The organism is Kitasatospora sp. NPDC024654, from assembly GCF_055559155.1.
This window is the reverse complement of the sequence record NZ_JBVHLF010000069.1, coordinates 1-41,173: the sequence shown is the minus strand read 5'-3', so window position 1 is coordinate 41,173 and position 41,173 is coordinate 1. Positions and strand designations below refer to the sequence as shown.

Here is a 41,173-nt window from a genome sequence, read left to right as displayed (position 1 = left end):
CCCCCCCCCCCCCCCCCCCCCCCCCCCCCCCCCCCCCCCCCCCCCCCCCCCCCCCCCCCCCCCCCCCCCCCCCCCCCCCCCCCCCCCCCCCGCCGCGGTGCGGGTGTCGCCGTCAGCAGGGGCCGTTGTCAGTCCAGACGCCCCAGGAGCCGCTCTGGCTCGGGTTGTCGTTGGTGGTCCACCACTTGTTGGTGTAGAGGTGGCCCTGCCAGGAGACCTGGGTGCCGGGCGTGGCGTAGACCGCGGTGGCGGACCAGCTCGGCGCGGTGCAGGTGCCGGCCGGGGCGGTCGGGGTCGCGGTGCTGGTCGGCAGACCGGTCGGGGTCGAGGTCGGCGAGGCCGGGGTGGTCGGCGAAGCGGCCGGCGGGGCCGGGCAGTTGGCCGCCGAGCCGTTGGTGGCGTCCACCATCCTGTCGAACAGCGCGGTCTGCGTGCCCAGGTCGTACAGCGAGAAGGCGAACGAGCCGCCGAGCCCGTTGCAGTGCAGGTAGTCGGCCTTGGCCTGGATCGACTGGGCGTCCTCACCGGACCAGAAGTTGGTCCCGTCGTAGAAGTACGCGGCCTGCGCCACCGGGTCCCAGTAGGTGTCGGCCGGGTTGTCGACCGTGCCGTTCAGCTCCTTGTACATCCGGATCCCGTTGACGTTCCCGGACATCGCGGCACCGGTGGCCGGGCCGGTCGCGCCCTGGAAGAGCCCGTTGTCCCCGCCGGCCGGCACGCCCGTCCAGCCGCGGTAGTAGAACGGCACCCCCATGTTGATCTTGTTGGCCGGGAACCCGCCCCTGATCCCGTACCGCGGGTCGCCCACCGTCCAGGCCTTGATCGCCTCGTCGATCGAGTACTTGGCGTCGCCGGGCGCCACCGGGGTCATCGGGTCGTTCGGGTCCGAGTACAGCGCGGCCTGGTGGTTGGTCGGGCCGGCGGCGTCCCAGGCGCCGTGCATGTCGTAGGTCATCACGTCCAGGAACGTGAGGTACTGGCCGATCTTGTCGGTCTCGTAGTTCTGGATCTTGTCCTGACCGGCGCCGACCGCCGCGGAGAGCGCGTAGGTCCTGCCGTCGGCCTTGCCCTGGGCGTCCAGCTCGGAACGGAGTTCGGCCAGCAGCGCGGTGTAGTTCTGCTTGTCGGCCGGCGAGGCGTGGTTGCCGGTGTGGCCGCCGCCGCCCGGGTACTCCCAGTCGATGTCGAAGCCGTCGAAGATGCCGGCCGCCGAGCCCGGGCCGCCGTAGCCGGCGTCGGCCGGCAGGTTGCCCTTGACGAACATGTCGATGCAGGAGGAGGCGAAGGCCTTCCGTGAGGCGTCGGTGGCCGCCACGTCCGAGAAGTACTTCGAGTAGGTCCAACCACCGATCGACAGCAGGATCTTGAGGTTGGGGTTCTTCGCCTTCAGCTCTTTGAGCTGGTTGAAGTTGCCCGCGATCGGCTGGTTCCAGGTGTCGGCGACGCCGCTGACACTGGTGCTCGCGTCGTAGGACTTCTCGTAGTCGGCGAAGGCGTCGGCCGCGCCGTCGCCCGCGTTCGGGTTGCTGTCGTCCTGCGAGGCGGCCTTGGTGGCCTCGAAGCACTTCCCGCTGGTCGGGTCGATGTTCTCGAAGTCGTAGATCAGGTAGTCCAGTTTGCCGGCCTCGCCGGTGTCCTGGATGGTCTTCGGGTAGAACGCGTTGCCGTAGACCGACCACTGGTCGAAGTAGGCGACCTTGAGGCCGCCGCCGGTCGCCGCCGCGCCGGTGGTGTTCCCGGCGGTGGCGTTGCCCGTGGCCGTGGCCGCGACGGCGGCCTGCGCGGAGCTGCCGGCGGTCAGCGCGAGACCGGCGCCGAGCAGCAGCGGGACCGTGCTGCCGAGGGCGAGCGCGACCAGCCCCTTCGGGCGGCGGCGCCGGGCCGGCCCGGTGGCGGGATCCGGTGGGAGGGTGCGAGAGAGCATCGTTGCGTCTCCTGACGGTGGGGGACTGTCGGGCCCGGGGGTCGGTCGGGCGGGGTGGGGCCGCCCAGCCATGGGCATGACAGGGAAGAAGCGTGCACGGTCCTACGGGCGGACCGGCGGAGGGAACGCCTGGGCAGGTGCCAGCGACCACGGATCACTGACGCCGGCTCAGGGACTCCCTGCGCCTGGGAGATTAAAATGGACTAGACCAACCCGCGCGGTCAAGAGCTGATCTCCGGATTGGGGCCGTCCCCGGACCGGCCCCACCCGCCCCGGGTCCGTCCTGAGATGTAGCCGGGGCGCATCCCGCGGCCCACGCCCGCGCTCGCCGCGCCGCTGCGCGAGGTCGGCGCGATACTGGAGGCCCGGGCCGTGCACACCGGGCGCAGCGCCTTCAACCACCTGCTGGCGCTGGCCGCCACCCGCGGCATCCCACGCTCCCGGGTGGACGAGGTGGACGAGGTGGTCGATCTGGTCGGGCAGCGCGAGGTCGCCCGCAGGCGGGCCGGCGGCTTCTCGCTCGGCATGGGCCAGCGGCTCGGCATCGCCTTCGCGCTGCTCGGCGACCCGGCCACGCTGATTCTGGACGAGCCGGTGAACGGGCTCGACCCGGAGGGCATCCGGTGGATCCGCAACCTGCTCAAGTCGCTCGCCGGCGAGGGCCGGACGGTCCTGGTCTCGTCGCACCTGATGAGCGAGATGGCCCTCACCGCCGAGCACCTGATCGTGATCGGCCGCGGCCGGCTGATCGCGGACACCTCGGTCGCCGAGTTCACCCGCAGCGCCTCCCGCGGCAGCGTGCTGGTCCGCACCCCGGACTCGATCCGGCTGGCCGAACTGCTGTGCGCGCTGCCCGAGGTGACCGTCAGTGAGGACCCGGCCGATGCCCGGATCCTCACCGTGGACGGCGCGGACAACGAGCGGATCGGCCGACTGGCCGCCGAACACGGCCCGGTGCTCCTTGAGTTGACCCCGCAGCAGGCCTCGCCGGAGGAGGCCTTCATGGAACTCACCCGGGACGCCGTCGAGTACGAGGCCTCGGTCACCCCGTCCGCGAAGGTCGAGGAGGCCGCCGCATGAGCACCGCCACCGTCTCCCCCCGCCACTCCGTCGACATCGCCGGCGGCAAGGTGACGCTCCCCCGGGTGATCACCAGCGAGCGGATCAAGTTCCGTACGCCGCGTTCGAGTTGGATCACGCTGCTGGCCGCCCCGCTGGCCACTGTCGGCTTCGGGCTGCTGATCTGCTACGTCACGGTCAACCGCTGGGACCACATGCGGCCCGACGAGCGGGCCTTCTTCAGCCCCGCCGACCAGAGCCTGCGCGGCTACTACCTCGCGCAGCTCGCGGTCGGCGTGCTCGGCGTGCTGGTGGTCACCGGCGAGTACTCGACCGGCATGATCCGTGCCTCGCTCTCCGCGGTGCCCAAGCGGCTGCCGGTGCTCTGGGCCAAGGCCATCGTGTTCGGCGTGGTGACCTGGGTGGTCACCACGGTCTCGGTGGTGGTCGCGTTCCTGACTGGCCAGGCCGTGCTCGCGAGCAAGCACCTGGACACCAGCTTCTCCGCCCCCCGGCGTGCCCCAGGTGGTCTTCGGCACCGCGCTCTACCTCACCGCGATCGGCCTGCTCGCGGTCGGCATCGGCACCCTGGTCCGGAACACCGCGGGCGGCATCGCCACCGTCTTCGGCCTGCTGCTGGTGCTGCCGGTGCTGGCCGAGGCGCTGCCCAGCTCCTGGGGCGACGCGATCAGCCCGTACCTGCCCAGCCACGCCGGCGAGTCACTGGCCACCCTGCACCAGGGGGCGCACACCCTGGCGCCGTGGACCGGTTACGGCGTGCTCTGCGGCTACGTCGCGGTGGCGCTGGTCGGCGCCGCCGTGGTGCTCAAGCGGCGGGACGCCTGACGGCCCCGCCCCGATGGACGGCCGCGCGCGGAACGCGGCAGGACGGAGAATGGCCCGGTGACCACAGCCGACCTCCCCCCAGCAGCCCTCGGGCGACGGTTCCCGGCCGTCGCCCGAGGGCTCGCCGGTCTGCGCGTCCGCGTGCTCACCGAGCGCTACCCGACCACCGTGGACCTGGGCTTCGCCCTGGTCGTGCTGACGCTGACCGCCGCACCGCACGGCCACTACCTGAACGGGCACCCGCTCCTCTGGGCGTTGCAGGCCGCCCTGGTGCTCCCGCTGACCTTCCGCCGCCGGGCCCCGCTCGCGGTCTTCGCGGCGACCGCGGCGGTCGCCCTGCTGCAGTGGCTGACCAGCCCGGTGATGCCGGCCGACATCACGGTGCTGCTCGCGCTCTACACCGTCGCCGCGCACTGCCGCTGGCGGCACACACTGGCCGCCTACGCGGTGGCCGAGCTGGGCGTGGTGCTGGCGGTGAACCGCTGGTTCCCGTACCAGCTCAACCCCGACCCGGTGGAGAGCTGGCTCAAGGCCGTCTTCATGCTCTCCGGCGCCACCACCGCGGCCGCCGTGCTGGGCCTGAACATCCGTGCCCGCCGGGCCCAGCTGGTCGCGCTGCGCGAGCGGGCCCGCGAGCTGGAGCGGCAGCGCGACCAGCAGGCGGCGCTCGCGGTGGCCGAGGAGCGCTCGCGGATCGGCCGGGAGATGCACGACATCGTCACCCACAACCTGTCCGTGATGGTCGCGCTGGCCGACGGCGCGGTCTACGCCAATCCGCACGCCCCGGAGAAGGCCACCGCCGCGATGCGGCAGAGCGCCGAGACCGGGCGTCAGGCGCTCACCGACATGCGGCGCTTCCTCGGCGTGCTGCGCGCCGACGAGCCGGACGCCGCGCGCCACCCGCAGCCCGGCCTCGGGCAGCTGACCGCGCTGGCCGCCCAGGTGCGGGCCGCCGGGCTGCCCACCGAGCTGCACCTCGACGGCGACTACGGCACGATCTCGCCGGGCGCCCAGCTGACCGCCTACCGGCTGGTCCAGGAGTCGCTCACCAACACGCTCAAGCACACCGCGCCGGGCGCCCGCGCGGTGGTCCGGGTGACCTGCTCGGCGGAGGCCGTCCAGCTGGAGGTGCGGGACGACGGACGGGCGCTCGGCGGGGGTGCGGCGCAGGCCGCCAACGATGCGGGCGTATCGTGCCGGTGCGGCGGTGGGGGTGGCCGCGCTCCGTCCGGCGCCGGTCACGGCCTGGCCGGCATGCGCGAGCGGGTTGCCGCGTACGGTGGGGAGCTGTCCGCCGGCCCGCTGCCCGGCGGCGGCTGGCGGGTCACCGCGACCCTCGATCTCCGTCCGCAGCCTCAGGAGGTTCCACCGTCATGACCATCCGCGTCCTGCTGGTCGACGACCAGCCGCTGCTCCGGGTGGCCTTCACCCTGGTGCTGGACTCGCAGCCGGACCTGGAGGTGGCCGGCGAGGCCGAGGACGGCGCGGAGGCGGTCCGGCTGGCCACCCGGCTGCGGCCCGACGTGGTCCTGATGGACGTCCGGATGCCCGGCCTGGACGGCATCGAGGCCACCCGGCAGATCGTCGAGCAGTGCCCGGACACCCGGGTGCTGATCCTGACCACCTTCGACCTGGACGAGTACGCCTTCGCCGGGCTGCGCGCCGGGGCCTCCGGCTTCCTGCTGAAGAACGCCCAGCCCGACGAGCTGCTCAGCGCGATCCGCTCGGTGGCGGCCGGCGACGCCGTGGTCGCCCCCCGGATCACCCGCCGGCTGCTGGACACCTTCGCCTCCCAGCTCCCCGCGGACGGCGCCGGTCCGACCCGCAGCGAGCAGGCCGTCGAGGCGCTCACCACCCGCGAACGCTCCGTCCTGGTCCAGGTCGCCCGCGGCCTCTCCAACGCCGAGGTGGCCGCCGAGCTCTACCTCGCCGAGGCGACGGTCAAGACCCACGTGAGCCGCATCCTGCTCAAGCTGGGCCTGCGCGACCGCGTCCAGGCCGTCGTCTACGCCTACGAGAACCACCTGGTCAGACCGGCCTGAGGCGCTGCCTCACAGCTGGTCGATGGCGGTGAGGTCGATGTCGACCGGGAACGGGACGTCGGTCTTCAGCCGGTCGCGCTGGAGGGCGACGGGGACGTAGCTCCGGGTGTTCGGCTCCAGCTCGAAGAGGTAGACGACGGGACGGCGGCCGGTCTCCTGCTCGACCCGCCAGAAGTACGGGATCCCGGCCTGGGCGTACTTGCGCGGCTTGACCTCCCGGTCCCGGACGGCGGAGTCGGGCGAGACCACCTCGACCACGAGACGCGCGTCCGCCGCCAGGTAGCCGGTCTCGTGCGCGTCCGCGCTGACGGCGGAGGCGCGCACGACGGTGAGGTCCGGCTCGGGGCGGTCCCGGTCCCCGAGGACGAGGGTCATCTCGCGCACCACGCGGAGACCCACGGGCGCCGTCCTTCGAAGGCCGAACAGCAGCAACTCGACCGCCAGGGCGTGGAAGTACCTCTGCGGACTCACGAAAACCAGGCTCCCGTCGAGCAACTCCGTGTGCGGCGGGAGGTCGGGCATGCGGTCGAGATCGTCAGCGGTGAACCCGTCCACCGGCGGAATCAGCCAGTCGGGTACGGCAGTCATGGTTCCTCCCATGGGCACGATCGTCGCCGACATGGTCAGGGTATCGGGAACGAAATCGGCGCGGGCCACTCCAAGGAGTGACCCGCGCCGGCGTGCTGTCCCGCGTCACATGCTCAGGTACACCGCGCTGCCGATGCCCGCGACCATGCAGTAGATCGCGAAGGGGGTGAGGCTGCGGTTCTCGAAGTACTTGGTGAGGAAGCGGACCGAGACGTAACCCGCGAGGAAGGCGGCCAGCGAGCCGGCCAGCATCGGGCCGCGGATGGCGGCGTTCTCGGGGGCGAGCAGTTCGGGGGCCTTGAGCACCGAGGCGGCCAGGATCACCGGGGTGGCCAGCAGGAAGGCGAAGCGGGCGGAGTCCTCGTGGTTGAGGCCGCGCAGGATGCCGGTGCTCATGGTGACGCCGGAGCGGCTGATGCCGGGAAGCAGGGCGAGGATCTGGGCGCCGCCGATCCACATGCCCTGGCGGAAGGTCAGCTTGGTGATCCGGCGGTCCGACTCGATGGCCGGGTCGACGCCCGGGGTGTGCGTGATCTGCTGGCCGGCCCGGCGGCGGCCACCGCCGCCGCGGCGCAGCCGGTCGGCGCCGAGCAGCACCAGGCCGTTCAGCGCCAGGAAGATCGCGGACGGGACGGGCTTGCCGAGCGCGGCCTGGAGCGCCTTCTCGGCGACCAGGCCGGCGATGCCGACCGGGATGGTGCCGACCACCAGCAGCCAGGCCAGCCGCTGCTCGGAGGTCTGGATCCGGCGCTCGCGGATCGAGCTGAACAGCCCGCGGACCACCCGGATCCAGTCCTTGTAGAAGAACACCACCAGCGCCAGCGCGGTGGCCAGGTGCAGCCCGACCAGCACGGCGAGGTACGGCGACTTGGCGGCCGTCATGTTCAGGTCCTGCTGGACGTGCCCGCCTATCAGCGCCGGTATCAGGATGCTGTGTCCGAGACTGGAGACCGGGAAGAGCTCGGTGACGCCTTGCAGCAGGCCCACGCCGATCGATTCCGGGTAGGTCAGGGACATCGGCAGCACACCTTCAGCTCTGCGGTACGGAGTTCCGTCGGAAGCGGACAGCGTACCCAGGCGTGCCGGTGCAGCCTCAGGCCCCTGCCAGCGCGAACGTACTACAGTTCTGTAGACGTCCGGCGCCCAGGGACCGGGAATTCATCTGTTGCTCACCTACTGATCATGAGGCGCCGGCGCGCTCCGCCGCGGCGGCCTCCTTCAGGGCCCGCTGCCGCTTCGACACCACCGCCGCCGCGCTCGCGGCGCTCGCCGCGAAGGCGACCAGGCCGATCGCCGCCCGGTCCAGCCGGTAGCCGGTGAGGTGGTCCAGCGAGTAGCGGCCGGCCCCGGAGAGGCCGACGGCCAGCCCGCAGGCGCCGAGCACCGCCGGGTACTCGTAGCCACCCTGGGTGACGAAGAAGCCGCGCGAGAAGTGCACCGAGATCGCCCCGGCCATGGTGCCGGCCACGATCGCGCCGGCGGCCGGCGTGGCCAGGCCGGCGACCAGCAGCGCACCGCCGCCGGCCTCGCCGAGCCCGGCGGCCAGCGCGTTGCGGCCGCCCGGTTTGAAGCCCATCTGCTCCATGGCCCGCGCGGTGCCCTCCATGCCACCGCCGCCGAACCAGCCGAACAGCTTCTGGGCACCGTGGGTGAAGAGCACCCCGCCGACGGCCGAGCGGAGGGCGAGCAGCCCGAGGTCCTTGCGGTTGAAGCAGCAGCCCATGATGTTCCTCTTCTCTCCCGCTGGGCCCCGTGCGCTCCCATCCCAGCCGACGACTCGCGGCTCCTCGACCGGGGCAGGCCATCCGGGGGATGCTGGGTGGCAGCAGAAGTCGGCCCGGCCGACCGGCAGAGGAGTCCCGATGGCCCAGCCCGCACCGCCGACGTTCCACCTGGACGGCAGCCGGGTCGCCGACCGCGCCGGCCTCTACGCCGCGCTGGGCGAGGCGGTGAACGGCCCGGGCGGCTACTACGGCCGCAACCTCGACGCGCTGGCCGACTGCCTGCGCGGCGGCTTCGGCCCCGAGCCGCCGTTCACCCTGGTCTGGCACACCTTCGCCACCGCCCGCCGGGCCCCCGACCTGCCGCCCGGCTACGCGCAGACCGTGGTGGACCTGCTGCGCGGGTCCGGGGTCACCGTCGAGCTGGCCTGAGCCGCCCCCGGCCCGGCGCACCGCTCAGACGTGCTCCATCACCAGCACCGCGGTGGTGTCCGGTGCGAGCGCGGTGTCGCCGCCGTTCTGCTGGTCGCCCTGGTCGCCACCGCCGCGCTCACCACCGGGCACGGCTTCGCCGGCTGGGCCCGCCCGGCCGGCGTGCTGGTCGGCGGGGTGCTGGCGGTCCGGCGCGCGCCGTTCCCCCTGGTGGTGGTCGCGGCGGCGACGACCACGGCCGTGCTGCGGCTCTGCCAGCTGGCGTGACGCGGTGACCGGGCGCAGCGGTCCGAGCGCGGCCAGGGGCGCGAACACCGCCAACCGCTTGTGCTGCGTTGGTCCGCAGTTCGGCGAGCCGGCTCGGCCATGCTGAGGGGATGTCGGTCTTCAATCTGAGTACCGCCTTCGTGACGTTCTTCGCCGTGGTGGGGCCGCCGAAGGTGCTGCTGACGTACGCGCAGCTGAGCCGCGAGCGCAGCTCGGCCGAGATGCGCCGGCTGACCCTGGTCAGCTCGGCGCTGGCTGCCGTGGTCGGCGCGGTGATGGCGTACTGCGCGGACGCGCTGACCGAGTTCTTCCACGTCAGCGACGAGTCGCTGCAACTGGCCGGCGCGGTGATCTTCTTCATCTACGCGGTCGCCCTGGTCCTCGGCCTGCACCTGGGCACGGCCTCCGACGAGGACACCGACCGGCTCAACAACCCGCTGGCCGAGGGCGTGCGCGAGCTGCTGCTGCCGTACGTGGCCAGCCCGCTGGCGATGACGGCGGTGCTGGTCGAGTCGCTGACCAGGAACACCTGGGGCTGGCGGACCACCATCGCGAGCGCCTACCTGGCGGTGGTGGCGATCAACCTGGTCTGTGTACTGCTGCTCATCCCGTTGCTGCGGCGCACCCACCAGACCTCGCTGCAGGTCTGCTCCCGGCTGCTCGGCCTGCTGCTCGCGGCGGTCGGGGTCGAGCTGTTCCTGAACGGGCTGGCCAAACTCGGCGTCCCGCTGACGTTCAAGGTGCACTGAGCCCGGCCGGGGCTCAGCGCGGGGTCACCGGCCGCCAGGGCACCGGGCTGGAGAGGATCATCGAGCTGGCCGGGCGGCCGTACCCGGCCAGCCGGTCGATCAGCGCCTCGAACTCGGCCATCCCCGGCACCGCCACCAGCAGCACGCAGCAGGCGCCGCCGGTGACCCGGTGCAGCTGCAGCACCTCCGGCCAGTCCGGCACCTCCGGGTCGCGCAGCACGCAGCGCGGCCCGTAGCACTGGACCTGCACCAGCGCGGTCACCGGCAGCCCGCTGCGGGCCAGGTCGACGTGGGCGTGGTAGCCCTGGATCACCCCCTCCGCCTCCAGCCGGCGCACCCGCTCGGCGACGGCGGGGGCGGAGAGGCTCACCCGTCGGGACAGCTCGTTGTAGGAGAGCCGGGCATCGGCCTGCAGCTCGGCGAGCAGACGGTGGTCGACGGCGTCCATGGCTGCTCCGGGGAGTGCTGGAAGGTTCGGTTGGGGTGCCTGGGACGGGTTCCGGAACGGGTTTCGGGCCGGCTTGCCGATCGACAGGTGCGGTCGGCACAAGACCTTGAGAATGGAAGGCGACGCCCCGGATCACATGCCCGTTGCCCATTCAAGAGCGCCCGGCACCGCCGCACAATAGTCGCCACCAGCGAGCAGGAGGAAGACGCCATGGGCCAGCAGACCGTCAGCACACCCAAGCTGACGTTCGACGCGGAGGGGGACGCCGGCACGGCGGCGGGCGGCGACGGCGACGGGCTCGGCCCGGCCACCCCGTACGAGCGGTACGCCCGGCTGGACGTGCTGCACACCCTGCAACAGCCCCGCAGCAAGGTCCCGGCCGAGCTGTCGTTCATCGTCACCACCCAGGTGATGGAGCTGCTCTTCGGCCTGCTGCGGCACGAGTGGACGCTCGCCCAGCGGGCGCTGCGCGCGGACGACCTGCCCGACGCGCTCGCCGCGCTGCGCCGTGGGGCGCACGTCCAGGACGTGCTCACCAGTTCCTGGGACCTGCTGGCGACGCTCACGCCGGTCGAGTTCAGCGCCTTCCGGCCGGTCCTCGGCGAGGCCTCCGGGTTCCAGTCCTCGGCCTACCTGCAGCTGGAGTTCCTGCTCGGCAACAAGTCCGAGCGGCTGCTGGCGATGTACCCGGCCGACGGCACCGTCCACCAGGAGCTGACCGCCACGCTGCACGGGCCGTCTCTCTACGACGACGTGCTGGCGCTGCTCGGGCGGCGCGGCCTGCTGGCCGGCGCCCCCGCCCCGGGCCCCACGGCGTACCGGGCGAACCCGGCGGTGGCCGCGGCCTGGCACACCGTCTACACCGACCCGGCCCACGCCGACCTGCTCGGGCTGGCCGAGGTGCTGCTGGACACCGCCGAACGGGTGACGCTGTGGCGGCAGCGGCACTACGCCTCGGTCAAGCGCTCGATGGGCGCCAAGCCGGGAACGGCCGGGTCGAGCGGGCTGAGCTGGCTGAAGACCGCCGCCGACCAGGACGTCTTCCCGGAGCTGTGGACCGTGCGGGGTGAGCTGTGACGGTCACCCGCCCGATCGTTCCTCCGCTGCCCGGCACCCGCGAGGAGTGCGCGGCGCTGGACGCCGCCGATCCGCTGGCCCGGTTCCGCGCGGAGTTCACCCTCCCCGCCGGCACCGTCTACCTGGACGGCAACTCGCTCGGCGCGCTGCCCGTCCGCACCCCGGAGCTGCTCCGCCGGACCGTCGAGGAGGAGTGGGGACAGGGCCTGATCACCAGCTGGAACACGGCCGGCTGGACCGAGCTGCCGTACCGGCTCGGCGACCGGATCGCGCGGCTGGTCGGCGCCGGGCCCGGCGAGGTGCTGGTCTGCGACACCGTCTCGGTCAACCTGTTCAAGGTGCTCACCACCGCGCTGCGGCTGCGGCCGGGGCGGCGGACCGTGCTGCTCGAGCGAGAGGCGTTCCCCACCGACCTGTACATCGCCGACGGGGTCACCCGGCTCTTCGACGGCGCGCGCAGCGTGCAGCTGCCGTCCGCGGACGAGCTGGACGCCCACCTCGACTCCGGTGTCGCGGCCGTCGTCCTGTCGCACGTCGACTACCGCACCGGTGCGCTGCTCGACATGGCGGAGATCACCGCCCGGGTGCACCGGGCGGGCGCGCTGATGATCTGGGACGTCTGCCACTCGGTGGGCGCGCTGCCGATCGAACTCGCCTCCTGTGACGTGGACTTCGCGGTCGGCTGCACGTACAAGTACCTCAACGCCGGCCCCTGCGCACCGGGCTTCCTCTATGCGGCACAGCGGCACCACGCCGTCGCCGAACAGCCGTTGACCGGGTGGTTCGGACACGCCGAGCCGTTCGCCTTCCGACCCGAGTACCAACCGGCGCCAGGGATCGGGAAGTTCCTCACCAGCTTCCCACCGCTGCTGTCGCTGACCGGACTCCGGGCCAGCCTGGAGATCTGGGACCAGGTGGACCTGGGGCAGGTGCGGGCCAAGAGCCTCGCGCTGACCGGACTCTTCATCCAACAGGCGGGCGAGGTCGAGGTGGTGACGCCACGCCAGGAGTTGATGCGGGGCAGCCAGGTGGCGATCCGGCACCCCGACGGCTACCCGGTGGTGCAGGCGCTGATCGCCCGCGGGGTGATCGGCGACTTCCGGGCGCCGGACCTGCTGCGGTTCGGGTTCACCCCGCTCTACCTCTCGTACACCGAGGTGTGGGACGCGGCCCGGGCGCTGCGTGAGGTGCTGGCGAGCGGTGAGTGGGACGACGAGCGGTTCCGCCGGCGCGGTGCGGTGACCTGAGCCGGACGGGTGAGGGCGCTCCCCGGATCGTCCCGGAGAGCGCCCTCGACGGTTCGCTTTGTCGCTTCGTCGCTAACCGTGGCGACCGCGGCGACGGCCGACCAGCAGCGTCACTCCGCCGGCCACCAGCAGCAGGGCCGCCACGGTGAGCCCGGGTTCGGCCAGCTTGTCGCCGGCATTCGCCAGGTGCCGGCCGTCACCGCCGCCGCTGGGGTGGCCGCCCCACCCGGAGCCTCCCCAGCCCGAGCCACCGCCGGTGGGCCAGGGGGTGTGGCTGCCCGGCCAGCTGGGCCAGGAGGTGGGGGTCGGCGTGCACGACTCCGAGGCGGTCGGCGTGGGAGTCGGAGGCGTGGGAGTCGGAGTGGGGGTGGGCGTCGGGATGCCGCACTCCGGCAGGTCGCCGGTGAAGTCGTAGGCGTGGATCTCGTACCCGCCGGTGCCCGCCTGGACCAGGTTGCCGGCCAGGTACACCCGCCCGTTCAGCCCGGCGACGTCCACCCGGGTGGTCCCGTTCGGGTTGCCCGCCAGCACCGAGCCCTGGAACTGGGCACCACCGGTGATCCGGGCACTGCTGGCGGTCGGGAAGTTCCACAGCAGCTTCGGCCGGAGCCCGGTGAGCGGGTCGCCCGGCTGCCCGGTGCCGGAGTAGGTGTTGATCAACGCGTTGTCCGGGAGCATGTTGACCACCACGGTCGCCCCGGCCGGGATGTTCCGGAACACCAGCCCGATCTGCCCACCGGACGCGCTCGTGAGGCTCTGGTTGACGTTGAAGATCTGGCGCGTGCTGGTGCCGTCGCCGGTGAAGGTGGCCTCGCTGTTGGTGACCGTGACCGTCCCGGTGGCCGCCGCGGTGGCCGTGCAGGCCGAGAGCTGCTCGATGGTGGTCCGCACCGGGGCGAAGGCGTCGCCCACGGTCGGGTCGTGGATCTGCGCGCCCGGGGGGACCAGCTCGACCGTGCCGGTGGTCGTCCCGCCGTACCGCAGGTTGCCCCAGACCGTGGTCCTCGAGTCCGAGCCGCCGATCAGCACCCGGTTTCCGGCGCCCACCAGGACGTTGCCGCCGACCGACACGTGATCCGTCCCGCTGGGCGGCGGGACCCGCGAGCCGACGCCCACCACGCCCATGTTGAACGCCCCACCGCCGGCCTTGGCCACCAGCAGGTTGCCCAGCGTGACGATCTTGCCCTCCGCCTCGGCGGCCCGGCCCTCCACGGTGTAGTCGCCGCCCGCGAAGACGTTGATGGTGGCGTCCCGGCCCGCGAAGTCACCGTTGTTCGGCGGCGGGTGGAAAGCCGGGCAGTCCGGTCCGGAGCAGGCGCCGAGCGGCGGCGGGAACGGCGCGGCGACCGCCGCCGGGTGCTGGAGCACCAGGGCCGCCGTCGCGGCCGTCACCGTCGCCACCGCGAGCCCCGCGAGCCTGCCCGCCTTCCTCGGGGTACCTGACCGCCGCTGTCTGCCTGCTCGCCTCATGCCACCCACCACCGCCGTCGCCCTCCACGCCGGTCGTCACTGCGCCGTCATTGCGGGGGACATCCAAGAGCGGCCGGGCCCGGGCGGGCGGCAGGCCGCGCCGCGCGCCCGGCGAAGATCCGCCGGACGGCCGAGCCCTGGTGGGTGGTGGCTTTCCCGGACGGCCGAGCCCGGACCGGGTGCTCGAGGGCGGATAAGCGGGTGTTAGCGTGCCAGGCGGGCGACTGTGCCACGTCGCCGTCACCCCCGGAAGGCTGCCCCTCTCCCATGACCAAAGTTCTGCTCAGCCTGCACGTCCTGGTCGCCATCCTGGCCATCGGCCCGGTGACCGTCGCCGCGAGCATGTTCCCGCGCAAGGCACGGGCCGCGCTGGCGGTCGAGGGCGCGGACCAGGCCGACGCCGCCGCCTCGGTGCGGATCCTGTACCGGGTCACCCAGGTCTACGCGATGCTCGGGATCGCCGTGCCGGTGCTGGGGATCGGCACCGCGCAGATGATGGGCGTGATGGGCAGCCCCTGGCTGATCACCTCGCTGGTGCTGACCGTGCTGGCCGCCCTGATCCTGCTGGTCCTGGTGCTGCCCCGGCAGGAGGCCGTGGTCTCGGCCCTGACGGGCGAGGAGGAATCCGACTCGACGAAGGCGCTCAGCGGCCTGAAGCTGCTCACCATGAGCACCGGGATGTTCTCGCTGCTCTGGGCCGCGGTGACGGTCCTGATGGTCTTCCGCCCGGGCTCCACCACCCACGCCTGACGGACCTCCGTCCGACGGCCCCGCGGCTCGGCGTCAACGGCTGCGCACCACGGCCCCGAGCGTCCGAGCCGCTCGTTCGAACGGCTCGGTGTCCCCGGCCGCCCGGCAGAGCACCTGGGCGCCTTCTAGCACGGCGATCAGCAACGCGGCCAGGCCGCTCGCCTCCTCCGGCTCCGCCCCGGCCACCACCAGCCGCGCCGCGAGCTCATCGGCCCACGAGGCGAAGGCCGTCCCCGCGGCCTGCCGCAGACCGTCGTCGTCCCCCGATCCCACGCTCACCGCGGCGACCGTGCAGCCGCTGCCGGTCGCCGACGCCGCCACGACCGGCCGCACCAGCTCGACGAACGCCTCGACCACCGCCTCCGGATCCTCACCCGGCAGCGCGGCGAGGTGCCCCCGCACCTCCGCGCCGAAGCGCTCCGCCGCCTCGGCGATCAACTGCGCCTTCCCCCCGGGGAAGTGGTGGTAGATCGCGCCGCGCGCCGCACCGCTCTGCCGCAGCACGTCGGTGAACGACATCCCGGCCACACCGTTGCGCCGCAGCGCGTCCACCGTCGCGTCGATCATCCGGTCCCGGGTTCCGCCGGCCATCCGCAGCCCTCCCGCCTTGACTAGTACGGCCATCCTAGTCCAGGCTGGTCGCAGCAATCTAGTACGCACGTACTAGCTAGCAACGTTCCTACCCGTGCCCGTACCCGTGCCGAGAGAGGAAACCCCATGCCCATCACCGTCACCGCCCCGCGCGGCGTCCTCACCGCCGAAGGCGAGCGCTCGATCCTGCCGCGCCTCACCGAAGCCCTCATCGGGGTCAGCGGCCTGACCGGCAACGACTTCTTCACCGCCGTCGTCGGCGGCACCGTCCACGTCCTGAGCCCTGAGCACGTCTACGCCGGCGGCGTGAACCGCCCGGTGGTCATGGTCGAGCTGAAGCTGCCGAACATCGGTCTGCCGACCGTCGAGGCGCGCGCCGCCTTCATCGCCGCCGCGACCGACATCGTCGACGCCGCGACAGTCCCCGGCCACGACCGCGAGGACACCTGGGTCAACGTCCTGAACGCCCCGGACGCCGGCTGGGGCATCGGCGGCAGGGCGTACACCGGCGACGACCTGGTCGCCGCGATCACCGCCTCAGCCTGACTCACCCGACCAGGCCGGGCGCTCCGGGTCGTCCGCCCGAACCACGATGTCGGCCGACTCCGCCGGCCGGGTCTCCTCCTCGTAGCGGGCGAAGGCCGGCAGGGTCCACTGCTCCTCGGGCGGGGTGCGGCGGGCCAGGGCGGCGGCCGACATCCGCAGGTACACCGTCAGGTCGAACGGGAACCAGCGGCCCTGGAGCAGCGGCCCGTCCACCAACACCACGGTGCCGGGCGGCAGTTCGACGTACGGGCTGCGGGTCGAGCGGTCGGTGACCGGATCCCGCAGGTCGGGCAGGATCCGGCCGGTACCACCGGGGTCGAGCGGGGTGAAGACCTCGCGGAAGAGCGCGTCGCCGTCCAGCCAGAGGTCGTGGTAGGCGTCGGCGTCCTGGTGCCCGTACTCCAACCGCAACGATGCCGGCCGCAGGAACCCGCCCGCCGGCACCCGCCGCACCTGCCGCCCGCGCAACCGCAACTCCTCCGCCAGCCCGGCCGCCACCCATCCCGCCCGCGCCGCCGGCGCCCCGTCCACGGCTACCCGCGGCCAGAGCCCACCATCGGCGGGCGTCAGCCGCTCGACACGGTCGGCGAGTTGGGTGACGAGCCGGGGCCAGGTGATCGCAGACAGCCGCATGATCCCATCATGCCCGGAGCGGGACGACGACGGTTGGCTGGGCCGCTGCCCGATCGCCGGGCCGCCCCGGCTTCGGCCCGACCCACCACGGTCCGGCCGAGCCGATGGGCGACCGCCAGGCGCCAGGTGGGTCCCTGCACGCTCATCGCTCCTCCGACGGTCCGAGCTGCGCACGCACCGCGTCCATCAGGTCGGCCAGCACCGTCAAGGTGCCGGTCACCGGCGGCCAGTACACCCACACGGCCGGCCACCCGATCACCCCGGGCATCCGCACCGCGTCCCACGGATGTCGTTCTCGATGCGGTCGCCGACGTAAAGGGTCTCACCGGGCTCGGCGGGAGTGACGGCAGCGACGCGGCGGAAGAAATCGGGGTCGGGCCTGCTGGCGCCCCAGTCGTCCGAGGTGCCGATCAGGTCGACGTCGCCGCTGAACAACTCGCGCAGGATCCGACCGGCGCGGACGGTCTGGTTGCCCGCGATGCCGAGCCACAGGCCCGCCGCGCGGAGCTCGGCGAGCGCGGGTCGGACGTCCGGGTAGAGGTCCTCCTCGTCGAAGGTCTCGGGCCGACCGGCGGCGGCGCGCTTCTCCCGCTCCTCATAGAGGTCGAACCCCGGGGCGAACACCTGGAACGTCTCCCGGTAGTCGAGCCCGCGAGCGATGTGGCGCCGAACTGCGCGACGAACGTGTGTCTCGGAACACCGAGCCCGGGGCTGGGAACTGGCGGCTGGCGTCGTGGAGGGCGGCGAGCTGGTGGAGGACGCCGCCGCCCGGGAGATGCTGGAGGAAACCGGCTGGCGCCCCGGGCCGCTGCGGCACCTGCTGACCGTCGAGCCGTCCAACGGGCTCGCCGATGGCCGCCACCACGTCTACCGGGCTCAGAGCGCCGAGTATGTCGGCGCCCCGGAGGACGACTTCGAGTCCGACCGCAGGGCGTGGGTACCGCTCCGCAGCGTGCCGGACCTGGTGGCGGAAGGCGAGATCCGAAGCGCGGACGCGGTAGCCGCCCTGCTCATGCTGCACCATCTCGCCCGCGCCCGACGCCACACCGATCACGGCCAGCCGCCCTGCCCGGCGCGGAGGCCGTCGAGTGCGGGACAGGTCCCCGCTCAGCGGGTCGGACCCGTTCGTCCCGGCCTGTGGTCCACTGGAATGATGCGCTGCCGCGTGAATCGACTGGGATGAGGGACCATGCACATCACCGCCACCTACGAGCAGAGCGCCGCCGAGGCCTACCGCGGCACGAGGGCGGCGCTGCGCGCGAGGCGCCGCATCTGGTGGGTGTGCTCCGTGGCGCTGCTGCTGGCGGGCGGGGCCCAGATCGCGCTTGGGAGAGCCCTCCTGGGTGTCCTGTGGGCGGCGCTCGGTGTCGTTCTGGCCTTGCAGTTCACCGTCCGGGTGAAGCGAGCCATCGCGCGGGCCCTGCGCCAGTCTCCCGGGCCGATGAAGGTCGTTCTCGACGACGAGAAGGCCGTCTTCCGCAAGCCCGGCAGCAAGTCCGAGGTGGAGTGGTACCGGTTCGTCAAGGTGGCCGAGAGCGATGAGTTCTTCCACCTGTACCTCGCCAAGGTCACCGTCGTGTCCGTGCCCAAGCGGGCGTTCGAGCCTGCCGAGGCCGCCGAAGTGAGCCGGTTCCTGACCACGTTGCCCAACTACTCCGCCAGGTAGAGCTTCGCGGCCCGGCCAGAGGATGATCTCGGCAGGGGCACCACCGCCGGACGGCCGCCGTCGCCACTGGACGGGCCACCGCCCAGCTCCGCCAGCACCTCCTGCGTCGCCGCCGCCGACCGGGCGTCCAGCTCCGCCCCCGCACCGCGCAGCCGCTGGCGGGTCTCCGTCGCCGCCAGGGCGAGCAGGCCCGGGAGCAGGTCGACGCTGCGGCGGGCCACCCAGGCCGTGCCGCGGGTGGCGAGCCACCAGAGGTCGGCGGACCGGCTCGGCGGTGGCGGGGCGGCGACGGCGGCGGGCGGGGAGCCGAGGTGATGGCCTGCCGCCGTCAGCAGGGCGTGGAACTCGCGGGCGATCAGCAGGTGGCCGGACGGGCTCGGGTGCAGCCGGTCCGCGCTGAGCAGTGCGCGGTCGGTGCGCCATGGCAGGTCGGCCAGGTGCAGGTGCACCGCACCGTGGCGACGGGACAGTCCGTGCACCACGGCGTTGACGGCCGCCATCCGGCGGGCCAGCGGCCGGGCCAGCGGGCTCGGCAGGCCGAGCAGCGCGCCGGGGTCGGGCAGGCAGGCGGTGAGCAACACCGCTCCGGAGCTCGACAGTCCGCGCAGCGTGGTGTCCAACGCGAGGGCGGTGCGGCGCAGTTCGAAGCCAGCCCGGAGGGTGTCGTTGCCGCCCGCCAGCACGGCCGCGAAGTGCGGCTGGAAGGCCAGGGCGGAGGGGAGTTGGGCGGCGGGCAGGTCGGCGGCGAGCGCGCCGCTGGTGGCGAGGTTGCGCAACCGGCAGCCCACCGGCTCCGCGGCCAGGGCAGGGGCGAGCAGCGCCGCCCAGCCGTGCCAGCCGTCGGCGGCGGGTGCGCCCACCCCCTCGGTGAGCGAGTCGCCCAGCGCCGCGAAGCGCACGGGAACGGTCATCGCACTCCCCCCACCTCGACGGACGCCCGCGCCGACTCGTGCACCGCCAGGAACGCCGCCACCGCCGCCGGCCAGCCGTACCCCTCCGCGCGCGCCCGGGCGGCCGCGCGGCGCTGCGGCTCGGGGCGGGCCAGCAGCGCGAGGACCGCCGCCGCGAGGCCCGCGCCGCTGTCCTCCGCCGCCATGCCGGCCGGCCCGACGATCCCCGGGAGCGCGGAGGAACGGCTGACCGCGACCGGCGTTCCGCAGGCCAGTGCCTCCAACGCGGCCAGCCCGAAGGTCTCCACCGGACCGGGCGCGAGCACCACGTCGGCGCTCGCCAAGAGCCCTGCCAGCTCCCGCCGTTCGGAGACGTACCCGAGGAACCGGACCGGCAGCCCGGCCCGCCGGGCCCGCGCCTCGAGCCGTTCGCGCAGCGGTCCGGTACCCGCCACCACCAGCGCCGCCCGGTGCCCGCGGGCCCGCAGCTCGGCCAGCGCGTCCAGCGCCAGCCCGGGCCGCTTCTCCGCCGAGAGCCGCGAACAGAGCACCAGCAGGGTGCGGTCGGGTGACGCGTACCGGGCCCGGACGGCGGGGTCGCGGCGATCCGGGTGCAGCAGCGCCAGGTCCACCCCGAGCGGTGCCCGTACCAGGTTCCGTACCCCGAGCCGGCGGAACTCGGCGGCGGCCCAGGCGGTGGTGCAGACGACGGTGTCATAGCACCGCGCGGTACGGGAGTTGAGCCGGTCGGCGAGCGCCCGGGCGACCGGTGACGGCACACCGTGCGTGCGCAGCAGGCCGGTTGCGTTCTCGTGCGAGACCATGGCTGCCGGGATGCCCCGACGGGTGGCCCAAATCCCGGTCCAGCGCAGGGTGGTGCGGTCGGATACCTCCAGCCGGTCGGGGGCCAGCGCGGCGAGCTCGGCGGCCACCGCGTGGCGGTCGGCGAGCAGCCGGTAGCCACCGCTGCCGGGCAACGAACGGCCCGGCAGGGTGATCACCCTTCCCTGGTCGGTGAGTTCGTCGCGCCGGCGTGGACCGGGGACGATCAGCACCGGCCGGTGGCCGGCCGCGAGGTAGCCAGCGCCGAGGTGGCGCAGCGCGGTGCGCAGGCCTCCGGAGACCGGCGTGACGAAGTTGGCCAGCCGGACGATGGACAGCGAGGAGGTCATACCGGCTGCTCCGCGACGGGCTCGGCGACCGGAGGCAGCACGACAGGAGCAGCGGGAGCAGGGGCAGGAGCAACCCCCTCCACCGCCCGCCCGCACTCCGCGAGCACCTCTTCGTAGTGCCGCAGCAGCAGGTCGCCGACCGCCTCCCAGCTGCGTCCGCGCACCTCGGCCCGCCCCGCGCGCCCGTACGCCACCCGCCGCGGACCGTCCGCGGCCAGCTCGGCGACCGCCGCCGTGACCGCCCGACCGTCCCGCGGTGCGACCAGCAGCCCGGTGCGCCGGTGCCCGACCAGGTCGAGCGGTCCGCCGGCCGCCGGGGCGACCACCGGCACCCCGCTGGCCATCGCCTCCTGGACGGTCTGGCAGAAGGTCTCCAGCGGACCGGTGTGCACGAAGAGGTCCAACGTGGCGTAGCAGCGCGCCAGTTCCTCACCCGTCCGGCGACCGAGGAAGACCGCGCCGGGCAGCGCCGCACGCAGCCCCGGCCCGCTCGGCCCGTCGCCGATCACCACCAGCCGGACGCCGGGCAGCCGGCAGACCCCGGCGAGCAGGTCGACCCGCTTCTCCGGCGCCAGCCGCCCGACGTAGCCGACCAGCACCTCGCCACCGGGGGCCAGCGCGCGGTGCAGCGCCGGGTCGCGGTGCCGGGGGTGGAAGCGCAGCGAGTCCACCCCGCGCGGCCACAGGTGCACCCGGGGCACGCCGTGCGCGGTGAGGTCCTGCGCGGCCGGGGTGGAGGGGGCCAGGGTGCGGGCGGCGGCCCGGTGCACCGCGCGGATCCGGTGCCAGGCCACGGTCGCGCCGAGGCCACCGCCGACCCGGTAGGCCTGCGCGTAGCCGGCCAGGTCGGTCTGGTAGACGGCCAGCACGGGGATCCCCAGCCGGGCAGCCTCGGTCATCCCCCGCGCGCCCAGCAGGAAGGGGCTGGCCAGGTGGATCAGGTCGGGCCGGTGCCCGGCCAGCGCGGCGCCGAGCCGGGTACTCGGCAGTGCGAGCCGGACCTGGGGGTAGCCCGGCAGCGGGACGGACGGGATCCGGACCACCGGCAGTTCGACGGCTTCCACGGCACTTCCGGTGCCCGGCGCGAAGGAACCCGGCGGGCAGGTGGCGCCGCGCGCCGGGGCAGGGGTGATGACGAGCGGCTGGTGGCCGCGCCGAACCAGGTGCTCGGCGGTGCGCAGCACGCTGTGGGCGACGCCGTTGACTTCGGGAGGGAAGGACTCGGTGACGATGGCGACTCGCATGCCATGGTTGTTGCCGCACCGAACGTGCGCCGGGCCAAAGGGATCTGTCGCACAGGCGAACGGGGGCCAGCACTTTGCCGCAGCTCCGCTCGAACTCCGACCAGATTCGATCAAGACATGACAAAGAATCATGACAAATCCGCGCACACCGGCTAGCCAACCGGCCAGTAGCGCCTTTACCGTCAACTCCCCACCCCCACAGTGAGGAGCAGGTCTTGCGCAGACGCCCCTGGCACCTCCGACTCCTGGGCACCGGATTAGCGGTCGCCCTCAGCATCGCCCTGCCGGCCACCGCCGTCCCGGCCTCCGCCACCGCGGCCGGGGCCTCGGCCACCCCTCGAACCACCGCCATCGACTACTGCGGCGGGCAGTGCGACGACATCCTGCCGCCCGGCGAGAACGGCAACGCCACACTGGCCGACATCCTCGCCAACAAGGTCTTCGGCACCCGGCCCGCCCACACCGAGGACCAGCTCTCGACCTACGCCGCGCTGGCCAACAGCTACCCCGGACTCACCGACGCCCAGCTGACCGACTTCTTCAACGACGCCTCGTTCGGCGTCCCGGCCGACCAGGTGGCCAGCAGCATCAGCCCGCGCCCGGACGTCACCATCGTGCGCGACAAGGCCACCGGCGTCCCGCACATCACCGGCACGACCCGCTACGGCACCGAGTTCGGCGCCGGCTACGCCGCGGCCCAGGACCGGCTCTGGGTGATGGACCTGTTCCGGCACGTCGGCCGCGGCGAGCTGTCCGGCTTCGCGGGCGGCGCGGCGGCCAACCGGCAGCTGGAACAGAGCTTCTGGCAGGCCGCGCCGTACACCGAGGACGAGCTGCAGGCGCAGATCAACGCGGTCGCCACCGAGGGCCCGGCCGGCAAGCAGGCGCTGGCCGACGCGCAGGCCTACGTGGACGGCATCAACCAGTACATCAACGACTCCTACAACGGCCGCTACTTCCCCGGTGAGTACGATCTGACCGGGCACATCAACGCGATCACCAACGAGGGCTCGATCCAACCGTTCACGCTGACCGACCTGGTGGCACTGGCCTCGGTGATCGGTGCGCTGTTCGGCTCCGGCGGCGGCGGCCAACTGCAGTCCGCCGAGGTCAAGGAGGCGGCCGACGCCAAGTACGGTACGGCGGCCGGTGACCAGCTCTGGCTGTCGCTGCGGGAGGCCGACGACCCGGAGGCGGTCAGCACGGTGCACGACGGCCAGTCGTTCCCGTACGCGCTGCCGCCCGCCGACCCACAGGGCGTGGCGATGCCCGACCCGGGCTCGGTGGTCCCCGAGCAACTCATCTACGACGCGACGGGATCGGCCACCTCGAACACCACCGCGGCGCCCGGCGTGCTGCCCGGCAACCTGCTCACCGCCAAGCACGGGATGTCCAACGCCCTGGTGGTGTCCGGGAAGTACACCGACGACGGCCACCCGATCGCCGTCTTCGGCCCGCAGACCGGCTACTTCGCACCGCAGCTGCTGATGCTGGAGGAGTTGCAGGGGCCGGGGATCAGCGCCCGCGGCGCCGCCTTCGCCGGGCTGAGCTTCTACGTCGAGCTGGGCCGCGGCCAGGACTACGCCTGGAGCGCCACCTCGGCCGGCCAGGACATCACCGACACCTACGCCGTCCCGCTCTGCACCACCGACGGCTCGCCGGTCACCACGGCCTCCAACGACTACCTCTACCACGGCAGTTGCCTGCCCTTCGACAAGCTGACGCAGACCGACCAGTGGTCCCCGACCGCCGCCGACTCCACCCCGGACGGCTCCTACTCGTTGGTGATGTACCGCTCCGACTACGGCCTGGTGACCGCCCGCGGCACGGTCGGCGGCAAACCGGTGGCGTTCACCTCGCTGCGCTCCACCTACGACCACGAGGTCGACTCGATCATCGGCTTCCAGATGCTCAACGACCCGGACGTGGTGCACTCCGCGGCCACCTTCCAACAGGCCGTGCAGCACATCGACTACACCTTCAACTGGTTCTACGCGGACTCCACCGACACCGCCTACTACAACTCGGGCGCCAACCCGGTCCGCGCCGCCGGCGTCGACCCGGGCCTGCCGACCTGGGCCGAACCCGCCTACGAGTGGCAGAACTTCGACCCGGCCACCAACACCGCCGACTACACCCCACCCGCCCAGCATCCGCAGTCCGTGGACCAGGACTACTACGTCTCCTGGAACAACAAGCAGGCCCCGGCCTACGGCGCCGCGGGCTTCGGCGACGGCTCGGTCCACCGGGCCAACCTGCTGGACAGCCGGGTCAAGGCGCTGGTCGCCAAGGGCGACGTGACCCGCGCCGAGGTCGTCCAGGCCATGGAGAGCGCGGCGCTGACCGACCTGCGCGGCGAGGACGTGCTGCCCGACCTGCTCAAGGTGATCACCAGCGCACCGGTGACCGATCCCCAACAGGCTGCCGCCGTAGCGGAGTTGCAGGCCTGGCAGGCGGACGGCACGCAGCTGAGGGAGACGTCGCCGGGCAGCCAGAGCTACGCCGACGCCGACGCGATCCGCGTGATGGACGCCTGGTGGCCACTACTGGCCCAGGGCGAGTTCCAACCCGGTATGGGAGACGCCCTGTTCAGCGCCCTGACCGGGGCGCTGCAGATCAACGAGTCACCGTCCGGCGGCCAGACCGGACCGACCTCCGGCGGCCCGGTGAGCGCCAACGAGTCGATCCCGCACAAGGGTTCGTCCTTCCAGTACGGCTGGTGGAGCTACGTCGACAAGGACCTGCGGACCGTCCTCGGCGAGCCGGTGGCCGGCCCGCTCGCCCAGCCGTTCTGCGGCGGCGGCGACCTCTCCGCCTGCCGGCAGATGCTGCTGACCACCCTCGGCCAGGCCGCGGCCGAGACCCCGGCCCAGGTCTACCCGGGCGACAGCGACTGCTCGGCCGGTGACCAGTGGTGCGCCGACACCATCATCCAGCGGCCGCTGGGCGGCATCACCGACGACAAGATCACCTGGCAGAACCGACCCACCTACCAGCAGGTGGTGCAGTTCCCCGCCCACCGCTGACCGCCGTCCCGAAGGGGGTGGCCGCCCGGGATCCGGGCGGCCACCCCCACCCCGGACGGCGCAGCCCCGGTTGCCCGGCGGGCGGGCAGCGCCGAGGCTGGCCGGGAGTACCGGCGGCACCCGCCGCCGCCCCGTCGTCCCAGGATCGGTCCATGACGCCCGCTGACCCCTTCACTCCGTACGGCACCCGGCTCCCCGGCGAGACGCCCGCCTACCTCGCGGCCCGCGAGGAACTGCGGCTCGCCGAGCTCGAGTTGATGCGGAACCGGGAACGGGTCGCGGCTCAGCGCCGCGCCCTCCCACCGGGCCCGGCGCTGGCGGAGTACACCTTCCTGGAGGGGCCGGCCCAGTTGGAGGACGGCGACGACCCGGCAGCGGAGGTGCGGCTGAGCGAGCTGTTCACCGCCACCAACCGGCCGCTCGTCGTCTACCACTTCATGTACGGCAAGCGGCAGACCGGCCCGTGCCCGATGTGCACGATGTGGATCGACGGCTACAACGCGATCGCCCACCACCTGGCCCGCAACGTCGACTTCGCGATCGTCGCGGCCGCCGACCCGCACCCGCTGCGCGCCCACGCCCGCCGTCGCGGCTGGGACCGGCTGCGACTGCTCAGCTGCGGCGCCAACACCTTCAAGTACGACCTCGGCAGCGAGGACGCCGAGGGCAACCAGGGCTCCACCGTCTCGGTCTTCACCCGCGACGAGGACGGCACCGTGCGCCATCGCTACACGAGCCGGCCCCGGATGGCCGAGGACATCGACCAGCGCGGCATCGACCTGCTCTCCCCCGTCTGGCACCTGCTGGACCTCACCCCGCGGGGCCGCGGCGACTGGTACCCCGGGCTGGAGTACTGAGCACCGCACCCGGGCGCGCACCGAACGGCAGGGCCCCACGACGGCGACGCCCCGCTCCCGCCCGTCGAACCCCTCCGCCGCCCGGGCGTACCGCACGGCCACGTCCGGACCTCACCCCGCCCGCCGCGCGGCGAACAACCTCCCTACCCTGGCGAGCAGTTCCCGCATGTTCCGCTCGGTGGCGAGCTCCCCGGCCGCCGCCAGCGTGGGCCAACGCAGCGCGGCGGCCGGGTTCTCCGGGCGCGCCGTCTGCGGTGCGTGGGTGGCCAGCACGAAGCGGAGGTCGGCGTGCTCGTGTGCCGGCTCCCGCTCGTTCGCCGGCGCCGGCACGATCACCACCTGCACCAACTCCGCGTCCGGCCACGGGAGGAGATCGGTCAGGCCGGTCTCCTCCCGCCCCTCCCGCAGCGCGACCGCCAGCGGATCCGTCTCCCCCGGGTCCCCATGACCCCCGACCTGCAACCACGCCTGCTGCCGCTGGTGCCAGCGCAACAACACCCGCTCGGTCGGCGGATGAACGACCAACGCCGACCCGGTCACGTGCAGTGCCGTCTCGCGCGACCACGGGTCACCCCCGCCCGCCAGCACGGCCCGCACCCGCGCGACATCCGCGGCCTCCCGCTCCCCCTGCGGCCGGTAGCGCCCCAACAGCCCTTCCAGCACACTCCGTTCACCGTTCATGCGGTCATCGTAGGGTGCCACCCCACCCACCACGATCGAATTCCCCGCCGCCGCGCCGCCGTCGGGCACGCCGAGCCGTTGCGGCGACCTGGGGGAGGTGCCCCACGGCCCGGACCAGCATGCGAGAGGTCAGCGCCCGAGGTCGTCGGTCATCATCGGCCGGCCCCGGACGGCCCAGCGAAGGCCCTGGAGAACCAGACGGCTTCACTCGCGACGGGAGGGCCCGCACGGAACGGACCTCGGCCCGGAAGAGGCCCCGCGAGGTGCGGATGCTTCAACGGTATGCGGCGAAAGCCGCATTTACACCTGGCTGGACTCATGGCATCACACCTCGGACATGTCCGAAATGACAGCCATGGGGCCTCTCGTTACGTTCGTCGCAGGTCGGTCGCCCGGCCGACGTCCCGTGAGACAGAGAGAAGTGACATGCGTACGCGTACGTTCACCGTGACCACTGCCGGATTAGGCGCGGCGGTACTCGCGGCCACTGGTATCACCTACGCCTCGACGTCCGGATCCACCCCCGCCTCCCCGTCCGTCCGGCAGGCGGCCCCACCGGTCCAGCAGGCGGCTCAGCCTGTCGAGCAGGCCGCCCCTGCCGCAGCTGCCGCGGCTGCACCGGCCGGCGGCAGCACGAGCGGAGAGCAGAGCGAGAGCCGCGACCACCAAGACGGCGGACGCGCGGGCGAGGAGCGGAACCGGGACCGCGACCACGAGGGCGGCGAACGCGGCCATGGGCACCGGGACATCGGAAGGATCTACTTCAACGAACGCGAGTACGCCGCCGCCGGCGAGGGCTGCATCTCCGCGGTCAGCGGACTGGGCTCCAGCAGCTTCAGCATTTTCAACGACAGTCGGAAGACCGTCGAGGTCTTCCGTGGCTTCACCTGTGACAACGGCGCCCCGGTCGCCACCGTGGGTCCGTACGGCGACACCAACGGCGTGGTGACCAGTACCGTCCACGGGGGCCTGTTCGGTGACGATGGCGTCGTGGGCAGCTTCCGGGTGATCGGCGACTACGACGAGTGGTGACAGTCCCGCCCGGAGCACCGGAAGGACCCCGGCTCCGGCCCCGGACCGGCGCGCCCGGCTCCGTGGCGGTACGCGGGGCCACGGACGGCCCGGAGCCGAGCGCCTGGCCGCCGTCGAACACGAACTCCACCCCGACAGCGGCGCGAGCCCGCGCGACGCCGTGGACCGCGTCGAACGTCAAGTCACCGCCGGCCCAACGAAGTGGACGCGCCCTACCACCGGCCACCTGCCGGCGGCGGGGCGCATCATCACGTCTCAGCCAGCGTCAGGCCAGCGGAACGCCGGAGCTGTTGTTCTTCAGACCTTGCGGTGCCGCCCAGTGGGCGGCCGTAGGAGAGCACCGGCTGCGGCGTAGTCATCGGCCACCGAAGCAGGCACCCAGCCGTAGCCGTCCCATTCGAGGACCAGCCTCGGCGCTTCCGGATGCAGGTGGGCGGCTTGCACCCCGGGGGCGAGGGGGAGTATCCGAAGGGTGCCAGGTGAGCGCTGGCGCTGCTGCCGCCGGGCGTACCAGTCCTCCAGTGACTCCTCCACCACGCCCTCCTACACCGTCGTGCCGACGAGGCTACGCAGCGAACGCTACCTCGGGCGGGTCCCAGCCGGGGCCGTCCTCCGTGCGCCACCATGCCCGTTGTCCCTCGTGGGTGATCGTGAGTCCGAACTCGCCGCGAGCTGGCGCCGCGTTGAACAGGCCGTGCGGCTCCTCGACCACTTCCCAGAGCCGACGCGGGCCGATCTGGCGCACTGTGCCGTCAGTACGGGCGGTGGCGGTCGAGCCGTCCGGCGTCCAGACACCAACGGCCGCCACCCGGTTGCCCTCGCCAAGCCAGCTACACCGGTCGTATCCGGGAAGCGCCAGCGGGAGCGGGAACCGGAGGTGGTCCGAAAGGGCCGTTACAGGCACGGTCGTTCGGGTCGGCTTGGTGGTGTCCAACTCGGCGAACCGGGGCTTGGCGGCGGCGACGCGGCGCGGCATGAAGTGAGCTCCTCGGGCAGGGACCGGCTGTGCACATGACCGTCGTGGACGACGACCTTCACCAGCCCCAGCCGATCGGGACGATCACGACAGCGCCCGGCGCGGCTTGTTCGCCCCGCGCCCAGGGGATCGACTGTGTGCCGCAAGTGGCGGTGATCCGATCAGGCCCGGCTCGCTGGAGGATGTCGGCACGCTGCCCAGGACCCACGGACGGCCCGGCTGCTACTACCCTGATGGCGGGGTCCAGTCCATTCCGTCCTTCGCCAGCGAAGTCAGGATCCACTCCCGGCCGGCCGGCCCAGCAACCTTCCAGGCCCAGTCCATAGGGCGACGCCGGTCGCTCCAGTGCCACCAACGACACGTCCGCGAGGGATCCGCCGGCATGTTGTGGCACAGATCGGCGAGCCACGCGATGCACGCGACAAAGTCGTCGTCGGGCCACCCGGCCAACGGCTTGCGTCGTCGCGCCATAGCTCGGATCTCAAGCATCGCCAAGCCACGAAGGTGAAGTTCCCCCAAGGCCGGGAAGTTAACGTTCATCGCTGCTCGTCAAGGGGTGTTCTGGCAGCGATGTGCTGGCGAAACTGCAGGCAACGGAGCCCCGTTGGAACAGCAGTCGACCAAGACCGCTTGATTCTGGGAGCTCCGTTGCCTCTTCAGTATGCCCTGCCGCCGGGGCGGGTTCTGGCCGCGCGCGTGATCGAGTCGGCGCTGGGCAGGTTCGCCCCGGGACAGCTGGGCGGTCTCACCGCCTTTGTCCCGTTCGAGTTGGTGGACGCGGTCCTGGACGAGCACGGTGGCCAACAGCGCCGATTGCGGGATCTTCCCTCCCGGGTCGGGGTGTTCTTCCTGCTGGCGATGTGCCTGTTCCCGGAGGTCGGATACGGGCGGGTGTGGCGGAAGCTGACGGCGGGACTGGCCGGGCACGCGGTCACCGCGCCGAGCGCGAAGGCCCTACGCGACCTGCGCCGCCGCATCGGTGCGGCGCCGATGCGGCGCTTGTGCGAGGTGCTGTGCGGCCCGCTCGCGCAGCCGCACACGCCAGGCGTGCGCTTCGGCCGCTACCGCCCGGTCTCCTTCGACGGCTGCAGCTCGATCAAGGTCCCGAACACCGAGCGCAACCGGGCCTGGCTCGGCACGGGATACGCCTATCCCATGGTGGAGTTGATGACGATGGTGGAGAGCGGCACCCGGTCGCTGATCGGCGCGGTCTTCGGGCCGACCGCCGAGAGCGAGACCGCCTACGCCACGCGCCTGCTGCACCACCTGCGCCCGGACATGCTCGTACTGTGGGACCGCGGCTTCGACAGCAACGCCTTCTTCGCCGCCGCGGCCTCCACCGGCACCCAGATCCTCGGGCGCCTGAACTCCCGCCGACGCCCGCCCGTCCTCCAGCGCCCGCACGACGGCTCGTACCTGTCCGTCCTGGGCGCCCTCCCGGTCCGCATCATCGAGGCGCACATCACGGTGTCCTGCGCAGACGGGAGCAGTTTCACCGGAACCTACCGGCTGGCCACCACGCTGACCTGCGCGCGCCGCTACCCGGCCGGCGCCCTGGTCCGCCTCTACCACCAGCGCTGGGAGCACGAGTCCGCCTATTACGCCCTACGCCACACAATCATGCACGGACGCGTCCTGCGCTCCGGCGACCCCGCCGGAGTCGAACAGGAGATCTGGTCGGTGCTGACGCTCTACCAGCTCCCGCGTACGGCGATGGTCCCGAGGCCACCGAGGCCCGGCCCGGCACCGACCCGGACCGCTGCAGCTTCTCCACCGCCGTGCAGACCACCCGCGAGCAGCTCGGCCAGGCTCCGGCAACACACACCCCCGCAAGCGGCCCGACCGACGCGCTCATCCAGCGCCTCCAGGACGACCTGCTGCCGCCGCGCCGCCCGCGCGTGAGCACCCGCAAGGTGAAGCCGCCCATCTCGCGATACCACGAACGTCTCCCCGACGGTCGACCTGACCGCAGCCAGGCCGTGACCGGCCTCGACATCGTGGTGCTCGCGCCATCCGAGTCCGTCGAACTCCCCACCGCCACCGCACTCGAATGGCACCTCGCCCCGGGCGGTCGACGCCGGGAACGCGTCCTCGAACTGTTCCGGCAGGACCCCGCCCGCCTGTGGAGTCCGAGCGAACTCGCCCGCCACCTCGGCGATGTCACACTGCCCAGCCCGCACCGGCAGCTGAACCGCTGGGCCGACGACGGACTGATCGACAAACCCCGGCGGGGCCGCTACAGCGCAACCAATGACCCTGCGTCAACTCGCTTGACGAGCAGCGATGAACGTTAACTTCCCGGCCTTGGGGGAACTTCCACTGGACCAAGCAGATCACCCTTCCCAAGTACACGCCGCCCAAGCCGCTCGTCTGGACCCCGGCTCGGGTGAAGGCCTACCGCGAGACCGGAATCAAGCCGGGAAAGGTGATGGTGTGGACCCCGGAGCAGACCGGCAGGTTCCTCGACTGCGTCGCCGAACACCGGCTCTACCCCATGTTCCACCTCATGGTCTTCCGCGGTCTTCGGCGCGGCGAGACGGCCGGGCTGCCCTGGGCCGAGACGGACCTGGAACTCGGCATCGCACACATCTCCGAGCAACTGGTCACCTCTGACTACGAGGTCTGGGAGGACACGCCCAAGAGCGACAGCGGCGCCCGCACGATCGTCCTGGATTCGGAGACCAAGAAGCTCATCGAACTATGGCAGGCACGCCAGCAGGCCGAGCGCGAGGAATGGGAGAAGGACGAGGCCCACGCCTGGACCAACAGCGGTCTCGTCTTCACCTGGGAGGACGGGACGGCCTACCACCCGAACTACCTCTCACAGGCGTTCGGCCGACTCCTGGAGAAGCACGACCTCCTCCCCGTTCGCCTGCATGACCTACGGCACTGCGCCGCGACGCTCTCCCTCGCCGCCGGCATCCACATGAAGGCGATCCAGGTCATGCTCGGCCACTCCTCCTGCGGGCTGACCGCCGACACCTACACCTCGGTGCTCCCGCAGTTCGAGCAAGCCCAGGCAGAGGCGCCACTCCTACTCGTCCCGCGTGCCCCTTCCGTGGCCCCCGACAAGGTCGCCGCTGCTGCCGGGCAGGCCCCGGCGGAGCCAGCCGTACCCCCCCCCGCTGTCCCCGGGGAGACGGCCGCCTGACGCCACGTCCCCAGGATGTCCGCAACTACGCCAATGGGCCCTTCCAAGTGATCTTGGAAGGGCCCATTGTTCGTGCTCCGCTGCTGGTCAGAGGAGTGGGCGCGGACGGTTTCGAACCGCCGACATCTGCTTTGTAAGAGCAGCGCTCTACCACTGAGCTACGCGCCCCCGGCGCGGATGCCAAGGGGGTGGCCGCGCGGTGAAAGGTAAGAGTACCTGGTCCGGTCGGCGGTGGGGTGCAGGGTGTGCCGGCGGGGTGGGGTCGGGTCGGGGGAGGCGGGCCGGAGTCGGCGACAATGGGGGTCGGATCGGCTGCGGAGCAGGGAGCACGCGTGAGGGCGGGAAGCACACGGGGGTACGGGACGCGGCTCGCGACGGAGCTGGTGCTGACCCCGCTGGCGGTGGCCGGTGCGCTCGCGATGGCGGCCATGGCGGCCGGGGCCGGGTCGTTCACCGGGGCCGGGCCGGGCGGCGGGGGCCGGGGGGCCTGGTGGCGGCGCGGTGGCAACGACCAGCAGCGGACCGACGCGTTGGCCGCCCGGGATGCCGCGCAGGAGGCGTTCTACCAGCTGGACACGGCGCAGCGCGAGGCGGAGCTGGCGGTCGAGACGGTCCGGGCGGCCGAGGACACCGCCACCGCGCGGCAGGCCGTGGAGAACTTCCAGAGCCTGTCGGCCCGGATCAACCAGGTGAGCGTCGGCTACTTCGCCGCGCTCGACACCTGCGACCTGGAGGCCGTCGAACTGCCGCCCGGCGCCGCCGCCGAGGCGCGCCGGCGGCTGGAGCAGGCCCGCGCCGAGCTGGCGGCCCAGCTGGCCGAGCTGGGCACGTTCGTCCAGCGGCTGCAGCCCCTCGTCCAGCACGCGGAGGCGCAGCTGGTCAAGGTCGCCCCCGCGGTGGCCCGGGCGAAGCAGGAGCTGCTGGGCGCCACGAACGCACTGGACGCGGTGCGGGCGGCCGGCCTGCGGGCGGACGACCTGGCGGCCCGGCTGGCCGGGCTGGCGCCGGAGCTGACCCGGCTGAACGAGGGCGCGGCCCGGCACGGGGTGGCGGCCACGCTGCAACGGGCCGCCGACGTCGAGCGGCGGGCGGGGGCGATCCGCGCCGACGCCGAGCAGCGGCCGGCCCGGGCACAGGAGATCGACCGCCGGGTGGCCAGCCTGCGGACCCGGATCCAGGCCCTGGAGAACCGGGCCGGCACGATCGAGCCGGTGCTGAGCGAGCTGCGCCGGCGCTTCTCGGCGGCCTGCTGGCAGGACCTGCAACGGGTGCCGCAGCAGGCCGCGGAGGCCGTCCGGACGGCCCGGACGCGGCTGGCCGAGGCGTCCACCGCCCGGGACGAGCAGCGCTGGGCCGACGCCACGGCGACGATCGGCACGATCCGCGCGCTGCTGGGGACGGCGGACGGCTCGGTGGCGGCGGTGGCCGAACGGCTGCGCCGGCTGAACGAGGCGGAGCGCGACCCGCAGGCGGAGGTCGAACGGTCCAGGTTCGCGCTGCGGGACGCCCAGCGGCTCGCGATGGCGGGTCGTCAGACGCCGGACCCGCGGCACGCCGGCCCACTGGACGCGGCGGTCGGCCGGCTGGACCGCGCGGTGGCCTCGCTCGCGGAGGCCGGCCGGCACCCGGACTACTGGCGGTTCCTGACCGAGCTGGACGGGGTGCGGGAGACCGCCGCGCAGGTGGTGGCGATGATCCGGGGCGAGCACGCCGGCCGCTAGGCCGGACTCGTGGATCCTGCCGGATGCACCGGCCGGCGACCGGAGCCGGCGGTACGCTGCGGGCATGCCTCGTTACGACTTCCGCTGCCGTGCCTGCGGCGCCACCTTCGAACTGCGCCGCACCATGGCGCAGGCCAACGACCCCGCCGTCTGCCCGCAGGGTCACCCGGACACCGTGAAGCTGCTCTCCACCGTCGCGGTGACCGGCGCGGCCGGCGCGGCCGCCCCGCAACCCGCCGGTGGTGGCGGCTGCTGCGGAGGCGGCTGCTGCGGCTGAGGGCCCGCTACCGCGGCTAGGACCGCTCGGCCCGGACGCGGGCGAGGAGGGTGCGCACGATCTCCTCGCCCGCGAGCACCCCGCGCTCCGTCAGCGCGGTCACCGAACCACCGCTCTCGGCCGGCCAGCCCAGCTCCGCCAGCTCGCCGTGGCCGGGGCGCCAGGCCTGGTCCGCCGCCAGCAGCAGGTCCGCGTCGAGCAGCGAGTCACCCGCCGCCAGCACCAGCGGCGAGCCGCCGACCCGCCGGACCACCTCGGCCAGCGCCGCGCTCTTGGTCAGCGGCTTCGGCACGGCGTACACCTTGCGCCCCTGCGGCGAGACGGTCCAGCCGCGCTCCGCGCACCACCCGGTAAGCTCCACCAGCCACCCGGCCGGCAGCAGCTCCCGCTCGACCACCAGGTAGGCGAAGAGCCCCTCGGCCGTGCGCAGCCCGCGGGTCCACGCCGGGTCGGCGCGGCGGGCCAACTGCTCGACCACCTCGCCCAGCGTGGCGCAGTCGGCGGCGAGCCGGGCGGCCACCACGGCGTCCCACTCCGGGTCGGCCGCGCCGTCCACCAGCAACCGCCCGCCGTTGCCGCAGATCGCGTAGGACGGTCGCCAATTCGCCACCGGGCCGGGCAGGTTGACCCGGGCGTACTGTTCCCGGGTCCGCGTGGTGACCGGGACGATGATCGCCTCGGCGGCCAACTCGCCCAGCAGCCGGGCCGCTTGCTCGGTCAGATAGGAGAGCGGCGCGCCCTCGCGCCACTCCACGCAGCGCAGCGGCGTGGAGTGGTCGGCCCGGCCCAATCCCGAAGCCCGCCGGGAGTAGATCAGTGTGCGGTCCAGATCGCAGGCGACCAGAGTGAGTTGATGCGCCATCAGGCGAAGGCCAGGCCCGTCTCGTCGGTCACCCCGCCACGGCTGAACCGCGGGTGGATCAGGCCGACGCAGGAGTACGGCAGCCCGTCCACCTCCTCCACCGGCACGCCGCGCTGCGCGGCCAGCAGCCGCACGTGCTCCAGGTCGCTGCCCGCCCCGCGCCGGGCCAGCACCCGCCAGGGCACCCGGCGCAGCATCACCCGGGTGGTCTCGCCGACCCCGGGCTTGACCAGGTTGACGTTGCCGATGCCGTACTCCGCGCTGATCCGCTCCACCGCCGCCCAGCCCTCCCAGGTGGGCGTGCGGTCCTCGGCGGCCAGCACCAGCGCCGCCGCGGCGGCCTCCTCGCGCACGGCGGGGAAGTGGTCGGTGACGGTGTCCAGGAAGGCGTGCGAGACGTCGGCGCCGGCCAGCTCCGGGTAGTGCTTGGCGCCGTGGAAGTCGCCCGGGCCGATCAGGTCGTCACGCAGCACGGTGCGCGAAACCAGGCCGGAGACCGTGGAGTTGAGGCAGGCGGACGGGATCAGGAAGTCGTCCCGGGTGCCGTAGCTGCGCACGCAGCGGCCGGGGTCGGCGAGCACCGCCAGCTCCGGGTCGAAGGGGGTGTCCGCCAGCGCGTCGGCCAGCTCGCGGGCGATCGCGCCCTTGCCCGTCCAGCCGTCCACGAACGCGACATCGGCCGGGTCGTGGTGAGCGGCGAGGTAGCGCAGCGCGACCCGGTCGATGCCCTTGCCGCGGACGATCGAGACGGCGTAGTGCGGCGCGTCGATCCCGTGCACGGCGACCAGCCAGCGGCGGACCAGGATGCCGACCGGCGTGCCGGCCCGGGCCAGTGAGGCGATCACCACGCCCCGCCCGCGCTCCCGCAGCAGCGCCTCGGTGACCGTGCCGACGGCCAGCGCGATCCGCCGCGCCGAGCCGCGCAGTGCCTGGTGGAACAGCTCCTGGTACTCGGGGCTCGGCTGGTACTCGACCGGCAGCGACTCCGCGTAGTGCGCGCCGCCGGACTGCACCGCCTCCTCGCGCTCCTCGACGGGCGCCTCCAGGGCGATCCCCGACAGGTCGGACAGCAGCCAGCCGACCTCGGCGGCCGCGTACGAGGAGAACTCGGGACCGTGGAGCGGCCGGGGCAGCGACGGCGGGAGGTCGGTCGGCATCGGGAGGCTCGCCTTCGAGGGGGCACCCGGTCGGGCACTGGTCAGGGCAGACGGCAGGGGTCGGGCGGGCGGCGGCGCGGGGAGTCCGGTCACCGGGTGGCCAAACGTACGGGCCGCCAGCTGGGTTCCAGCGGCGGGCCGGACGGGGGCACGAAGGACGGGAGCACCGTCAGCAGCACCCGGTCGGTCACCCCCGCCAGCCGCCCGGTCAGCCCCGCGAGCTCGGGCGTGTCGCCCACCGAGTCCACTACCAGCACGATCGCGTCGAACCGCCGCGCCGGGTCGGCCCCGGGCGCGACGTTGTACGCGTACCGTTCCCGCGGCCCGTCCGCCGGGGCGTCGTGGGCGGGGAAGGTCAGCGCCGTCCGGATCGCGTAGCCGGGGTCGTCCACGGCCAGCACCGGCGAGCGGGTGGTGCTGGAGAACCGGACGTCCGCCCGCTCCCCCAGCCGCTCGGCCAGCGCGTCGGCCAGCCGCAGCGGCACGTACATCAGCTCCTCGCAGCCCAGCACCAGGACTCGGCGCTCGTCACCGCGCAGCGCGGCGGCCACCCGGGTGGTCAGGCCGGGCAGGGTGCGGGCCAGCAGCTCACCGTGAGCGGGGGTGAAGCCGTGCCGTCCGCCGTCGGGCAGGTCGGCCGGCCAGTCGGGGTCGACCCGGACGACCGGTGCGCCTCCTCCGCCGGCCGTCCCGGTGACCGCGTCCGTGGCCGGCTCCGGGCCCGTGGCCAGCGCCGCCGCCAGCCGGCCGGCCCGCTCGACCGTCCCCTCGGGCAGCTCCAGCCTCCCCTCGGCCAGCGCGACCGCCTCCACCCGAGCGCCCAACTCCCGGGCGAACGTGGCGAGTCGGTCGCGATCCGCCGGTCCGCGGAGGTCCACCAGCGAGGCCAGCACATAGCGCTCCCGCGGCCGGCGCCGGTGCAGAGCGGCGATCGTGTTCAACACCGTCCGCCCGGTGGACAGTTCGTCGTCAACCAGGACCAACGGGCCTGCTCCGGCGAACAGTTGGGGGTCGGCCGGCAACAGCAGGTGGGAGGTGGCGTGCGAGTGCTCCTCCTCGAACCCGCCGGCCGACGCCACCCCGGCCACCGACCGCCGGGTGGAGTGCAGGTACGGCACGCCGAGCGCCTCGGCCACGCAGTGTCCGAGGCCGGTCGCGGTCTCCGCGTAGCCGAGCACCACCGCCCGCCCGGCCTCCGCCGGGCCGATCAACTCCCCTATTCGCCGGCCGAGTCGGTGCCCGGCGCCGCGCACCACGGCCGGCCGCTGCGGCACGTGCTTGCCGAGCACCCGGGAGACCAACAGCTGGGCCCGCCGTTCGTTGCCGTGCCGGATGGCCAGCCCGAGCAGCTCCGGCAGCTCCGCCGGGCCGCGCAGCGCCATGCCCAGCCGCTCGGTCACCCACCGGCCGCTCCACACCCCGCTCATCGCGCCCCCGCCAGCACACCGAGCTCCGCGCCCGAGGCCGCCGCGAGCAGCTCCGCGAACCCGACACCCGCCCGGGCCACCCCGAACACCTCGGCCCGCCGCATCACCCGCTCCGCCCAGGCCCGGTGCGGCCCGGCCTCGTTCATCTTGTTGGTGTACGCCGACCGCCGCGCCCCGCCGCCCCGCCGCTGCTGCGCCAGCACGTCGCCCGCGTCGCAGTACTCCTCGTGCGTCACCACCGACCGGGCGTGCACCACCGGTACCTGGCCCGGGTGGATGCAGGTCTTGCCCACCAGCCCGTTGGCGCGGTCGAGTTCGAGCTCCCGCAACAGCCCCTCCGCCCCGAAGTACTCCCAGACCGGCCCGGTCACGGTGTACCCGGTCCCGTCCGACCGGCCCAGCACGTTGACGACGTCCCCGATCACCCCCGCCACCACCGCCAGGTCGTACACGGTCACCCCGGCCGAACGCCGCAGCCCGTACGCCGAACAGAGGTCGGTCACCCCGAGCCGCACCGCGAGCACCCGCTCGCGGTAGCGGTCGAGCAGCGCGGCGATCCCGAACAGCCGGGCGCGCCGGCTCTCCAGGTGGGCGAGGACCGGCGACTCCAGCACGGGCATCGCGAACAGCCGTTGCCCGCAGGCCTGCTCGGCCGCGACCAGCCGCTCCAGGTACTCCGCGCCGTCCTGGTCGGTGAACTTGGGCAGCACGAACCCGCTGAGCAGCCCGGCCGCCGGGCCGAGCCGGCGAACCAGCCCGGTGATCTGCCCGGGCGTGCGGACCCGGACGAAGAGCAACGGCAGCCGGTCCACCGGCCGCAGCCCGCGCAGCTGCTCGACCAGGTTCCGCTCGGCGCCGGCCACCTCGCCCTCGGCTATCGCGTCCTCCAGGCAGAGCACCATCGAGGTCACCCCGCGGGCCGCCTGCTTGCGCAGGTCCTCGGCCAGCGCGGGCCGGGTGGCGGGGCAGTAGAGGGTGGCACCCAGCGCGGTGGCGAGCGTGCCGGCGGCACTGTGGCGGTCGAACGGCACCGGCTCGGACAGGAAGAGCCGTTGGCGCGCGTCGGCGCCGAGGTGGCCGAAATGGCGCAAGGTGAACTCCCGGAGGGGAACGCGGAAACCGGGCTTCCCGTGCTCGGCCCATCATCCTGAAGCATCGAATTTTCGGAAGATTACCGTCCGATTCGCCATTCACAAACCACTTGCGACGGCGCGCAAGCATCCGCGTCCACGACCCGGCGGCCCCCGGCGTTGTCCACGACGGCGCCGAACGGGCAGGATGGGCCGTTATGACGCACGTGATGGCCAAGGGCGCCAACATCTCGCTGGCCGTGGCGGCGGTCCGGGTCGTGCTGCGCTGGGCCGGCGCCCCGGGCGGGCCCGACGTGGACGCCTCCGCGCTGCTGCTCGGCGTGGACGGCCGGGTCCGCTCCGACGCCGACTTCGTCTTCTACAACCAGCCGCGCCACCCCTCCGGCCTGGTCCGGCACCTGCCCAAGCAGCGACTGACCGAGAGCGACGAGATCGCCGACAGCATCGAGGTCGACCTGGCCAAGCTGCCGGCCGAGATCGACCAGGTGGTGCTGGCCGGGTCCGCCGAGGAGGGCTCGTTCCGCGCGGTGCACGGGCTGCGCGTGCTGCTGTACGACGCGGCCCCGACGGCGGCCGGGGCCGCGCCGCTGGCCGAGTTCCCGGTGGCCGACGTCGAGGAGGTCTCCGCGCTGGTCTGCGGCGAGCTCTACCGGCGGGCGGGCACCTGGAAGTTCCGGGCGGTCGGGCAGGGCTACGCCTCCGGGCTCGGCGGCCTGGCCACCGACTTCGGCATCGCGGTGGAGGACGACGAGCCGGCCGCCCCCGCCGTCCCGGCCCCGGCCGCGCCCGCCCGCGCACCGCGCGAGGAGCCCGGCACCTACACGCTGGCCCCCGCCGTCCCGGCCTCCGCCGCCGCGGCCACACCGCCGCCGGTGCCGACCCCGGCAGCGGCCGCGGCGGCCCCGACCATCGCCGCCCCGCCGCGCCCCACCGCGCCTCCGACGCTCCCGCCGCCCAGCGCGCCGCCCGGCTACGGCTACCCGCAGCAGCCCACCACCACCGGCTACCCGGCCCCGCCGCAACCGCAACCGCAACCGGCCTACGGCTACCCACCGACCGCTCCGCCGCCGCCCGGCTACGGCTACCCGCCCCAGCAGCCCGGCTACGGCTACCCCCCGCAGCCCGCCCCGCAGACCGTGCCGCTCCCCCCACCGGACCCGACCTTCGTGCTGCCCCCGCAGGGCCCGCAGTTCCAGTCCCGCTGATCCCGACGGCCCGCCCCGGAACGGGCGGGCCGGGCCGTCACCCCTGCGGCTCCTTGTAGCCGCGCTGCCACTGCATCCCGAAGCCGTACAGCCGGTCCAGGTCCGACTGGAACCCGTGCACGTACCGCACCTCGCGACGCACCGTCAGCTGCCCGCCCTGGTTCTCGATCAGCACCACCGCGCAGGAGCGCGCCGACGGCGCCCGCTCGTCCAGGTTCACCTCGATCCGCGGCCCGCTCGGCGGCACGATCTGGATCTGCGCGTGGGTCTGGTCGAAGGCCGGCGTGCCGTCGTAGATGTAGACGAAGATCAGCAGCCGCCGGAACTGGTCCTTCTTCTCCAGGTTGACGTACATCGTCTCGCCGGAGGGCGCACCGTACTGGTCGTCCCCGCTCAGCTTGATGTACGGCGGGTGCTGCAGGTCCCCGAAGAACTGGCCGAGCGGCTGCACCACGCCCCGCGTCCCGTCCGTGAGTTCGTACATGCAGGCCAGGTCGAGGTCCACGTTGAGCTGCCCGCCTTGGAAGCCGTCCGGTTCGGTCGGGCGCAGCAGCCGTGGCTGGAGCAGCCGGCGGCGCAACTGGCCCTGCGAGCGGGTGTCGGCCCGCTGCGACCAGTGCAGGTTCACGTAGAGCGTGCCGGTGGTCGGCCCGTCCCCGGTGATCGGGTGGTGGGGCCGGGACTTGGTCAGCGTGACCTTGCCCCCGACGCTCACCGGGTCCGCCGCGAGGTGGCGCTCCCCCCGCAGGAACTCCCAGACCGTGACCATGCCGACCGCCCCCAACCCCTCGTGGCCCGCGCCTGACGGACCCTCGTCTGACCGATCATTCCGTACCGGACCGGCCGACGGCCGACCGGAATCCGCGCACTGCGTCCATACCCGCCCGGCCTGCTGAGTCACCGTCGGTTCGGACACCCACTCGGCGGATGGTCGGTCAACCTCGGATCCCGTAGCATGCCGGCGCTCCGGACGCGATATCGTCTAGCCGCACAGGTGTCCTTCCGTCACACCTGGGCACGCCCCGCCGGCCGACGCCGGCGCGACGCACCGTCAGGGGGCCGTGCCCGGTGGGGAGGCCGGCGCCACCCGGTCTGCACCAGTCACCGGAATCCCGAAACCCTGCTCTGACCTGCGGAAAGCAGAGGCCCACGCCGTCATGACACTCTCCTCCATACAGCTGGTCTGGGCCGTCGTCGGCGGCGCGGCCCTGCTCTTCACGGCCATCCTGGTGGCCACCCTGCGCTACAAGACGAAGCAGGCCGAGGAGAGCGGGGACTCCTGGGAGCGCAGCGAGGAGCGCCGCCGGCGCAAGGAGATGGTCTACGGAATCGCCTCCTACGTCCTGCTGTTCTGCTGCGCCGGGGTCGCCGCCGCGCTCTCCTTCCACGGCCTGGTCGGCTTCGGCACCCAGAACCTCGGGCTCTCCGGGGGCTGGGAGTACCTGGTCCCGTTCGGCCTGGACGGCGCCGCGATGTTCTGCTCCGTCCTCGCCGTCCGCGAGGCCAGCCACGGTGACGCCGCGCTCGGCTCCCGCCTGCTGGTCTGGGTCTTCGCGATCGCCTCGGCCTGGTTCAACTGGGTGCACGCCCCGCGCGGCGGCGGGCACGCCGGCGCCCCGCAGTTCTTCTCCGGCATGTCGATCTCGGCGGCCATCCTCTTCGACCGGGCGCTCAAGCAGACCCGCCGGGCCGCGCTGCGCGAGCAGGGCCTGATACCGCGCCCGCTGCCGCAGATCCGGATCGTCCGCTGGCTGCGGGCCCCGCGCGAGACCTACGCGGCCTGGTCCCTGATGCTGCTGGAGAACGTGCGCAGCCTGGACGAGGCGGTCGAGGAGGTCCGCGAGGAGCGGCAGGCCAAGCTGGACGCCAAGGTCCGCGCCCGCAGCGCCGACCGGCGCGAGCGCGCCGAGCTGAAGGCGATCTCCCGCCAGGGCGGCGGGATGCTCGCCCGGGCCCGCGGCGGCCGGCAGGTGCCCGCGCTGACCGCCGGCGCCGGCGACGGCCAGGCCGCTACGGAGCCTGCACTAGCCGCAACCGAGGACCCGACCGACCGCGACCGTCCGGCCGCGCTGGAGCCCGTCGCCGCGGGCCGGGCCAGCCGGCGCGCCGGCACGGACCGCCCGTCCGCCAGCATCGATCTGACCGCGGAGGACGACACCCTCTCGCTGCCCCGGCTGGACTCGCCGCTCGACTCCCTGGAGCGCAAGCTGCGCGCCATCGAGCAGCGCCTCGGCTGAGCGACCGGACGGACCGACGGCGGGGGGGGGGGGGGGGGGGGGGGGGGGGGGGGGGGGGGGGGGGGGGGGGGGGGGGGGGGGGGGGGGGGGGGGGGGGGGGGGGGGGGGGGG

41 protein-coding genes, 1 tRNA gene and 3 pseudogenes are annotated in these 41,173 nt (G+C 73.4%); 23 read left to right on the top strand and 22 right to left on the bottom strand.

Going from position 1 to position 41,173, the window contains the following annotated elements; all coding sequences use genetic code 11:
- Positions 1-112: 112 nt before the first annotated feature.
- The gene (locus ACZ38L_RS30000) at positions 113-1,924 is read right to left on the bottom strand and encodes a glycosyl hydrolase family 18 protein (RefSeq protein WP_465699083.1); all 1,812 of its coding nucleotides are present in this window, start codon (positions 1,922-1,924) and stop codon (positions 113-115) included.
- Between the two features lie 303 nt (positions 1,925-2,227).
- Between ACZ38L_RS30000 and ACZ38L_RS29995 the strand changes: the two genes are divergently transcribed.
- Complete coding sequence (locus tag ACZ38L_RS29995; RefSeq protein ID WP_465699085.1) at positions 2,228-3,004, top strand: AAA family ATPase; 777 nt, start codon at positions 2,228-2,230, stop codon at positions 3,002-3,004.
- A gap of 250 nt (positions 3,005-3,254) precedes the next feature.
- Here the strand turns inward: ACZ38L_RS29995 and ACZ38L_RS29990 are convergent, their stop codons facing one another.
- The gene (locus ACZ38L_RS29990) at positions 3,255-3,479 is read right to left on the bottom strand and encodes a hypothetical protein (RefSeq protein WP_465699081.1); all 225 of its coding nucleotides are present in this window, start codon (positions 3,477-3,479) and stop codon (positions 3,255-3,257) included.
- A 20-nt stretch (positions 3,480-3,499) separates the two neighbouring features.
- Between ACZ38L_RS29990 and ACZ38L_RS29985 the strand changes: the two genes are divergently transcribed.
- The 3 genes from ACZ38L_RS29985 to ACZ38L_RS29975 are packed head-to-tail and all read left to right on the top strand — an operon-like array spanning position 3,500 to position 5,871.
- On the top strand, positions 3,500-3,829 hold the full coding sequence (locus ACZ38L_RS29985; RefSeq protein ID WP_465699078.1) for a hypothetical protein: 330 nt from the start codon (positions 3,500-3,502) through the stop codon (positions 3,827-3,829).
- Positions 3,830-3,886: 57 nt separating this feature from the next.
- Entirely contained in the window at positions 3,887-5,206 is a 1,320-nt protein-coding gene (locus ACZ38L_RS29980) for a sensor histidine kinase (RefSeq protein ID WP_465699076.1), read from the top strand.
- Positions 5,203-5,871 carry a response regulator gene (locus ACZ38L_RS29975; RefSeq protein WP_465699073.1) on the top strand — a complete coding sequence of 223 codons (669 nt, stop codon included), beginning with the start codon at positions 5,203-5,205 and terminating at the stop codon, positions 5,869-5,871. Before ACZ38L_RS29980 ends, ACZ38L_RS29975 begins: the two co-directional genes overlap by 4 nt.
- A gap of 9 nt (positions 5,872-5,880) precedes the next feature.
- Here the strand turns inward: ACZ38L_RS29975 and ACZ38L_RS29970 are convergent, their stop codons facing one another.
- The 3 genes from ACZ38L_RS29970 to ACZ38L_RS29960 form a co-directional block, all read right to left on the bottom strand.
- Positions 5,881-6,459, bottom strand: a complete 579-nt coding sequence (locus tag ACZ38L_RS29970; RefSeq protein WP_465699071.1) for a Uma2 family endonuclease — start codon at positions 6,457-6,459, stop codon at positions 5,881-5,883.
- A gap of 105 nt (positions 6,460-6,564) precedes the next feature.
- On the bottom strand, positions 6,565-7,476 hold the full coding sequence (locus tag ACZ38L_RS29965) for an undecaprenyl-diphosphate phosphatase (RefSeq protein WP_465699069.1): 912 nt from the start codon (positions 7,474-7,476) through the stop codon (positions 6,565-6,567).
- 163 nt (positions 7,477-7,639) lie between these two features.
- Entirely contained in the window at positions 7,640-8,182 is a 543-nt protein-coding gene (locus ACZ38L_RS29960) for a DoxX family protein (RefSeq protein ID WP_465699067.1), read from the bottom strand.
- Between the two features lie 139 nt (positions 8,183-8,321).
- Here ACZ38L_RS29960 and ACZ38L_RS29955 point away from each other — a divergent pair, with 139 nt between their 5' ends.
- The 3 genes from ACZ38L_RS29955 (at position 8,322) to ACZ38L_RS29945 (ending at position 9,628) form a co-directional block, all read left to right on the top strand.
- Positions 8,322-8,612 carry a barstar family protein gene (locus ACZ38L_RS29955; RefSeq protein WP_465699065.1) on the top strand — a complete coding sequence of 97 codons (291 nt, stop codon included), beginning with the start codon at positions 8,322-8,324 and terminating at the stop codon, positions 8,610-8,612.
- A 30-nt stretch (positions 8,613-8,642) separates the two neighbouring features.
- Positions 8,643-8,879, top strand: a complete 237-nt coding sequence (locus tag ACZ38L_RS29950) for an AzlD domain-containing protein (RefSeq protein ID WP_465699063.1) — start codon at positions 8,643-8,645, stop codon at positions 8,877-8,879.
- A 110-nt stretch (positions 8,880-8,989) separates the two neighbouring features.
- Positions 8,990-9,628 (top strand): MarC family protein, encoded by a 639-nt coding sequence (locus ACZ38L_RS29945; protein ID WP_465699061.1) that lies wholly within the window; start codon positions 8,990-8,992, stop codon positions 9,626-9,628.
- Between the two features lie 13 nt (positions 9,629-9,641).
- Here the strand turns inward: ACZ38L_RS29945 and ACZ38L_RS29940 are convergent, their stop codons facing one another.
- Complete coding sequence (locus ACZ38L_RS29940) at positions 9,642-10,076, bottom strand: Lrp/AsnC family transcriptional regulator (RefSeq protein WP_465699059.1); 435 nt, start codon at positions 10,074-10,076, stop codon at positions 9,642-9,644.
- Between the two features lie 210 nt (positions 10,077-10,286).
- On the opposite strand from ACZ38L_RS29940, the gene ACZ38L_RS29935 reads away from it, so the two are divergent.
- Together ACZ38L_RS29935 and kynU are read left to right on the top strand one after the other, a co-directional pair.
- Positions 10,287-11,153, top strand: a complete 867-nt coding sequence (locus ACZ38L_RS29935) for a tryptophan 2,3-dioxygenase (RefSeq protein WP_465699057.1) — start codon at positions 10,287-10,289, stop codon at positions 11,151-11,153.
- Positions 11,150-12,400, top strand: coding sequence for a kynureninase (kynU, locus tag ACZ38L_RS29930; protein WP_465699055.1), 1,251 nt, complete (start codon positions 11,150-11,152; stop codon positions 12,398-12,400). Before ACZ38L_RS29935 ends, kynU begins: the two co-directional genes overlap by 4 nt.
- A gap of 72 nt (positions 12,401-12,472) precedes the next feature.
- Here kynU and ACZ38L_RS29925 read toward each other — a convergent pair whose 3' ends face one another.
- Positions 12,473-13,792, bottom strand: a complete 1,320-nt coding sequence (locus tag ACZ38L_RS29925; RefSeq protein ID WP_465699053.1) for a choice-of-anchor A family protein — start codon at positions 13,790-13,792, stop codon at positions 12,473-12,475.
- Positions 13,793-14,137: 345 nt separating this feature from the next.
- Here ACZ38L_RS29925 and ACZ38L_RS29920 point away from each other — a divergent pair, with 345 nt between their 5' ends.
- A complete protein-coding gene (locus tag ACZ38L_RS29920; protein WP_465699051.1) occupies positions 14,138-14,620 on the top strand; it encodes a DUF2269 family protein in 483 nt (160 codons plus the stop codon).
- A 33-nt stretch (positions 14,621-14,653) separates the two neighbouring features.
- Here ACZ38L_RS29920 and ACZ38L_RS29915 read toward each other — a convergent pair whose 3' ends face one another.
- Positions 14,654-15,244, bottom strand: coding sequence for a TetR/AcrR family transcriptional regulator (locus tag ACZ38L_RS29915; RefSeq protein ID WP_465699049.1), 591 nt, complete (start codon positions 15,242-15,244; stop codon positions 14,654-14,656).
- 93 nt (positions 15,245-15,337) lie between these two features.
- On the opposite strand from ACZ38L_RS29915, the gene ACZ38L_RS29910 reads away from it, so the two are divergent.
- The gene (locus tag ACZ38L_RS29910) at positions 15,338-15,757 is read left to right on the top strand and encodes a hypothetical protein (RefSeq protein WP_465699047.1); all 420 of its coding nucleotides are present in this window, start codon (positions 15,338-15,340) and stop codon (positions 15,755-15,757) included.
- On the opposite strand, the gene ACZ38L_RS29905 is transcribed toward ACZ38L_RS29910, so the two are convergent.
- The 3 genes and pseudogenes from ACZ38L_RS29905 to ACZ38L_RS29895 form a co-directional block, all read right to left on the bottom strand.
- Entirely contained in the window at positions 15,749-16,390 is a 642-nt protein-coding gene (locus ACZ38L_RS29905) for a nucleoside/nucleotide kinase family protein (RefSeq protein ID WP_465699045.1), read from the bottom strand. The genes ACZ38L_RS29910 and ACZ38L_RS29905 overlap by 9 nt on opposite strands.
- Before the next feature lie 142 nt (positions 16,391-16,532).
- Positions 16,533-16,658 (bottom strand): hypothetical protein, encoded by a 126-nt coding sequence (locus ACZ38L_RS29900; RefSeq protein WP_465699043.1) that lies wholly within the window; start codon positions 16,656-16,658, stop codon positions 16,533-16,535.
- A 14-nt stretch (positions 16,659-16,672) separates the two neighbouring features.
- Positions 16,673-17,094, bottom strand: a pseudogene (locus tag ACZ38L_RS29895) (HAD family hydrolase); the annotation flags it as partial.
- A 5-nt stretch (positions 17,095-17,099) separates the two neighbouring features.
- On the opposite strand from ACZ38L_RS29895, the pseudogene ACZ38L_RS29890 reads away from it, so the two are divergent.
- A pseudogene (locus tag ACZ38L_RS29890) lies at positions 17,100-17,417 on the top strand (NUDIX hydrolase); the annotation flags it as partial.
- A 162-nt stretch (positions 17,418-17,579) separates the two neighbouring features.
- A complete protein-coding gene (locus tag ACZ38L_RS29885; protein WP_465699041.1) occupies positions 17,580-18,056 on the top strand; it encodes a YcxB family protein in 477 nt (158 codons plus the stop codon).
- On the opposite strand, the gene ACZ38L_RS29880 is transcribed toward ACZ38L_RS29885, so the two are convergent.
- The 3 genes from ACZ38L_RS29880 to ACZ38L_RS29870 are packed head-to-tail and all read right to left on the bottom strand — an operon-like array spanning position 18,041 to position 21,362.
- Positions 18,041-18,967: an SGNH/GDSL hydrolase family protein gene (locus ACZ38L_RS29880; RefSeq protein ID WP_465699038.1), complete on the bottom strand. Its 927-nt coding sequence runs from the start codon at positions 18,965-18,967 to the stop codon at positions 18,041-18,043. The two genes, ACZ38L_RS29885 and ACZ38L_RS29880, sit on opposite strands and share 16 nt — an antisense overlap.
- Positions 18,964-20,118 carry a glycosyltransferase gene (locus ACZ38L_RS29875; protein WP_465699036.1) on the bottom strand — a complete coding sequence of 385 codons (1,155 nt, stop codon included), beginning with the start codon at positions 20,116-20,118 and terminating at the stop codon, positions 18,964-18,966. Before ACZ38L_RS29875 ends, ACZ38L_RS29880 begins: the two co-directional genes overlap by 4 nt.
- Positions 20,115-21,362, bottom strand: a complete 1,248-nt coding sequence (locus ACZ38L_RS29870; protein ID WP_465699034.1) for a glycosyltransferase family 4 protein — start codon at positions 21,360-21,362, stop codon at positions 20,115-20,117. The genes ACZ38L_RS29875 and ACZ38L_RS29870 overlap by 4 nt, the downstream gene beginning before the upstream one ends.
- 215 nt (positions 21,363-21,577) lie before the next feature.
- Between ACZ38L_RS29870 and ACZ38L_RS29865 the strand changes: the two genes are divergently transcribed.
- Both ACZ38L_RS29865 and ACZ38L_RS29860 read left to right on the top strand, forming a co-directional pair.
- Positions 21,578-24,388 (top strand): penicillin acylase family protein, encoded by a 2,811-nt coding sequence (locus tag ACZ38L_RS29865; RefSeq protein WP_465699032.1) that lies wholly within the window; start codon positions 21,578-21,580, stop codon positions 24,386-24,388.
- A gap of 152 nt (positions 24,389-24,540) precedes the next feature.
- Entirely contained in the window at positions 24,541-25,245 is a 705-nt protein-coding gene (locus ACZ38L_RS29860; protein WP_465699029.1) for a DUF899 family protein, read from the top strand.
- 111 nt (positions 25,246-25,356) lie between these two features.
- On the opposite strand, the gene ACZ38L_RS29855 is transcribed toward ACZ38L_RS29860, so the two are convergent.
- Positions 25,357-25,926, bottom strand: a complete 570-nt coding sequence (locus ACZ38L_RS29855) for an NUDIX hydrolase (protein WP_465699027.1) — start codon at positions 25,924-25,926, stop codon at positions 25,357-25,359.
- A 426-nt stretch (positions 25,927-26,352) separates the two neighbouring features.
- Here ACZ38L_RS29855 and ACZ38L_RS29850 point away from each other — a divergent pair, with 426 nt between their 5' ends.
- On the top strand, positions 26,353-26,958 hold the full coding sequence (locus ACZ38L_RS29850; RefSeq protein WP_465699025.1) for a hypothetical protein: 606 nt from the start codon (positions 26,353-26,355) through the stop codon (positions 26,956-26,958).
- 297 nt (positions 26,959-27,255) lie between these two features.
- On the opposite strand, the gene ACZ38L_RS29845 is transcribed toward ACZ38L_RS29850, so the two are convergent.
- Positions 27,256-27,492, bottom strand: coding sequence for a DUF6087 family protein (locus ACZ38L_RS29845; protein ID WP_465699023.1), 237 nt, complete (start codon positions 27,490-27,492; stop codon positions 27,256-27,258).
- Positions 27,493-27,523: 31 nt separating this feature from the next.
- Positions 27,524-27,934 (bottom strand): hypothetical protein, encoded by a 411-nt coding sequence (locus tag ACZ38L_RS29840; RefSeq protein WP_465699021.1) that lies wholly within the window; start codon positions 27,932-27,934, stop codon positions 27,524-27,526.
- Positions 27,935-28,582: 648 nt separating this feature from the next.
- On the opposite strand from ACZ38L_RS29840, the gene ACZ38L_RS29835 reads away from it, so the two are divergent.
- From ACZ38L_RS29835 to ACZ38L_RS29825, 3 genes are all read left to right on the top strand, one after another.
- Complete coding sequence (locus tag ACZ38L_RS29835) at positions 28,583-29,836, top strand: IS4 family transposase (RefSeq protein WP_465699019.1); 1,254 nt, start codon at positions 28,583-28,585, stop codon at positions 29,834-29,836.
- Complete coding sequence (locus ACZ38L_RS29830) at positions 29,833-30,228, top strand: hypothetical protein (RefSeq protein ID WP_465699017.1); 396 nt, start codon at positions 29,833-29,835, stop codon at positions 30,226-30,228. Before ACZ38L_RS29835 ends, ACZ38L_RS29830 begins: the two co-directional genes overlap by 4 nt.
- Before the next feature lie 92 nt (positions 30,229-30,320).
- Positions 30,321-31,085: a site-specific integrase gene (locus ACZ38L_RS29825; RefSeq protein WP_465699015.1), complete on the top strand. Its 765-nt coding sequence runs from the start codon at positions 30,321-30,323 to the stop codon at positions 31,083-31,085.
- Between the two features lie 96 nt (positions 31,086-31,181).
- Here ACZ38L_RS29825 and ACZ38L_RS29820 read toward each other — a convergent pair.
- Positions 31,182-31,253: transfer RNA gene (locus ACZ38L_RS29820), tRNA-Val, on the bottom strand.
- Positions 31,254-31,417: 164 nt separating this feature from the next.
- Between ACZ38L_RS29820 and ACZ38L_RS29815 the strand changes: the two genes are divergently transcribed.
- A complete protein-coding gene (locus tag ACZ38L_RS29815) occupies positions 31,418-32,806 on the top strand; it encodes a hypothetical protein (protein ID WP_465699013.1) in 1,389 nt (462 codons plus the stop codon).
- Between the two features lie 64 nt (positions 32,807-32,870).
- Positions 32,871-33,083 carry an FmdB family zinc ribbon protein gene (locus ACZ38L_RS29810; RefSeq protein ID WP_465699011.1) on the top strand — a complete coding sequence of 71 codons (213 nt, stop codon included), beginning with the start codon at positions 32,871-32,873 and terminating at the stop codon, positions 33,081-33,083.
- A gap of 16 nt (positions 33,084-33,099) precedes the next feature.
- Here the strand turns inward: ACZ38L_RS29810 and ACZ38L_RS29805 are convergent, their stop codons facing one another.
- From ACZ38L_RS29805 to ACZ38L_RS29795, 3 genes and pseudogenes are all read right to left on the bottom strand, one after another.
- Entirely contained in the window at positions 33,100-33,945 is an 846-nt protein-coding gene (locus ACZ38L_RS29805; protein WP_465699009.1) for an HAD family hydrolase, read from the bottom strand.
- A pseudogene (locus ACZ38L_RS29800) lies at positions 33,945-36,529 on the bottom strand (phosphoribosyltransferase). The gene ACZ38L_RS29805 and the pseudogene ACZ38L_RS29800 overlap by 1 nt, the downstream one beginning before the upstream one ends.
- Positions 36,526-37,620 carry an HpcH/HpaI aldolase/citrate lyase family protein gene (locus ACZ38L_RS29795; protein ID WP_465699007.1) on the bottom strand — a complete coding sequence of 365 codons (1,095 nt, stop codon included), beginning with the start codon at positions 37,618-37,620 and terminating at the stop codon, positions 36,526-36,528. The pseudogene ACZ38L_RS29800 and the gene ACZ38L_RS29795 overlap by 4 nt, the downstream one beginning before the upstream one ends.
- Before the next feature lie 197 nt (positions 37,621-37,817).
- On the opposite strand from ACZ38L_RS29795, the gene ACZ38L_RS29790 reads away from it, so the two are divergent.
- Complete coding sequence (locus ACZ38L_RS29790; RefSeq protein ID WP_465699005.1) at positions 37,818-38,825, top strand: TerD family protein; 1,008 nt, start codon at positions 37,818-37,820, stop codon at positions 38,823-38,825.
- 37 nt (positions 38,826-38,862) lie between these two features.
- Here the strand turns inward: ACZ38L_RS29790 and ACZ38L_RS29785 are convergent, their stop codons facing one another.
- Positions 38,863-39,594, bottom strand: a complete 732-nt coding sequence (locus ACZ38L_RS29785; protein ID WP_465699003.1) for a TerD family protein — start codon at positions 39,592-39,594, stop codon at positions 38,863-38,865.
- Positions 39,595-39,982: 388 nt separating this feature from the next.
- On the opposite strand from ACZ38L_RS29785, the gene ACZ38L_RS29780 reads away from it, so the two are divergent.
- A complete protein-coding gene (locus ACZ38L_RS29780; protein ID WP_465699001.1) occupies positions 39,983-41,062 on the top strand; it encodes a DUF2637 domain-containing protein in 1,080 nt (359 codons plus the stop codon).
- Positions 41,063-41,173 lie beyond the last annotated feature (111 nt).

Excerpts from the sequence above, each read along its gene's own strand:
- ACZ38L_RS29965 (WP_465699069.1), bottom strand. The coding sequence starts at position 7,476 with ATGTCCCTGACCTACCCGGAATCGATCGGCGTGGGCCTGCTGCAAGGC.
- ACZ38L_RS29875 (WP_465699036.1), bottom strand. The coding sequence starts at position 20,118 with ATGACCTCCTCGCTGTCCATCGTCCGGCTGGCCAACTTCGTCACGCCG.
- ACZ38L_RS29785 (WP_465699003.1), bottom strand. The coding sequence starts at position 39,594 with ATGGTCACGGTCTGGGAGTTCCTGCGGGGGGAGCGCCACCTCGCGGCG.
- ACZ38L_RS29885 (WP_465699041.1), top strand. The coding sequence starts at position 17,580 with ATGCACATCACCGCCACCTACGAGCAGAGCGCCGCCGAGGCCTACCGC.
- ACZ38L_RS29940 (WP_465699059.1), bottom strand. The coding sequence starts at position 10,076 with ATGGACGCCGTCGACCACCGTCTGCTCGCCGAGCTGCAGGCCGATGCC.
- ACZ38L_RS29805 (WP_465699009.1), bottom strand. The coding sequence starts at position 33,945 with ATGGCGCATCAACTCACTCTGGTCGCCTGCGATCTGGACCGCACACTG.
- ACZ38L_RS29840 (WP_465699021.1), bottom strand. The coding sequence starts at position 27,934 with ATGCCGCGCCGCGTCGCCGCCGCCAAGCCCCGGTTCGCCGAGTTGGAC.
- ACZ38L_RS29855 (WP_465699027.1), bottom strand. The coding sequence starts at position 25,926 with ATGAACGGTGAACGGAGTGTGCTGGAAGGGCTGTTGGGGCGCTACCGG.
- ACZ38L_RS29945 (WP_465699061.1), top strand. The coding sequence starts at position 8,990 with ATGTCGGTCTTCAATCTGAGTACCGCCTTCGTGACGTTCTTCGCCGTG.
- ACZ38L_RS29780 (WP_465699001.1), top strand. The coding sequence starts at position 39,983 with ATGACACTCTCCTCCATACAGCTGGTCTGGGCCGTCGTCGGCGGCGCG.
- ACZ38L_RS29900 (WP_465699043.1), bottom strand. The coding sequence starts at position 16,658 with ATGCCCGGGGTGATCGGGTGGCCGGCCGTGTGGGTGTACTGGCCGCCG.
- ACZ38L_RS29935 (WP_465699057.1), top strand. The coding sequence starts at position 10,287 with ATGGGCCAGCAGACCGTCAGCACACCCAAGCTGACGTTCGACGCGGAG.
- ACZ38L_RS29975 (WP_465699073.1), top strand. The coding sequence starts at position 5,203 with ATGACCATCCGCGTCCTGCTGGTCGACGACCAGCCGCTGCTCCGGGTG.
- ACZ38L_RS29850 (WP_465699025.1), top strand. The coding sequence starts at position 26,353 with ATGCGTACGCGTACGTTCACCGTGACCACTGCCGGATTAGGCGCGGCG.
- ACZ38L_RS29955 (WP_465699065.1), top strand. The coding sequence starts at position 8,322 with ATGGCCCAGCCCGCACCGCCGACGTTCCACCTGGACGGCAGCCGGGTC.
- ACZ38L_RS30000 (WP_465699083.1), bottom strand. The coding sequence starts at position 1,924 with ATGCTCTCTCGCACCCTCCCACCGGATCCCGCCACCGGGCCGGCCCGG.
- ACZ38L_RS29810 (WP_465699011.1), top strand. The coding sequence starts at position 32,871 with ATGCCTCGTTACGACTTCCGCTGCCGTGCCTGCGGCGCCACCTTCGAA.
- ACZ38L_RS29870 (WP_465699034.1), bottom strand. The coding sequence starts at position 21,362 with ATGCGAGTCGCCATCGTCACCGAGTCCTTCCCTCCCGAAGTCAACGGC.
- ACZ38L_RS29910 (WP_465699047.1), top strand. The coding sequence starts at position 15,338 with ATGCCCATCACCGTCACCGCCCCGCGCGGCGTCCTCACCGCCGAAGGC.
- ACZ38L_RS29915 (WP_465699049.1), bottom strand. The coding sequence starts at position 15,244 with ATGGCCGTACTAGTCAAGGCGGGAGGGCTGCGGATGGCCGGCGGAACC.
- ACZ38L_RS29880 (WP_465699038.1), bottom strand. The coding sequence starts at position 18,967 with ATGACCGTTCCCGTGCGCTTCGCGGCGCTGGGCGACTCGCTCACCGAG.
- ACZ38L_RS29860 (WP_465699029.1), top strand. The coding sequence starts at position 24,541 with ATGACGCCCGCTGACCCCTTCACTCCGTACGGCACCCGGCTCCCCGGC.
- ACZ38L_RS29960 (WP_465699067.1), bottom strand. The coding sequence starts at position 8,182 with ATGGGCTGCTGCTTCAACCGCAAGGACCTCGGGCTGCTCGCCCTCCGC.
- ACZ38L_RS29905 (WP_465699045.1), bottom strand. The coding sequence starts at position 16,390 with ATGCGGCTGTCTGCGATCACCTGGCCCCGGCTCGTCACCCAACTCGCC.
- ACZ38L_RS29790 (WP_465699005.1), top strand. The coding sequence starts at position 37,818 with ATGACGCACGTGATGGCCAAGGGCGCCAACATCTCGCTGGCCGTGGCG.
- ACZ38L_RS29920 (WP_465699051.1), top strand. The coding sequence starts at position 14,138 with ATGACCAAAGTTCTGCTCAGCCTGCACGTCCTGGTCGCCATCCTGGCC.
- ACZ38L_RS29970 (WP_465699071.1), bottom strand. The coding sequence starts at position 6,459 with ATGACTGCCGTACCCGACTGGCTGATTCCGCCGGTGGACGGGTTCACC.